47 protein-coding genes and 2 tRNA genes (2 of these 49 only partly in view) are annotated in these 57,671 nt (G+C 40.8%); 20 read left to right on the forward strand and 29 right to left on the reverse strand.

Going from position 1 to position 57,671, the window contains the following annotated elements:
• The 11 genes from GGQ60_RS15980 to GGQ60_RS16030 all read right to left on the reverse strand — a co-directional run.
• Positions 1-512, reverse strand: the 5' end (the start) of a protein-coding gene (locus GGQ60_RS15980; protein ID WP_183766257.1) for a type VI secretion system Vgr family protein. It extends 1,351 nt beyond the left edge of the window; the window shows 512 of its 1,863 coding nt (coding positions 1-512); its start codon is at positions 510-512; its stop codon lies off the left edge, out of view.
• Between the two features lie 351 nt (positions 513-863).
• Entirely contained in the window at positions 864-1,259 is a 396-nt protein-coding gene (gene tssD / locus GGQ60_RS15985) for a type VI secretion system tube protein TssD (RefSeq protein WP_167296071.1), read from the reverse strand.
• A 160-nt stretch (positions 1,260-1,419) separates the two neighbouring features.
• Positions 1,420-1,815, reverse strand: coding sequence for a type VI secretion system tube protein TssD (tssD, locus tag GGQ60_RS15990; protein WP_025141859.1), 396 nt, complete (start codon positions 1,813-1,815; stop codon positions 1,420-1,422).
• 331 nt (positions 1,816-2,146) lie between these two features.
• Positions 2,147-2,719: an NAD(P)H-dependent oxidoreductase gene (locus GGQ60_RS15995; protein WP_183766259.1), complete on the reverse strand. Its 573-nt coding sequence runs from the start codon at positions 2,717-2,719 to the stop codon at positions 2,147-2,149.
• A gap of 122 nt (positions 2,720-2,841) precedes the next feature.
• Positions 2,842-4,230, reverse strand: coding sequence for a DUF5458 family protein (locus tag GGQ60_RS16000; RefSeq protein WP_183766260.1), 1,389 nt, complete (start codon positions 4,228-4,230; stop codon positions 2,842-2,844).
• A 17-nt stretch (positions 4,231-4,247) separates the two neighbouring features.
• Positions 4,248-4,694: a hypothetical protein gene (locus tag GGQ60_RS16005; protein WP_183766261.1), complete on the reverse strand. Its 447-nt coding sequence runs from the start codon at positions 4,692-4,694 to the stop codon at positions 4,248-4,250.
• Between the two features lie 56 nt (positions 4,695-4,750).
• Positions 4,751-7,267, reverse strand: a complete 2,517-nt coding sequence (locus GGQ60_RS16010; RefSeq protein WP_183766262.1) for an ATP-dependent Clp protease ATP-binding subunit — start codon at positions 7,265-7,267, stop codon at positions 4,751-4,753.
• 5 nt (positions 7,268-7,272) lie between these two features.
• A complete protein-coding gene (gene tssR, locus GGQ60_RS16015) occupies positions 7,273-9,648 on the reverse strand; it encodes a type VI secretion system protein TssR domain-containing protein (protein ID WP_183766264.1) in 2,376 nt (791 codons plus the stop codon).
• A gap of 38 nt (positions 9,649-9,686) precedes the next feature.
• A complete protein-coding gene (locus tag GGQ60_RS16020; RefSeq protein WP_183766266.1) occupies positions 9,687-10,667 on the reverse strand; it encodes a PKD domain-containing protein in 981 nt (326 codons plus the stop codon).
• 33 nt (positions 10,668-10,700) lie between these two features.
• Complete coding sequence (locus GGQ60_RS16025) at positions 10,701-11,186, reverse strand: type VI secretion system transmembrane protein TssO (protein ID WP_183766268.1); 486 nt, start codon at positions 11,184-11,186, stop codon at positions 10,701-10,703.
• 15 nt (positions 11,187-11,201) lie between these two features.
• Complete coding sequence (locus tag GGQ60_RS16030) at positions 11,202-11,723, reverse strand: type VI secretion system TssO (RefSeq protein WP_183766270.1); 522 nt, start codon at positions 11,721-11,723, stop codon at positions 11,202-11,204.
• Between the two features lie 179 nt (positions 11,724-11,902).
• On the opposite strand from GGQ60_RS16030, the gene GGQ60_RS16035 reads away from it, so the two are divergent.
• Positions 11,903-12,337 carry a GPW/gp25 family protein gene (locus tag GGQ60_RS16035; protein WP_183766272.1) on the forward strand — a complete coding sequence of 145 codons (435 nt, stop codon included), beginning with the start codon at positions 11,903-11,905 and terminating at the stop codon, positions 12,335-12,337.
• Positions 12,338-12,363: 26 nt separating this feature from the next.
• Entirely contained in the window at positions 12,364-14,229 is a 1,866-nt protein-coding gene (locus GGQ60_RS16040) for a type VI secretion system baseplate subunit TssF (RefSeq protein ID WP_183766274.1), read from the forward strand.
• 103 nt (positions 14,230-14,332) lie between these two features.
• Here GGQ60_RS16040 and GGQ60_RS16045 read toward each other — a convergent pair whose 3' ends face one another.
• Positions 14,333-15,271, reverse strand: a complete 939-nt coding sequence (locus tag GGQ60_RS16045) for a type VI secretion system baseplate subunit TssG (RefSeq protein WP_183766276.1) — start codon at positions 15,269-15,271, stop codon at positions 14,333-14,335.
• A 112-nt stretch (positions 15,272-15,383) separates the two neighbouring features.
• On the opposite strand from GGQ60_RS16045, the gene GGQ60_RS16050 reads away from it, so the two are divergent.
• The 9 genes from GGQ60_RS16050 to GGQ60_RS16090 all read left to right on the forward strand — a co-directional run bounded on the left by GGQ60_RS16050 (position 15,384) and on the right by GGQ60_RS16090 (position 24,881).
• Positions 15,384-16,277, forward strand: a complete 894-nt coding sequence (locus GGQ60_RS16050) for a TssN family type VI secretion system protein (RefSeq protein ID WP_183766278.1) — start codon at positions 15,384-15,386, stop codon at positions 16,275-16,277.
• A 21-nt stretch (positions 16,278-16,298) separates the two neighbouring features.
• Positions 16,299-17,438, forward strand: coding sequence for a hypothetical protein (locus GGQ60_RS16055; RefSeq protein WP_183766280.1), 1,140 nt, complete (start codon positions 16,299-16,301; stop codon positions 17,436-17,438).
• 377 nt (positions 17,439-17,815) lie between these two features.
• Positions 17,816-20,089 carry a tetratricopeptide repeat protein gene (locus GGQ60_RS16060; protein ID WP_183766282.1) on the forward strand — a complete coding sequence of 758 codons (2,274 nt, stop codon included), beginning with the start codon at positions 17,816-17,818 and terminating at the stop codon, positions 20,087-20,089.
• A gap of 224 nt (positions 20,090-20,313) precedes the next feature.
• The gene (locus GGQ60_RS16065; RefSeq protein ID WP_183766284.1) at positions 20,314-21,078 is read left to right on the forward strand and encodes a glycoside hydrolase family 11 protein; all 765 of its coding nucleotides are present in this window, start codon (positions 20,314-20,316) and stop codon (positions 21,076-21,078) included.
• Positions 21,079-21,175: 97 nt separating this feature from the next.
• Positions 21,176-21,700, forward strand: a complete 525-nt coding sequence (locus tag GGQ60_RS16070) for a hypothetical protein (RefSeq protein WP_183766286.1) — start codon at positions 21,176-21,178, stop codon at positions 21,698-21,700.
• A 112-nt stretch (positions 21,701-21,812) separates the two neighbouring features.
• Positions 21,813-22,409, forward strand: coding sequence for a TetR/AcrR family transcriptional regulator (locus GGQ60_RS16075; RefSeq protein WP_183766288.1), 597 nt, complete (start codon positions 21,813-21,815; stop codon positions 22,407-22,409).
• 57 nt (positions 22,410-22,466) lie between these two features.
• Positions 22,467-23,870 (forward strand): dihydrolipoyl dehydrogenase, encoded by a 1,404-nt coding sequence (gene lpdA / locus GGQ60_RS16080; protein WP_183766290.1) that lies wholly within the window; start codon positions 22,467-22,469, stop codon positions 23,868-23,870.
• Positions 23,871-23,894: 24 nt separating this feature from the next.
• A complete protein-coding gene (locus GGQ60_RS16085; protein WP_183766292.1) occupies positions 23,895-24,329 on the forward strand; it encodes a GNAT family N-acetyltransferase in 435 nt (144 codons plus the stop codon).
• A 21-nt stretch (positions 24,330-24,350) separates the two neighbouring features.
• Positions 24,351-24,881 carry a DinB family protein gene (locus GGQ60_RS16090; RefSeq protein WP_183766294.1) on the forward strand — a complete coding sequence of 177 codons (531 nt, stop codon included), beginning with the start codon at positions 24,351-24,353 and terminating at the stop codon, positions 24,879-24,881.
• A 164-nt stretch (positions 24,882-25,045) separates the two neighbouring features.
• Here GGQ60_RS16090 and GGQ60_RS16095 read toward each other — a convergent pair whose 3' ends face one another.
• The 7 genes from GGQ60_RS16095 to GGQ60_RS16125 all read right to left on the reverse strand — a co-directional run bounded on the left by GGQ60_RS16095 (position 25,046) and on the right by GGQ60_RS16125 (position 33,408).
• Positions 25,046-25,933, reverse strand: coding sequence for a helix-turn-helix domain-containing protein (locus GGQ60_RS16095; protein WP_183766297.1), 888 nt, complete (start codon positions 25,931-25,933; stop codon positions 25,046-25,048).
• 8 nt (positions 25,934-25,941) lie between these two features.
• The gene (locus tag GGQ60_RS16100) at positions 25,942-26,946 is read right to left on the reverse strand and encodes an aldo/keto reductase (protein ID WP_183766299.1); all 1,005 of its coding nucleotides are present in this window, start codon (positions 26,944-26,946) and stop codon (positions 25,942-25,944) included.
• An 820-nt stretch (positions 26,947-27,766) separates the two neighbouring features.
• Positions 27,767-28,681 carry an amidohydrolase family protein gene (locus tag GGQ60_RS16105; protein WP_183766301.1) on the reverse strand — a complete coding sequence of 305 codons (915 nt, stop codon included), beginning with the start codon at positions 28,679-28,681 and terminating at the stop codon, positions 27,767-27,769.
• Between the two features lie 667 nt (positions 28,682-29,348).
• Positions 29,349-29,422: transfer RNA gene (locus tag GGQ60_RS16110), tRNA-Asp, on the reverse strand.
• A 152-nt stretch (positions 29,423-29,574) separates the two neighbouring features.
• Positions 29,575-31,158 carry a Na+/H+ antiporter gene (locus tag GGQ60_RS16115; RefSeq protein ID WP_183766303.1) on the reverse strand — a complete coding sequence of 528 codons (1,584 nt, stop codon included), beginning with the start codon at positions 31,156-31,158 and terminating at the stop codon, positions 29,575-29,577.
• 430 nt (positions 31,159-31,588) lie between these two features.
• On the reverse strand, positions 31,589-32,512 hold the full coding sequence (locus GGQ60_RS16120; protein ID WP_183766304.1) for a helix-turn-helix domain-containing protein: 924 nt from the start codon (positions 32,510-32,512) through the stop codon (positions 31,589-31,591).
• 17 nt (positions 32,513-32,529) lie between these two features.
• Positions 32,530-33,408, reverse strand: coding sequence for an NmrA family NAD(P)-binding protein (locus GGQ60_RS16125; protein WP_183766305.1), 879 nt, complete (start codon positions 33,406-33,408; stop codon positions 32,530-32,532).
• A gap of 595 nt (positions 33,409-34,003) precedes the next feature.
• Between GGQ60_RS16125 and GGQ60_RS16130 the strand changes: the two genes are divergently transcribed.
• From GGQ60_RS16130 to GGQ60_RS16145, 4 genes are all read left to right on the forward strand, one after another.
• The gene (locus GGQ60_RS16130) at positions 34,004-34,861 is read left to right on the forward strand and encodes a helix-turn-helix domain-containing protein (protein WP_183766306.1); all 858 of its coding nucleotides are present in this window, start codon (positions 34,004-34,006) and stop codon (positions 34,859-34,861) included.
• Positions 34,862-34,942: 81 nt separating this feature from the next.
• Positions 34,943-35,659 carry a siderophore-interacting protein gene (locus tag GGQ60_RS16135; RefSeq protein ID WP_183766307.1) on the forward strand — a complete coding sequence of 239 codons (717 nt, stop codon included), beginning with the start codon at positions 34,943-34,945 and terminating at the stop codon, positions 35,657-35,659.
• A gap of 2 nt (positions 35,660-35,661) precedes the next feature.
• A complete protein-coding gene (locus tag GGQ60_RS16140; protein ID WP_183766308.1) occupies positions 35,662-36,564 on the forward strand; it encodes a cation diffusion facilitator family transporter in 903 nt (300 codons plus the stop codon).
• A 178-nt stretch (positions 36,565-36,742) separates the two neighbouring features.
• Complete coding sequence (locus GGQ60_RS16145; protein WP_183766309.1) at positions 36,743-37,084, forward strand: hypothetical protein; 342 nt, start codon at positions 36,743-36,745, stop codon at positions 37,082-37,084.
• Between the two features lie 85 nt (positions 37,085-37,169).
• On the opposite strand, the gene GGQ60_RS16150 is transcribed toward GGQ60_RS16145, so the two are convergent.
• The 3 genes from GGQ60_RS16150 to GGQ60_RS16160 all read right to left on the reverse strand — a co-directional run bounded on the left by GGQ60_RS16150 (position 37,170) and on the right by GGQ60_RS16160 (position 40,368).
• Positions 37,170-37,243, reverse strand: a tRNA-Asp gene (locus GGQ60_RS16150).
• 103 nt (positions 37,244-37,346) lie between these two features.
• Positions 37,347-38,420, reverse strand: a complete 1,074-nt coding sequence (prfA, locus tag GGQ60_RS16155; RefSeq protein ID WP_183766310.1) for a peptide chain release factor 1 — start codon at positions 38,418-38,420, stop codon at positions 37,347-37,349.
• Between the two features lie 1,204 nt (positions 38,421-39,624).
• Complete coding sequence (locus tag GGQ60_RS16160; RefSeq protein WP_183766311.1) at positions 39,625-40,368, reverse strand: UDP-2,3-diacylglucosamine diphosphatase; 744 nt, start codon at positions 40,366-40,368, stop codon at positions 39,625-39,627.
• Positions 40,369-40,507: 139 nt separating this feature from the next.
• Here GGQ60_RS16160 and GGQ60_RS16165 point away from each other — a divergent pair, with 139 nt between their 5' ends.
• Complete coding sequence (locus GGQ60_RS16165) at positions 40,508-42,634, forward strand: prolyl oligopeptidase family serine peptidase (protein WP_183766312.1); 2,127 nt, start codon at positions 40,508-40,510, stop codon at positions 42,632-42,634.
• 54 nt (positions 42,635-42,688) lie between these two features.
• Here the strand turns inward: GGQ60_RS16165 and GGQ60_RS16170 are convergent, their stop codons facing one another.
• Positions 42,689-43,342: a hypothetical protein gene (locus GGQ60_RS16170; RefSeq protein WP_183766314.1), complete on the reverse strand. Its 654-nt coding sequence runs from the start codon at positions 43,340-43,342 to the stop codon at positions 42,689-42,691.
• 310 nt (positions 43,343-43,652) lie between these two features.
• Between GGQ60_RS16170 and GGQ60_RS16175 the strand changes: the two genes are divergently transcribed.
• Together GGQ60_RS16175 and GGQ60_RS16180 are read left to right on the forward strand one after the other, a co-directional pair.
• Positions 43,653-44,663 (forward strand): NAD(P)/FAD-dependent oxidoreductase, encoded by a 1,011-nt coding sequence (locus GGQ60_RS16175; RefSeq protein WP_183766316.1) that lies wholly within the window; start codon positions 43,653-43,655, stop codon positions 44,661-44,663.
• A 36-nt stretch (positions 44,664-44,699) separates the two neighbouring features.
• Positions 44,700-45,026: a 2Fe-2S iron-sulfur cluster-binding protein gene (locus GGQ60_RS16180; RefSeq protein ID WP_229685134.1), complete on the forward strand. Its 327-nt coding sequence runs from the start codon at positions 44,700-44,702 to the stop codon at positions 45,024-45,026.
• A gap of 313 nt (positions 45,027-45,339) precedes the next feature.
• On the opposite strand, the gene GGQ60_RS16185 is transcribed toward GGQ60_RS16180, so the two are convergent.
• From GGQ60_RS16185 to GGQ60_RS16210, 6 genes are all read right to left on the reverse strand, one after another.
• On the reverse strand, positions 45,340-47,946 hold the full coding sequence (locus GGQ60_RS16185; protein ID WP_183766318.1) for a glycoside hydrolase family 2 protein: 2,607 nt from the start codon (positions 47,944-47,946) through the stop codon (positions 45,340-45,342).
• Positions 47,947-47,958: 12 nt separating this feature from the next.
• Complete coding sequence (locus GGQ60_RS16190) at positions 47,959-50,217, reverse strand: GH92 family glycosyl hydrolase (protein ID WP_183766320.1); 2,259 nt, start codon at positions 50,215-50,217, stop codon at positions 47,959-47,961.
• 423 nt (positions 50,218-50,640) lie between these two features.
• Positions 50,641-51,966: an alpha-L-fucosidase gene (locus tag GGQ60_RS16195; protein ID WP_183766322.1), complete on the reverse strand. Its 1,326-nt coding sequence runs from the start codon at positions 51,964-51,966 to the stop codon at positions 50,641-50,643.
• A 28-nt stretch (positions 51,967-51,994) separates the two neighbouring features.
• Positions 51,995-53,686: a S41 family peptidase gene (locus GGQ60_RS16200; protein ID WP_183766324.1), complete on the reverse strand. Its 1,692-nt coding sequence runs from the start codon at positions 53,684-53,686 to the stop codon at positions 51,995-51,997.
• A gap of 182 nt (positions 53,687-53,868) precedes the next feature.
• Positions 53,869-54,462 carry a carboxylesterase family protein gene (locus GGQ60_RS16205; protein WP_221235982.1) on the reverse strand — a complete coding sequence of 198 codons (594 nt, stop codon included), beginning with the start codon at positions 54,460-54,462 and terminating at the stop codon, positions 53,869-53,871.
• Positions 54,463-54,787: 325 nt separating this feature from the next.
• Complete coding sequence (locus GGQ60_RS16210; RefSeq protein ID WP_183766326.1) at positions 54,788-55,003, reverse strand: hypothetical protein; 216 nt, start codon at positions 55,001-55,003, stop codon at positions 54,788-54,790.
• Between the two features lie 251 nt (positions 55,004-55,254).
• Between GGQ60_RS16210 and GGQ60_RS16215 the strand changes: the two genes are divergently transcribed.
• Both GGQ60_RS16215 and GGQ60_RS16220 read left to right on the forward strand, forming a co-directional pair.
• Positions 55,255-55,857: a porin family protein gene (locus GGQ60_RS16215; protein WP_183766328.1), complete on the forward strand. Its 603-nt coding sequence runs from the start codon at positions 55,255-55,257 to the stop codon at positions 55,855-55,857.
• Positions 55,858-56,060: 203 nt separating this feature from the next.
• Positions 56,061-57,671, forward strand: the 5' portion of a protein-coding gene (locus GGQ60_RS16220) for an outer membrane protein assembly factor BamB family protein (protein ID WP_183766329.1). The gene runs 222 nt beyond the window's last position; 1,611 of the gene's 1,833 nt are visible here — the first part of the coding sequence; its start codon is at positions 56,061-56,063; its stop codon lies off the right edge, out of view.

The raw sequence follows: 57,671 nt of genomic DNA on the forward strand, positions 1-57,671 counted from the left end.
TCATGGTATTCGGCCGAAAGACGGTTTAGAAAAGCAAAATCGCTTTCCCGGTATTGAATTATATAATCGATGGTACTGGTTCTTGCAGCATTGGCAACAACTTTTAAATCATTTGCAGGGGTATCTTTGGTTGCCAGTTTTACTATCTCATTCAGGTCTTTATCCAGATAGGAACCCAGATCCGGACCACGATCGATTAGAATGGTAGGGCTATATCCGCTCACGATTATAACCCCATGGTAACCATGGCTTTGCGACAGCTCAACCTTTGAAACCAGTCCTACAAAATTCTGCATTCCATTTGGCGAATGCCCAAAAGAAGCGGTTAAGGTTTTTCCTACAAAATCGCGACTATCGTCTAAGCTGATCAAGCCGGGTGCCCCCATCCGATCGTGGTTAAAGCGAAGTTCGAAATAATGATGTTCGTTAAAAGCCTGTTGAAGACTGAAGGAAGCAAAATGCGTAATTTCCTTGTCTTCTATATTGATTTCTGCAATGAGTTTCTTTTCCATATTGATTTATCTTGATCACAACTAAACCTAAACCCAATTCTGGGTACGATAACATGCAGGGGTAATAAAAACGAAACCACTTTTGCCGTTATTCATGTCTAGGTAAGTATTGTGCACGGATGCCGAATCAAACGTCTTACCAGAGTAGTAATCGTTCTTTACTGCAATATATTTGAGGCCGTTAGACATAATTGAGCATTAATTTATGATTGAGTACCCTGAAAGCAGATCAAGGCACTGAAAGAATCATAATTTAAGATAATAGGTAGATGTTAGGGAAATAAAATATCAACGGATTAAAAAGCGCCCTGAAAAATCAGGGCGCCATAGATATAATACGTCTAGTAATGATTAAGCTTTTGGCCAGTCATTTTCGTGTTCTGCATTGCCCAGCTTTAGCTTGCGCGCCGATACTACGAAACTTAAAGTCATGGGTGTATTGTCGTTTACAGCAATACCCTCATTGTATTGGATGATATAACCATCTTCGAAAGAAAGCTCTTTCATCTTTGCATCTTCTTCGCCTTTTTTGAAAACGATATTGCCTGAAAGCGGTTTGTACTGGTTGTTTACCATTGATTCGATAACCGAAGTATCTTCAGTTGATTCGATTTCAATGTGGATGGTACCACCATAAACACCTGATGACGGACGGCCTTTTGCGTCAACATCTCTATTTAATGAAAAGCTGCACTGTAGTACATCAAATTCTTTTGATCCTAAGTTTAAACGGGTTTTGAATGCCATTGTAGTAATGTTTAAATGTTTTTGAAAAATGAAATAGTTTTTTTTTTGCAGAGTGCATGGCGGTTGGTGTTTATTTACCTAAACCCTTAACCTTCTTCCCCTAAACTGTTTAGTGCTTAGGTGGTTAGTGTTTAGAATTTACCTTACGCCTTTAACCTGGCTAGGCCTTTGGCCAATCGTTCAGGTGCTCTGCGTTTCCTAACTTAAGCTTTCTCGCTGAAATCTGGAACTTCAGTGTCATCGGGTGATCACCAACAATGTTTATCCCTTCGGAATATTTAACAATGTAGCCATCCTCGAAGTTTACTTCTTTCATTTTGGCATCTTCCTCTGTTTTCTTGATCAGAAGGGTTCCTGTTATAGGTTTGTACTGGTTGTTTACCATCGCCTCGATTATTGAGGTGTCTTCGGTGGATTCGATCTCAATGTCGATGGTACCGCCGTAAACTCCGGAAGAGGGTCTTCCCTTAGCATCTACATCGCGGTTTAACGCATAGGCACAATGAAGCACATCGTACTCCTTGCCTGAAAAGTTTAATCTAGCTTTGAAAGCCATAGTTTTAAAATTTAAAGGTGAAAAAATTGAAAGTTTGTAGCCTCCGCTACCGAAGAAATTAAAACAAATATTAGACCAAACAACGCCAGCAGCATTTATTGAGCGGTAATTAGCTAAAATCTAAAAAATAACGAACCGCCTAAAAACACAGTTCTGCCAGTTATTTTTGTGGGAAATACGGGGAAAATTACGAATATATCTTTTCTGTTACATTTTTGCAGGCCTAACAGCAAGCCATATCACTGTAGCAATTTTCCCCTAATTGTAGCGTTTTAGGACAACTTTTTAATCAATAGGGCAATTATTTGACTACGTTTTATACACAAAGCGCTTAGATCAGCTGTGACCCAAATTTTTCCATCTTATTGAGCCATTTCTGGCTGTAATGATTTTCAAGCGAATGCAGCTCGCCTATGGTATTGGTAAGCACGGGGCTCATTCTGCATTTTTCGAATACCACTTTTTTAATGGAAAGGTATGTTGTTTTCTTATTGGCCTTCCACTCTTTAAAAGTTGCTTCATCTAATATCGATACAATTCTTGCTGAGCGGCCGCTAAAATTATTATTGATGTTCTGCTGTTGTGAGGTAAAGATCTGATCAGGCAAAAAAAGGCGGTCAAAAAAGCCTTTAATCTTTGCGGGAATATGGTCTACATATACCGGGCAAAAAAGTACCACATGGTTGCTCTGCCTGATGGCCGTTAAGGCCTTTTGCAGGTCGGGCTCGAGCTCTGCAATCTGCCTGTTGTTGAACAGCTTGTTGGAGTTGAAAATCAGGTCGATAATGGCCAGCTCCCTCACTGTTGCACCAACGCTTTCTGCCCCTTTTTTGTAGGCGTTAATCAGGAAATTTGTAGATGCGTTTTTTTCAATATCCCCATTCAGGATAAGTACTTGCTTCATTTTTTTTGATTAATCTGATCTGGCCGATGCGTTACAAAATTATAAAGAATTTGTTAAGTGTATGCATATCCCATAAAAAAACCCAACGCAAGCGTTGGGTTTTTATTTCAGTTATCAAAAAATTATTGTTGATTATACTCTGAGCTCCAGGTGGTATTTTCATCTTCTCCTTTATGTCCATCGAGCTTTACTACGAAACTCTTAGCCGGGAAATAAGGGGTAATATGAATATCCAGGTGGATCCTGTCTTTCTGTTGTTCATCTCTTTCGAAACGCATGATCTTAAATCTTTCGATCAACCGGTCGGCTCCCTGGATGCCATCCAGGAATTTTACGATCTGGCCGCGAAGATCCTGCTCGGTTTTAGAGGTCCAGTTTTCAAAGGCTCTTCTGTTCAGGAAGTCGAACAATACTTTGGTTATATAATCGAATACCCGCACTACCGAATAGGTTTGCAAACCAATATTGTCGCCGTTGAATAATGTTTTAGCTGAGAAAGCCATTACTTTGCCATACTCGTTTACCATAGGAACCAGACCTACCCTTTCCAGATGAGAAATTTCGCTTTTCTTTAAATCGAACTTTACACCATCTACCTCGTTAATGGCACCGTGTTTTTTACCGGCAGTAACCTGCGACATGAGGGTATAGTACATTTTTCCGGCAAGGGCAGCAGAGCCCGGCACGGTAAGATCGTCTTCTTCGCCAACTTCGGCAATTTTGCCACGGCCTACCAACCAGTTACAGGTCATGATCACATTAGACCTGAAAGCATCACCACCGGTGAAATTGGCTGCTGTAAACAGATCAAGTACATCATCGGGTTGATCAAGATCGGCAAAATCGGTTACCAGCATTGCTTTATTGTTGTGGGCAATTTTAGCCCATCTTTCCAATACTTTGTTAGATCCCATATAACCTGGTACCACCATGAGTGAATAGTTATTACGAAGATCCAAACGATCGTAATTCTGCTTTAATTCATCATCTACGTATTCGATGAAACGGGGATTATCCAAATCCTTAATCTGATCCATTGATGCATTTAAAAGCACCACATTTTTAAGTTTATCCGATTCGGTGTTTTTATAGAACAAATGAACCGAGCGGTAAGCCTGCTCTAATTCTCTTGTACTTTCTAAGGCTGTTGCGATATTTTTATTTAGGTTTTCTTCGGCAGCGTTCAGTTTCTCTGTACTTTTTTCTACCATATCAGCCACAGTGCTGGAAGATTCGAGTACATCAATCCAAAGCTGGATTTTCTTTTTCAATTCTTCGCGCTCTTTCTTTTTCTCATCGCCAGTTAAAAAGATCTGCTTACGCGCTTTCCTTTCTGGATTTAGATTCTGAAGACCATCAACCGTTGCTTCAAGCAAATCGAAACCGCCAACACGGGCCAGTTTTTCTAAGTTATCTTTAAGTGCAGTTTTTTCAACGGTCCTGGTTTCAGCAGGCTTAAAGCCTGCCTGGGCTGTATTTTCTTCTGGTTTTAATTCTTGAGGATTTGACATGTTTTTCAGCGTTTAGATTATTTATTCTGCTCCAATTCGTCAACAAAGTTTTTCAAAGCACTGATAAAGGCTGTTTTAGTCTCCTCATCATCAAGCGTAGCTTTTAGGGTTTTGTTTGATTTTAGTTGTTTGATTACATTAAGAGACATTTCTCTTTCGATGTTTACATTGGTAAGGTAGTTACTTTGGTTGATGATGTTTTTCACACCAAAATCGCCCAGATCGTTAAAATTGAGCGTTTCACCAACTGTAGATCCATCCTGTTTCTCAAAAGCTACCTTTACATTGGGTTTATAATGTTCGAATACTTCCTTTACTGTTTTAAGTCCTTCTACTTTCTCCGGTTTGATCGGATCATTATCGGTAAGCTTTTGTACAAAAAGCGTTTTATTGTGGGCTATTTCTGCGAAAGCTTCTGAGGTGTCAATTTTTCGCTCGTTACCACCAATTTCATAATTAAACATAGTATGTAGATTTAGGTTTACGATTAATTTTTTATAATAATATAACAGTTAACGTTTTAACTCAATTTTTGTTCCAATGTTGCCGCTTCCGGCTGAATAATACTCCATTCCAACCGGTCTTCTTCAGCATGTTTGCTTACGATAATCTTCGAACCTTTTTTAAGTTCGCCCGAAATGATGTATTTTGAAATCGGACGGCGAAGCAAGTTACGGATTACTGCTGATAACTGCCTTGCACCGTATTTAGGTGTAAAGCCATCCAGTGCAATCATTTTTTTGGCATCTTCTGCAATTTCAAATTCGATTCCCATTTTATTCAGCGACTGCACCAAACTGCTTAACTGGATCTCGAAAATGCGAACTACATTATTTTCATTAATTGGTGCAAAAGGAACAATTTCAGATATCCTTGCCAAAAACTCGGGGCGGAAATGACCTGCCATTACTTCCATCAGCTGGTTAGAAGCAGGAATAACACCTTTACCGATCTGTTCTGCAATCCATTCACTACCGATGTTTGAGGTAAACAGGATGAGCGAATTGCTGAAATCTCCTTCTTTACCCAAACGGTCGTGCATGTGCCCCTCATCCAGAATCTGTAAAAAAGTATCAAAAACCGATGGGTGTGCTTTTTCAATCTCATCAAAAAGCAGTACGGAGTATGGCTGTTGCCTGATCTTATTTACCAGCAAACCACCTTCTTCGTAACCTACATAACCAGGAGGCGCTCCATAAAGCAATGCAGCACTGTGCTCTTCTTTAAACTCCGACATATCAAAGCGGATCATGGCCTTTTCGTCATTAAATAAAAATTCGGCAATTGATTTGGCAAGCTCGGTTTTACCTGTTCCGGTTGGTCCCAGTAAAAAGAAAGAACCGATTGGCTGTCCTTTTTTATTTAATCCACTACGTGATTCCAGAATGGCATCAGATACCGCTTTGAGTGCCTGATCCTGCCCTACCACACGTTTCTTTAGGTATTGCCCCATATTGAGCAATTTTTCCTTTTCGCCCGCCTGGAGTTTTCCCATTGGGATTCCTGTTTTATAAGCCACTATAGAAGCGATATCCTGCCTGGTAATACGCTCGCTTTTTTCGGATGCATATTTCTTTAGCTCCTGAAGATTGCTATCAATATAGCCTTCGTATTCATCAGCTGTTTCGAAAGTATCGGTTTGCGTTTCATCAGTTAAACGGCCCAGCAATACCGGACTGAGTTTATTCTGAAGTAAAGCATAAAGCCATTTATATTCTGCAAATTTCTCTGCTTCTGATTGTTCAGTACCAGCCTTTAAACTGGTTAAATCTGCCTCCAGGCTTTCAATTACCTGATCAGAAGTATCGTTCATCATTTTCATGGCTGCCATTGTCCTGTCGAGCAGGTCAAAAGCCGAATCTGGCAACCGCCTGTCTTTCATATAACGTTTAGCCAGGCGTACGCATTCTCCAAGTGCATCGGGCTCGATGCTCAGGCCATGGTGTTCTTCATATTTAACAGCCAGTTTCTGTAGCATCTTTGTGGTGCTTTCTTCATTTGGCTCATTCACCTGCAACACTTCGAAACGCCTGCTAAAAGCCTGTTCGGGCTCGATAATTTTACGGTATTCATCAATGGTTGTGGCACCGATTACCGTTATTTCTCCGCGGGCCAGTTCCGGTTTTAATAAATTACCGATACCTGCGCCCAATGGTCCTTTGCTATCCAGTAAGGTATGAATTTCATCAATAAAGAGCACCGCTTTTTCAAACTGTTTAATTTCCTTGATAATATTTTTAAGGCGGTCTTCTATTTCTCCCTTATACGAGGCGCCTGCGATTAAAGAACCGAGGTCGAGCTCAAAAAGCTGAACGGGCTTTAAATTTTCAGGCACGTTCTGATTCACAATATCAATGGCAAAACCATCTACCAATGCTGTTTTCCCTACGCCGGCATCACCGGTAAGAATTACATTGGGCTTGGTACGTCGGCAAAGAATCTCCATCATTTGCCTGGTTTCCTTATCCCGTCCGATAATCGGGTCGGTTTTACCTTCACGCACCATCTGTAAACGATCCAGGCAATATTTATACAGTGCATTGCCTGTACTTTTGTTTTCAGTTGCTGATGCACTTTTTTCCGGTGAAACAACCCTCGAAATTTCTTCGTCTTTTACATAAAGGTCTAAAATTTCGCGTTCTTTAATCGGGAACGATTTTAACTGATCGGGTTGGAATCCAACACCAGGTTTTGCCAATGCGGTTAATACACAAACCGGTGTGATTAAATCCAGGCCAAGCTTAATACGTACATTATCTGCCTCTTCAAATATCACTGCAATTTCCGGTGCCCCGCTTACATTATCGGTAAAACCGGCTGATTTTGACAGTTCATCAATGCGTACTTCCGCCCATTCGCTGATGTACTCTTCATCTTTACCTATAGAGGCTATGAACGAGCGCAGCCCGACATCCTTATGCATTAAGCCCCTGAGCAGATGTGCGGCAGAAAAAACTTCGTTTCTGTATTCTTTAGCCAGCGACTGTGCAATGTGCAGGGCTGTTTTTACCGATTCGCTTAAATTTGTTACTGCCATATCCCTTAGTTGGTTGTAGGCAACATTGCCGGGTTAAAATTGTTTTCGGTGATGTAATAATATATTTTACCGTTCGATACAAACTGCTGTTCAATCTGTGTTGCCCTTTTGATCTGTTGTACCGCCTGGTTTAATAATTTAATGTAGTTCTCAAACTGATCTAAAGGCATTTTTGAATTATTCTTCAGATCTCTTACCGTGTACTTAGCAAAAAACTCGTTATTTAAGGGCAGTCCGGTTACCAATTTAATATAACTGCTGAGGGTCATGGCTTTAATATCTCCTGATGATATTTTCATTCCCAGTAACTGCTTTGGCATATTCACGTAGTTTTTAACCAGTTTGCTCCTGAACGAGGATTGATCCTGCTGAAGGTTTTCCCCCAGCATAATCGAAAATTCATCCACAATCTGTTTATACTCCATATTGTTTAAAACAATGGCATATTGCAATGTAGAGCGATTGTTTTTCACCACATCGGGCGATAAACTTGCCGTACTGTAATATTTAAATGCATTGTGAGGCATCCGGTCTGCTACCTCTGCACCCACGGGCTCAGGAAGAAGGCTTTCTACCTCTGGAGAAAGGTTTTTGCGCGATATCCCTGTTAAACGGAATGCACTGTCCAACGAACTGATCTGGTTATAAATATCTGAACTGGTTTCTTTTACAAAACGGCGTAAGGCGATGGTCATACTTTGGTTAGAGTTTACGGTTCCTTTGGTCGGAAAAACCACCCCGCCCTGGATTAGACTATTTTTTGGATAATCTAAATAATAAGAAATCGAATCCTGTAAGCTGGTATTATAGGGCTGGAAACTTTTCAAGCCCTCTCCTTTAACCATGGTATTTTTTCTGTATTCCGCAGCACGGATAGCCGATTCGGAAACCAGTTTACGCGACTGGATAACGAAATCGTTGAAAGACTGGTTAAAGTCGCTATAAACCTGCAGGGCCAGGATGCGGGCATCAGCCAGGGCAACCTGCTCGCTCAACTCATTAATCAGGTAATTATTTGTGCCACCGTTATTTCCCGTACTACCGATCAGCACAATTAAATTGGTTTCATTCTTTTTTGCCTTGAATAAATTGATACCGGCTTTTATTGCGCTAAACACAGGTTCTTCAGAAATTTCGCCATTACACCTTACTGTATTTTTTGCCTGGTTAGACAGGAAAGTCATCAATTGCCTATAATCGTCCTGGATAGGGCTTACAAAAATTCCTTTCAAGGGGCAACCGTTTTCACCACGGTATACCACACCACCATAGCTCACTTTGGTGCCTTTACCAAAATCGCCCATGATATTTTCAAAAGAAGCAATGGTATTCGTCATTCCTGACAGGTATTTTGTCATCGGGCTCCCCCCGTCTACCACAAAAACAACATTTACCTTGGTTTTATTTTTGCGCAGCATCAGGTAATCCTGGTAAGAAAGGGCCGAACCGTTAATGGTTAATATCTTATTGTCTTTCTTGTTATAAACATCTGCAGCAATACCCACCGCGTACGCGCCCGCATCATCCGAAACTACGGGTACACTTCTTAAGATCAGGTTTTCCCTTAGCAACAATGGATCGATCACGAAGCTTGTTCCTTTATCCATTCCATTTTTAATGGCTGTTGCGGTCGAATCGTCCTTGTCATAATCGCCCGGTTTAACGGAGGTGATGTACAAACGGTCGCCCCAGCTATGAACAGCCTCTGATGAAACCCAACCATAAATGCTTTTTAATGCGGTATCGGCTACCAGCTGATCTTCAGAACCAATCAGGTATTTTTTGCCATCTTCTGATTTCTTATAGATATAGGTGATTTCGTGTAAACGGACCTTTGTTCTTCGATCTTTAAGTTCAGGTGTATTGTATACCAGGATGGAATCGGTGGTATCGAAATAAAATTTAGGTTCTGTCAACGCATTTTTTCCATTGATAACGCCTATAGCTTTTTCTGCATAACCAGTTTTTTGGTTAGAGAAAGCGCGTTGCCATAAAAGCAGTTTAGACTTTGCAATCCAGCCATAACTAATGGCACTTTTTTTATCGTTAATCTTTCTTCCCCGGATCATACCGGCTTTATACTTAATGAGTTTCAGGTAACCATTCTCTTCTTTAGAAACATAAAATGGTTCCATGAAACTGATTTTTTTCATAATCAGGCTGCCACCTGGTGCGGTAGTGGTATAATTATCTTCCCTGTCTGAAAAAACAATCCAGGGTAAGGTGCTTGTGCTGGTACTTTCGTTAATATTTATTGATTCTGACGGCCTTTCGTACGATTTAGGCATGTACTTTACTTTTTTACCAAAAGATGCCGGAGACTGTGCATAGGCAGAAGATATTCCTAAAAACAGGATGATTAAGGCATAGTATTTTTTCATATTGTAGATGAGCTTTAAAATTAGTGTAGGATGTTAAACTATTTAGTTTTAGATGGTGCCTCTGCACTTGTTGTTGCTGCAGGCTGTGCCGTTGCTGAGTGTTGTTTAATATTGAGTAAACTTGCACAGGTAGAGTTTGGCTTGATGGTTAACTGTGCTTCATCAACGGCAATTTCGCCTCCAAAAGTGAGGCCCATGCAATACGAATAAATATCGGTCTGTTTTTTCTTCCCGTTCATTTCTACATTAACCGTTACTTTTTCGTTGCTGCACATGTATTTGTTAATGAGGTAATAATAGTTGGAATTGAAATCGGCACCGTTAGCTATGGCCTGAAGGCGTGCGCGGATATCATCGATGGTTTTACGTTCCCCATCGCCCGGAGCAACCAGGTCCTGAACGATTTCGGCATTAGGATCGGTAATCAGGATGTTTAAGAATGCAGGCTTACGGCTTTTATCCGAGCGCAGGCGAACCACATATTTTCCCGGGGTACGGTAGGTATAAAGGGCTGTTTTCCCTTTAACATCCACACGGCCGGTTTCGCCGAAAGACCACTCAAATTCTTTGCCTTCGCCATCGCCTTCCAACCTGATTTCTTCATTAACCAAACCTGCCGTTGGCCCGCTGATGGTAAGTACACTATCCACCACCGGAGTATGCACGGTATCCCTTACCGTTACCGGGAATTCCTGGCGCAGTTCTCCATCAACAGTTAAACGTACAATGTAGGTATCGGGCTTGGTGTAGTGATAAGAACCTGTTTTAGTGGTTGCTTTTTCACCATTTCCAAACTCCCATAACCATTTTGTAGCCTTTGGCGTATTATCGGTGAATACTAAATCTTCATTTAAATAAATTTCATCCTTGAGGATTCTCGCATCAATGGTTCGTTTTTCAAATATTGAACTCTTAAACAAAAAAATAAGGCCGGTTAAAAGCAGTACAGCGAGTAGAATGTAGAGAATAACGTAGCCTTGCGAATTTGAATTAACTTGCTTGGTGTTTGAGCTTGACATAGGTAGCGTTTTTTATAGGTGTTAGTTTTATATTTATCTGGCAGATATAGTTTGCTGTAACTGACGCCTGTTGGTAATACAATCGTCTAATTGTCTTTTGTGCAGTTCTATATCTGTAATGTTTCTGTTTTGTTCTTGCCTGTCGTAAAATAACCTGTCGTAAAGCTGGGCGGTTTGAACGAAGATCTTGTATCTCGAATCTGAGGCTTTACGGTCAAAAGCCGCTCTGATTGATCCTAATGAATTTTGGATATCGTTTTTCAGAAAAACAGCCTGTACATTAGGATTATAGCGGGTAATCTGTTTATAGGTAGTATCAATTGTTGGTGAAGTTTCTTTCACCATGTTTTCAAATGCTTCGTTTTCACTGATCTTAACCTCGAGCTCTTCTTTAGAGATTTCATACCGCGAGGTATCACTATAAAAAATTCCAAAACTTAAGAGCCCAACGGTAAAAACAAACAGTGCTGTAAAAAACAAAAATTGTTCGCGTCGCTCTTTTATACTTAATTTTATCATAATTCTCTATTACTGTTATCGACCAAATTGTCCGTTCCTAATTTTTTTTGCTGCTGCCTGGTTTATCCTTTGGCAATCGTTGATCTGTTCTTTATACCTTTGGATATCACCTCTCGATTTAATCAGCGAATCTTGTAAGTCGGCCATGGCCCCCACATTATTGTTTAGTTTTGCATACAAATCGAAGCTGGGGCTATTTTCCGTTTTTTTAGAGATCAGCTCCTTGATTTTGTTGTTGGCACTTTGGATATCATTGAGCAGGATACTCTGCTTACTCATTTCGTTCGCATTATAATCTCGGTAGAGGGCGAGCTCTTTAAAACGAACCTGAATCAGATCGAAATTTGTATTAATATCTTTACGCAGATAGGAGAGTTTTTCAGTTTCCTTTACTTTTTTATCAAGCAGTGCGTATTCGTAATCAGAAGCGGCAAAAAAGAGGTAAATGCACAGAATGGAGAAAATCGTTAAAAATGCAAAGTTTAAGATGAATTTAGTATAAGCACTCCTAATTTCGATGGCGTTAATGGGTTTCATAGGGGTTTATTTTTTCATATGGTACTACTTACAATAGTTAATTTGAGATTAAGTTCACCTAAAAATCATGCAAACTTTTCCAAATTCACATTGTACAATAACAATTTTTAATATTTGTTGTTTGGTTATAAAAACGATATTATTTGTTTTACTTTTAACAAACTTTAAGCCAAACATCGATGTCTGACTTTTTTTTTAACAAACCTTTCCGATTTAAATCTATTTTCGCTGGCAATGGCCTCCAGCCAACCGACCTCGGAAAATCCATTTCCAACCACATCGAATTGATTATTTTTACCCGCTATGGAGAGCACCGGTATCATAACGATTTTGGCTGCGAAATATGGGACCTGGATTTTGAATTAATTGTAAGTGAAAGCATTTGGGAGGAAAAATTCCGCAAATCACTATTAAAATCGATTACTGATTATGAATTCAGGATATACAATACTGAAGTAGAAGTACGCATTACCGAAGTAGAAAATGTATATCCGTTGCGCAAGATAACGGAGATTAAAAAAAAGGTGGATATTAGCGTTAGGGCACTAATAAAAACTACAGGAGAAAAATATTTTTTTAATACGGCTTTATTCCTTAGCCCGCTATCAACCTAAACCAAAACGCCCCAAATTTTCTACACATGAAGCCAGTTTTTTACTCATCGAAAGATGAAATCCGCAATAGAATTATAAAAAATGCCGAAGATTTTTGGAATGTTAAGGATAGTCATGAATTTGATCCCCTTGTAAAGCTAATTATTGAAGCATTAAGCAATGAGCTTTTTAATGTAGCCAACGATGTTAAAAACCTCGAGAACAGGATCTTCGATAAAATCAGCCGCATTTTAGCCCCCGATCATTTAACTTCCTCGCTACCTGCCCATGCCATTATCCATGCCAGCCCGATCGAAGAAGAAGACTACCTTTCGCCATATACGCAGTTTGCCTTTAAGAAAAACATTCAGCAGGAAAACGATAAGACCAAAAAGACCGACATTTTCTTTAGCCCGCTACATACGGTAAAAGTTCACCATGCATCGATAAAATATATCGTTACCGGAAATACATTTTTTGATATAGAACAATCAAGTAAACAGCCAAGGTTAAATACGCTACCGGGTACAGCTATTGAAAAAAACACTGTATACATCGGCTTTAAGGGCCTGAAAAGCTGGATGGATTTTAACAAGCTGAACTTATATTTTGACTGGAAAAATTATTCGGTACCTGAAAATACTTACTACCTGTTATCACTGGGCAGATGGTTCTACAAAGACAATGAACTTACAGCCTACACCGAACGCTTTATGGATGAGCCCTTAACAGGCAAAACAGAAGCACCTTTCCGCCACAAACAACTACTTCACCTGATTAAGGCCGATGTTTTACAGTTTTACAGCAACAGATTTGTGACTTTGGGAGGCCTGAATGATTTTAGCATTGATGAGGGTAAAGAACTTCCACCCATTTTTGCAAACATTTTTCAGCCGGCTGCGCTCAACCAGATCGACGAAAAAGTGAAATGGCTGAAAGTGGTTTTCCCGGCAGCGATCAATCAGGAAATGCTGAACGAACTGCATATTTATATGAATGCATTTCCAGTGGTAAATAAAAGGTTAAGCCAGATTAAACACCGGCTTAAAACCATGAATAATATTATACCGATTAAAACCGAATCGGCAGACCAGATGCTTGCAGTAGAAAATCTGAGAGATAATAAAGGCAAAAGTTATAATGAAATTCCTTACACCAACGAGAATGAAAAAGGAGATGGTTCGTTTTCGATCCGGTATGGTGGTACCGAACGTTTTGATACCAGGAATGCAAAGGAATTGGTTGATTATCTTTTTGAATTGCTAAGGGATGAAAAAGCAGCCTTTTCGGCCTACGGACCAGACTTTTTAAGTACCATTCTTAAAAACCTGGAACAGAACATCGCCCTCATCGAACAAAAAAGCCGCTCGGCATTGAAAGATATTAAGGAGCTGCCCAGCTATATCGTACTCAAACCGATTGATGATGCAGATATTTTATTTCTGGATATATGGGTTACACAGGCAGAAGAAGCTAACCACATCAATGCGGGAAGCCGCTTGGCGGTTTACGATAATAATAAGGTAAATGCGGAGAGTATCTTTTTATTGAGCCAAACCAAAGGTGGCCGCTCAAAACTGAATGCAACCAACCGGGTACAGGCCTATAAATATGGCTTAACCACTGCCGACCGGATTATCACGAAGGCTGATGTGATCAATTTTTGCCGCTATGAACTGGGTAACAAATTAAAGGACATTACGTTAGCCAAGGGGCTGATTATGGACAACAAACCGAATGCGGGCTTTATTAAAACTACCGATATCGTGATCGAACCGGCAGACCAGCTTAATCTTAGCGCACAGGATTGGGAAGAACTGTTGAGTTTAACCCTGGCAAAATTAAAGTTAAGAAGTACGATGAATGTGCATTACCGCATGTTGCTGAAACCTGCTTTGTATAAAACAGTTTAAGTACGGCCGCCACCTCAATCGAACACCATAAAATGAAGAGGGCTACCCGCTAAATCCCACAATGCTTTGCACTCCAATTCGCAATGGCGAATTTTTGATTTAATTAAAGATAGACGGTATATCCCAAATAAACACTTTCGCCGTGCTCGCTTAATATCGTTTCCTGGTAATCGGGTGCAGTTAAAAGTTCTACATTAACCTCGGCATCAACAGGCATTAAATAACTGATGGCCATATCCAAAATGGCCCTGTTTTTTTGCCCGGGGATAAATTTAACCAGTTCCTGTGGCGAGGTTGGCCCAATATTGATATTGTAAGCTTCATGTTCCGGAGTAAAGCTATCGCCTATAATGGTATCGATGCCCAACGCACTTCCGCCCAATTGCATTTGCATTTCTTCGGCAATTTTTACGGGTGCAATATTGGCTGTGGCATCTACTATGGTAAGTGGCAGGTTAAACAATGCAGTCAGTACCTTGGATACAAAAGCGATATCGTTTCTTTTCTGCTGGATTTCGGGCAGCAGGTGCATCCAAATGATGCTCTGTTCTTTATTGAGTAAACTAAATTCATCCCAGCCAAATTCAAAAATCTGGCTTAAATCGGAATAAGTTGTTTTTTTATCGAGCATATTCTCATATAGCTCGGTCATAATCCTCACATAATTAATTTCGGCATCAAAAGGGGTAAAAAACAACCTGGCGTCCTTTTCTTCTTCCCTCCTGTCCCTGATATCTTTGATCATGGATTCCTCATCCATGCTTGCACTGCCGGTTGGCGGGCGATGGAAAAGCCCTTCAGGCAGCATATCATACAAGCCTTCGCGGTTGGTGGTGATACGGATGCGTTCGTGCCTTCTTTTTTCCGAATAATAAGCAGTAGTATGGTCTATATCTTTTGCAAAAGCCCGTTTATCAGGCCCAATCGGGATGATTTCGATCTTATCGGCGTCAATAACTTTGCGTTCGATCAGGTCGGCAGCGTGCGCCACAGCCTTATAGTCTGTAAAGAGTTCGTTATTAATAAAAGTTTCTTTTTTCATTTAAACTTTAAGCTTGCAATTTTGTTATAGATTAAATTTTTTATGAAAAAATAAGGATTATTTCAAGTACTAAAGATACTATATTTGCAATACATCACATCTATAAAAATTAATGGACGTTAAATCATTTTTTATTCGTTTTCTCTTATTTCCGCTGATCTTCCTGGTCTCAACGGCGGTACTATCTATCATCAACAAGAAAAACCAGTTTCTTAACAACAAAAAACTCATTGTAAGTGTTCTGCTCATCGGCATTATTTTGGCTATCCCGGGTTTTCTGGGCTTCCTCAATTTTAATTTTATGCCCTGGGGCTATATTATTTGCTGCATTTATTACCTGTTAACGGGTGCCGTATTCGTTTACCTGTTAACAAAATACTACCCTAAAGATGTACTGGAACGAAAGGTTTTTATCTTTTTCGCCACGTTAGTTTCGGCTATTCTGGCGGCTTATTTATTTCAGCTGGCCTTTAACTGGTTAAGCTCGGTAAATTTCGGGTGGTTTGGCGCCGGTAGCATTACCTGGTTCTTTGTTCCGCTTATTTTCTGGTGGGCCTATGTTTCGCTGCTTGGCATCCCTTCCGAAATCTATAAGATCTGGAGATATCCTGACACCCCTTTGGACATCAATATGGACCATGTGGATTTTAACAGGTTACTGGTACTGGAGCTGGAGTTATATAAAAAAAGTACCGACCCCGAGCCGCTTAAAGTAAAAGTTAAAGCGGTTGAAAATATGAATTTCGGCATTTGGTTCCACAAGTTTATTGACGATTATAATCTGAAGTTTGCCAAAAGCCCGGTTGAGTATAAAAGCGATGACCATGAGAATTACAAATGGATATTCTTTATTAAGACCTCCTTTTTTAAACGTAATATCTTTATAGACCCTGATCTGGATATTATAGAAAATGGCATTACAGAAAAAATGACGATTTATGCAAAACGCGTGTCTGAAAATATAAATAAGCCTAACGAGGTCGGAGAAAGTGCTATCTTTATCTAATCTATACTAAAAACATTTACCATGATAAAGCCGCTAAAATATAAATCCATCAATTGGATCAATGGCATGAAGCTCTCCAGTGATCATTTTACACTGAGCGATCTCTACCTGCAGGACTTTGTACGCGATGCTGCTTCCCTTCATTTAAACAATAGCAATTACGGTTTTTTACCGCCTTTTGCAGGCTATAAAAGCTCGCACGATATCGAAATTATAGAAAAGGCAACCAATCATATCGAAGTGAGGGTAAGGTACTGTAATGCCATTACCCCCGAGGGCTGCCACATTGATATTGTACAGTCTGATAACATGGATACACTGGTCCATAACCATTATTTTGGTCAATCAGAGCCCCGCAACTATGTGATCTTATTGGTGGTTAACCCGTATAACCGCGTACCAACAGGTATGCCTAATCCGGAGGAGAGCCCGATCCGCTATCCCGAACTGGCCAAACATTACTCGATTGCTGTTTTACCTGAAAACGAAGTAAGCACACAAACAACTGACAGTTACTTTCTGACTATCGGGCAGGTGTATTACGAAAACGGAAGGTTATCGATTAACACTAACTATATCCCACCCAGCTCAACGATAACGAGCCACCCTGCATTGATCAGGTATTACGAATCTTTCAGTGTATTACTGAACGATTTACAGTTGGCTGCCTTTAAAATTATTGATAAAACGGGAGGGCGCGACAATATAACGCCGTTAGGCAAGAACATCCGTTTAATTTCAGAGAAGATTGTAGATTACATTGCAGGATTATTTTATGAATACCGAAATATTGCCTACCGCGAATCGCCGGTAGTTTTGGCCGGTTATTTCTCGAGTTTAGCACACATTTTTTTCACCGCCATAAAACTGATCGATCCCCGTGAAAGAGAGGAGCTGCTTAAATATTTCTACGAATGGAAAGATGTAACGCCTGGAAACTTTGAAGAACTTTTAGCCAAAACCATCGAATTGGTTTACGACCATAAACAGATTAACAACAGTATGGTAATGGCCAGCGAGTTCATGAATGTACTCGTAGCATTATGGAATAAATTGAGTGGTTTAGAATACATCGGCCAACGCAAAGAAAATATCGTAGTTGCCGAACAGCAGGTTGTACAGCAGGTACAAGCCAGAAAAACCTGGACATTGCTTGATTAAATTTTTTCTCGGAGCAAATTTATAACGAAGCTGTACCACTTAATCGGTGGTACAGCTTTTTTAATTCCCGAAAGTTTGGGCGGCCAGGATAAAATCGTTAAAGAATTGATTCGCCTGGTATCTAAAACAACAACCGGGTGGTTTTTGCGTATCACCACTGCGCTGAAATGGTAAAAAAGGGCCATCAAAAAAAGAACAAAACCTCAATCGTAAATGTGTAGATGTTATGTAGATACTTTAAGCATTCAGGTAGACATTCTGTAGAATGCCAAAATTAGGTTAGGGTAAGGTGTGCCTATAATTTTGTTGTAATAATACCTACAGTTAAAAATGTTTGAGCCGGACAATTCCGGAATCAATATTCCATTTAGAAACCTATGCAACAACAAAACAAAACAGATCTTGAACATCTACAATCCATTTACAATGAAGGCAATTTGCTGGAATGCCTTAAAGCCACCGATTTTTTCCTGTTAGTGAATCCTCAAAATCACGATGGCCTATTGCTTAAGGCAAAATGCGCATTTGAACTATCCTTTGATAAGGGTAGCGATAATAATTTTTTGGATATGGCCATCAACAGTTTTGAACAATTGCTGGGTTTAGTACCCACCCATGAAGAATCGATGTTATACCTGGCCTATATCAGTATTATGATAACGGGTACTAATTTATCGAAGGCTATATCCTATTGTACGCAATTGACCGCCTCGGAGCATTTGGATATACGGATTAAAGCCATTACATACCGGCAGGAAGCCTATTTTCAAACAGGCGAAATAGATAATGCATTGAATGATCTGGAGCTTTTAATTAAATTAAACCAGGCACATGGTATTGAAAACCGCAGTTTAACCGATCTGAAGCTGGGTGAGTTATATGCAAGAAAAGCAGATCTTTACCTTTACCATAAAAATGACCGTGCCAAAGCGATGGCGGTTTTTAAAGAAGGATTGGTATACCGGTATAAGGATGTACACACCTATATCCTGATCGCTAATCTTGCGATTGATCACCAGGAGTATGAATTTGGCGGCGAGGTGGCCCAGATAGCCTTTTTTTCAAGCAATGCCGATGCGGATGAGGAGCTATTGGCATTATATGACCGATTAACTGAACTGACCCAAAGGGGTATCATTAACAAACCGGTTATATATGCGATGTTTATTGGCCGTAAAATATATCAAACGCAGCTTGGATATGATACCGTTGACATGTTGAATTTTGCCCTGGATTACATAAAGGTATTTCCTGATTGGTTTATCCCTTATCATTATGCCGGTGCTGCATTGTACGAAACCAAAAGCTATGGGGAAGCACTTTTTTACCTACAAGAGAGTTTAGCGCATGGTGGCCTGGCACTCGGCCTGCAACGCTTTATCGAGGTAACTTACCGCGTAAAGGGTCAGCTGCCGTTAATAGAAAAATGGCCGGTCGACTCTCCGGTTATGTATTATAATGCAGGAGTGAGCTTTTTCGAAGAATCAGAAAGTAATATCCGCCAAGCAGACACTGCCAGCGAACTGTTAAAAATAAGGGCAAATTTTTATAAAATTTCTTACAACAGCTTTTATGATTACTTCTATAACGGTAAGGGAAATGGTGCCGACAATGAACCACATATTTTCGCCATGTGCTGCAACAACTATGGCATAGCCTTAAGTGAATTGGGCGAATATGAAACCGCTGTGAAAGTGCATCAACTGGGTTATAGCCTATCGCCCTTTTGGGAACAATTATCTTCGCTGGCCACTGCCCTGTTGGCACTTAACAGATATGAAGAAGTGATCGAGGTAACCGAAAAGGCAAGCACTTATAGCGATGAGTACCTCCGTTTTGAAGATTATATAGATTTGAAAGGTAAGCAGCTTGAGGCAAGCTATGCCTTGGGCCGGAAAGAACAAGCAAGCAACCTTTTAAATTTAATAGAAGAGGAATATAACACCTTTATTGCAGCCCATCAAAGTGAGCTTACCGGGCAGTACCTGTTTCTATTAAGTCAAAGGTATATTGTTATACAAAATATACGACAGGAACTTTTGAGTGAAGACAGCCTTGAAAATGCAGTTCAGGTATGGCAGGATCAGCTGGATAAAAATCCCGACGATAATTCGTCATGGTATATGCTGATGCAGAATTACTTTCAACTGAAAGATTACCGGCAGTGCATTGCCTGCGCCGATAATTATCAATCAGTTAAAGGCGCAGCGATCACAATGGAGTCGGTTCAGAAAGTGCATTATATGCGTGGCATGTCGTACCTGTACCTGGGTAATTATGTTAGCGCAAAAGAAAATCTAATTAACCTGCTTGATAATTGCCAGCCAGGAATTGAAACCCAGGAAAGCACGATCTGTGATGCCAATATAAACCTGGCACAATGCAGCTATGCCCTGGAGCAATGGGATGAATGCATGGACTTTGCACTGGCGGTAGTAGCCTGCTATGATAGAAATGGCTGGAAATGGGACGATTTAAGGTTACGGGCCACCTTACTGTATGCGGATGCCTGCAAAGCAGCCGGCGAAACCGATGCGGCCATAGGAACGGTAATTAACATCCTGAAAGTAGTACCTGACAACGAAGAAGCGTTGAAAAGGAAAAAGGAATGGAAACCTGGCGGCTTGTTCTCTTTCCTGAAAAGACGGTAAAACTTCCGGGCGAAACCGGGAGCCCTTTGAACGTTTTATTGCAAAAAAGCAACACAGTCTATACTGTAGTCGTTTAAATACGAATCAATACCTTATAAGCATACACATAAAAGTCATTTTAGCATGACTTTTTGAACATTTGTATAAGATAATTTGCTGATTATTAGCCGTATTAGAGCACTAAATACGGTTATTTTGCTTCCCTAACCAATTATAAATCTTATATGAAAACACCAAATTCACTGACAGGTGTAACCAGGAAGGTTACCCTTGTTGCGGCTGCAACCCTATTGTTTGCAAGCGCCGTATGTTTAACAGGCTGTAAAAAAGACGAAAAAATGGTACCGGGGGAAGTTACTGCTCCGCCCCCTTCTACTAAAACAGCCACGGTAGAAACCTACCAATCGGGTACACATAACGGTTTCTTTTGGTCGCTTTGGAAAAGTGATGGCGCAACCGGTACTGTTAATTACGCCAATGGTACCGGGGGCAATTACAGCGTTAACTGGAACGGGTTTAATGGTAATTTTACTTGCGGTAAAGGGTATTCAGTGGGCTCAAGCACCTATAAAATAGGGTATAACCTGGGTGCTTATTCCAACTCCGGTGGTGGTACTTTTGGCTGGTACGGATGGAGCAGAAGCCCTTATTACGAGTATTATGTAAATGAAACCTGGGGCGCGGTTTCTCCTCATACCGGTACCTATCTGGGCACGTTTGAAAGCGATGGTGCCGGTTATAACGTATGGACCCGATGGATGACGGGCAAAAATATCGATGGTGGCGATGGCTTCAGGCAGATTTATAGCTCCAGGGTTACAAAGGTTTCAACCGGGCAAAACCGTGTGATTACTTTTGCCAACCATTATAACAAATGGCAAAGTTTAGGATATACGCTTGGCCAGCTAAATATTCCTGCAATTATGGTTGCCGAAACATGGGGCACTAATACAAATGGCAATATTAACTGCACCATTTGGGCACAGTAAACATTTGTTTAAGCTATTCACAACCACAATACTGCCCGGCTTATTGCCGGGTAGTATGTACTTCAGGTACTTTTTTAATCATTAACAACTTGTTATCATGAGATTCATCCTTTATTTCTTTGCTTTTTTTATTCTTATCCTTTCTGCCTGCGATTCGTCACGTCCAAAAAAAATAGGTGGAAACAAAAAATCATTGACCGGAAAATGGCACCGGTTTTCGATGGCAAATGGATATAGCGAATTTGATATCGATTCGCAATATGTAGTTTTCTATAATCAGAAAGTCGGCCGCTTTAAGCTTCCATATAAAATAGAAAATGATTCCTTAAAATACCTTACCAAAGATTATGTAGCCAAGATTACAGACTACGGCGACTCGCTTCTTTTAGAAGGTAACGACAGTACTCAAGCCCTATTGCACAGGTTTAAAGAACCGCATGTTCCTTTTGAAAAAATTCCGGAAGAAAAAGATTCTTTATCATTTGCATCATACATCGCTGATTTCGATAAAAGATTAATCAGTGAGTTGGAGAAAGCCGGAATAAAAATTTCTGACGGCGTAGAAAAACGCGAAGGACCTGCGTACGAAGAACTGTTGAAGAAAAAATCGGCAAACAGGTAAAAGGGCTTCAGCCGGTATGGCAACTTATCATTAACCCGTAAAAATTTTTAAAAAAAGACCGATTGTTTTATTTTTTATATAATTTTGGAGGAAATTAAAAATTTCATCTGTGATGAAAACGACCAAGTCTGAAAATACCAAACGGCTTATTATTGAGAAAACTGCACCGGTTTTTAATACGAAAGGCTATGCGGGAACATCAATCAATGATTTAATGGATGCCACCGGACTTTCCAAAGGTTGCATTTATGGTAATTTCCAGAACAAAGATGAAATTGCACTAAGCGTTTTTGATCATAATTTCGGTAAGGTAACACAGCACATGAAAGAACGCATCTTAGCTACCGAGAATTCGATAGAAAGGTTGCTCGTTTACCCGCAAACATATAAGAACTATTTCAGGTACCCTTATTTGCAAGCTGGCTGTCCGATTTTAAATACCGCTACAGAAGCTGATGATACCCATGCGAAACTAAAAGAACGAGCACAAAAAGCGCTGGGACTTTGGAAAACCGCTATTGTAAACCAAATAAAACGGGGTATCGAAAGAAAAGAAATAAAAGAAGATACTGATGCAACTGAAATTTCGGTGATCATGATTTCCATGATCGAAGGCGCATTTATGCAGGCAAAGGTCAATAACCATATGACAGAGCTTAAAATAGCCATGTCTTTCCTCGAAAAATTAATTAAAAACCTTAAAGTGTAATTTTTTTACCCATAAAAAGACCGATTGGTCTTTTTTCAACAATATAGAAAAGAAAAAATGGAAGAATTTGATATTACCGTTATCGGGTCGGGTCCGGGCGGATATGTAGCAGCGATAAGAAGTGCCCAGCTGGGTTATAAAACTGCGTTAATTGAAAAATACAGCACATTAGGAGGCACTTGTACCAATGTGGGGTGTATTCCTACCAAAGCCTTGCTGGATACCACACATCATTATGCAGATGCGCTGAAGCGTTTTGAAAATCACGGTATTGAATTTTCTGATCTCCATCTTAATTTCGAACAGGTTTTTAAACGTAAAGCCGATGTAGTGACTAAAAATACACAGGGATTAGATTTCCTGATGAGAAAGAATAAGATCAAAGTTTTCCAAGGCACAGGCACTTTTCTCAACAATGAGTTCGTGAAAATTATAAATGCCGAACAGCAGGAAACTTTTATCAGATCGGATAAGTTCATTATTGCTACCGGATCAAAACCGGCAACTATTCCGGGAGTTACCATTGATAAAAAAAGGATCATCACCTCTACCGAAGCCCTGGCCATGCAAGAAAAACCGAAAAGCATCATTATCATTGGCGGTGGTGTGATCGGTGTAGAAATGGCTTCTATTTTTAACAGAATCGGGACAAAAGTGACTATATTAGAATATGCTGATAATCTGATTGCTGCGATGGACCAGGAATTGGGAAGTACATTAACAAAAATTCTGACAAAAGAAGGGGTAGAAATCAAGCTACAGCAGGCAGTGTACAAAGCCGAAAACCTTGGGGATAAAGCTAAAGTGTATTTTAAAAATAAACAGGGTGCCGAACAAGAGCTGACCGCAGACTATATCCTAGTCGCCGTTGGCAGAAAGCCATACGTGAATAGCCTGGGTTTAGAAAACACCAATGTAGAATTGAATACCAATGGCACGGTAAAGGTAAATGACCAGCTCCAGACAACCGCCTCAAACATTTTCGCTATTGGCGACGTCATCGGTGGCGCTATGCTTGCCCACAAAGCGGAAGAAGAAGCCGTATTTGTAGTTGAAAGAATTGATGGCCAAAAACCGCATATTAATTATGACCGGATCCCGTCGGTAGTTTACACCTGGCCGGAAGTTGCTTCAGTAGGAGCCACAGAAGAAGAATTAAAAAAACGGGAAATCAAGTATAATGTCGGGAAATTTCCTTTTGCAGTAAATGCCAGGGCGAGGGCAGGAATGGAAACAGATGGTTTCGTAAAAGTACTGTCCGATCCTAAATACGGAGAGCTTTTAGGTGTACATATTATAGGTGCCAGGGCTGCAGATTTAATAGCACAGGCAGTTATTGGCCTGGAATACGAGGTCACAGCGAAAGATATGGCTTCGGTATGTTACGCGCATCCTACCTATTCGGAGGTACTGAAAGAAGCCTATACCATGGCATCAGGAAAACCATCTGTAAATATTTAAACAGCTATAATTCAACCAATAAGTATGTTACAACAGATCAGGCTCGCAACTCCCGCAGACTATATCCGGATCATGGAAATCTGGGAATCTGCGGTTATCGCTACACATCACTTTCTTCTTGAGGAAGATTTTAGTTATTACAGGCAAATTATCCCAAGAAACTACCTGCCAGCGCTTCAGGTATTCCTGCTGATCGATCAGGGTGAACCAATCGGATTTGCAGCTGCTTCAGAAGGAAACCTGGAAATGCTTTTTATCCATAACGAATACCGTGGAAAGGGTTATGGGCTGAAATTGTTCTCTTTTATGAAAGAGGTACATGGGGTTACAAGGGTTGATGTTAATGAGCAAAACCACCAGGCCATTGGTTTCTACACTAAATTGGGCTTTAAAAAAACAGGGAGATCAGAAAAAGACGGATCGGGTAAAAATTACCCCATTCTGCACATGGCTCTTTAAAATTATGAAAATTTTAGAAAAATGATAGAAAAGCCTTTTGTAAAATGGTTTGATCGAAAATTCGATGCAAACATTGACATCGTACAGTTTGACGGTATTTTAAGCCGGATGGAGCATTTTCCTGCTGTTTTAAATCAATTACTTGAAACTTGTCCAAAAAAAATTGCAACCATAAAAACCAACGGTAAATGGTCAGTAAATGAAAACGTTGGGCATTTGATCCTTTTAGAAGACCTCTGGCGCAGGCGGTTTCAGGATATAAAGGATGGAAAGCCGGACATGTCTCCTGCTGATTTAAATAATACTGCAACCGATCAGGCTTTTTTCAATAAATCAGTACTGGGTGAGCTTATTAAACGTCTGGGTGATGAAAGAGCGAAAACAATTTCATTACTACAGGGAATGAGCAAAGAAGACCTTTTGAAGAAAAGTATCCACCCGCGGTTAAATCAGCCAATGAATATTGTTGACTTAATGTATTTTGTAGCGGGACATGACGAACACCATCTGAGCACCATACAATCTATTATTGATAATACAATGGCCTTGTAATTTTTTCTAAACTAAAAGGATTGATTAAAATAATTTAAAACTGATTAAGGAGAAATAAGCACACCAACTGACCCTCTGCCATATTTAATTCCAAACGATCTGACCATCATCGACGGAAGATATGGTCACATAGCCAGAAAAATCCGTTGCTTTATATTGGATGATCAGTTAAAAGTTTGACGAAATTCCAACGGCGATAAATTCGTCTTCTTTTTAAACAAAGTGCTGAAAGACTGTGCGTGCTCAAAACCCAGGGCATAGGCAATCTCACTAACTGAAAGATGGGTGGTAGAAAGTTTTTCTTTGGCTTTCGCGATCAGTTTTTCATGAATATGCTGCTGGGTGTTCTGTCCTGTATGCACCCGAAGCAAATCACTCAGATAGTTCGGCGACAGATTCATCTGGGCAGCAATATATTGCACGGTGAGCAAACCCGGTACGTCGCTATTAAAGTAGTCATCAATCAACTGCTCAAACCTGGTTAGCAGGGCCGAATTATTATTCTTTCGGGTCAAAAATTGCCGCTCATAAAAACGGTTGGAGTACTTCAGCAGACTCTCAATCTGCGTTAGGATGATCTCCTGGGTATGCTTATCAATATGCCGGCACTCCTTATCAATTTTATAAAGGATGGTAATCAGGTCATCTTCTTCCCCGGCCGATAGGTGGAGCGCTTCGTTAACTGCATAATCGAAAAAACTGTAATGATGAATATGATTTGCCAAACTATGCTGCAACAGGAAGTCGGGATGAAAGATCAGGAGATAACCAGACCCGCATTCCATATTTTGCAGGTCTAGTTGTTGCACCTGGTTCGGTGCAGTAAAACTTAGTACGCCCTTATCGTAGTCATAATGCTGTTGTCCGTACCTGATCTTGCCTTTAGCATTGCGTTTAAGCGCCACACAGTAAAAGCGGTTAACGAAACCTTTCCAAATCTCGTTTTCCAAAAAAATACTTTCCTCCAGGTTGATCACGCTCACGAGGGGGTGACGGGGTTCGGGCAATGACAGCAAGCGGTGAAATTCTGATATGGAGTTAATGGCGTTCATAAACAAAATTAATCAATTAAACCCATACTGAACTCGTCATAAGGTGCACCGGTGTCTGTACCCAAAGGCACAATGCTTTCCAGTTGTGCCAGGTCGGCTTCACTCAACTGAATTTCAGTTGCTGCAATATTCTGCTCGAGGTATTTCCTGCGTTTGGTGCCGGGGATTGGTACAATACCTTTTGCGATGATCCAGGCCAGCGCCAATTGCGATGATGTAACTTGTTTTTCAGCAGCCATAGCCTCAATCTCTTTCACCAGCTCGATATTTTTGGCGAAGTGGTTGCCCTGGAAACGCGGTATGCCACGACGAAAATCATTCTCCGGCAGGTCATTAATGGTTTTGATCTGTCCGGACAAAAAACCACGGCCCAGCGGTGAGTAAGCGACAAACCCAATTCCCAATTCTCTTAATGTTGCCAGCACCCTACGCTCCTCCACCGTCCGTTCAAATAAGGAGTACTCACTCTGCACGGCGGTGACCGGGTACACGGCATGTGCGCGCCTTACCGTTGCAGACGATACTTCCGACAGACCGATATAACCTACTTTACCTTCTTTAACCAATTCAGCCATCGCTCCCACGGTTTCCTCAACCGGCGTATTTTTATCCAGGCGGTGCAGGTAATACAGATCAATGTAATCGGTATTAAGATTCTTTAAAGAACGTTCTAAAGATTTCTTTACATAGTCTTTCTTGCCATTGATGGCCCAGGTTACTTTATTCTTATCGTCGATTTCCCAGCCAAACTTGGTAGCCAAAATATACTGATCGCGTTTACCACTGATCGCTTTGGCGATCAGTTGCTCATTTTTCAGCGGACCGTACAGGTCGGCTGTATCCAAAAAATTACCGCCCAGCTCCAGCGAACGATGGATCGTGGCTATGGCTTCCTGTTCATCCGCAGGGCCGTACATATGCCCTTCTTCAAATCCGGTCATACCCATACAGCCGAGGCCGATCACCGGCACAACCAATCCCTGGTTGCCCAGCGCAATTTGTTTTATTTCCATAATTCCAAAGATCGGTAAGCCAGATCGCGGATATGTATGCAAATCCCTGAATTACTTCGGCAAATCAAGGCAAATCTGCATTTAGACCCCACCATTAACAAACCCTTAAATTTTAGCTTGATTAGAACGCAGCAGGATAGAAATAACTCCCTGGATAAAGAGATTTAACAATGAGGCAGGTTCGAGCGAAATCCTCGCTAGTGAGCCGGGCGCATCCAACTCCACATAATCATTCAGCGGGGCAAAAATATATTATGTCTTCAGGTGTGCCCAGTCTTTTGAAAGGCCCTCCATTTATGATCAGTTACCATTAGAAGGTTTTCTTAAATATTCTTAATGCGAAAGAATCCTAAAAGGAAGTGCTTTCGAAGGGAAGAAACGGTTATTATTATGGTATAGCCGCCTGCGGATGAGGTATCAAAGCCTCCATCGCATATGAACGGTCTGTAGAGAAGTTAAGCATACCCCCTTATCCTGCAATTGGAGATCTTTTAAGGTATATATTATGGAGGAATTAAACACATTATTGAACCACCAGAATTAACAATGTACCTCTACATATCAACATAATAGGCAAAGAGTTACACAAAAAAGGTGCAAGCGACATTTCTGACAACTTGTACTTTTCTGCGGACTGGGTGGGAGTACAATCGAACCCTTGATACCTTTATTGACATTTCTAAATGACCTGAAAATCTGATTTTGGCCAACACAGAACTATATTTGGTCTCCAACAATTAACTGCTCATTTATTTATCGTGAAATAAATATTTAAGACGCTTTGAACATTAAGCAGCGAGAAATTCTTGCTTAAAGATTTTTAATTTTTTAATTGTAAAAACCTCGCAGCATTATTGTACAATATATTTTGCTTGTCCTCTTTAGTAAGAAAATCAAGGCTATTTAAAAATTGAATTGATTTTTCAATAGCTCCCGGCCAAACCATCTGATCGCTGCCAAACATTACCCTGTTTAAGCTGCCGTCCGTCTTTGCAAGCTTTAAAAATTCGACAGCGTAATGTTGGGTGAGCGGTGAAACCCATAGAAGCACACCTAAATCAGAGTAAAGATTCGGATACATCTGCATTAATCTCACAGCATGTTCATACCACACCTCGCCAGAGTGCATCATATAAAGCCGGAGTTTAGGATACTTTACTAGCACACTTTCTATCAGGAAAGGGTCACCTAAGGCCAGCCGAGCTCTTGGGGACCCATGATATGGCGTTTCTGGTGGACCGCCGCCCTCATGAACGGCAACGGGAACATTATATTTTTCACAGATGCGCAGGTACGGTTGCCACACGCTGTCAGCCAAAGTGGTGCCTGAATAATAAGGGCCCAGTTCGCCAAACACTTCTACTTCTTTTTTCCTTACCATTTGCTCAAAACGGACAGTGTCAATGCCGAAATCGCCGGGAGAGTCTATTGCAAGTCCGCGAATAAACATATGAGACGGATCGTTTTTAACCCATTGCGCTACGCTCGAAGGAGACCCGCTGATTACTGCTTTTACGACCCCTGTCCTGCGCAAAGCTGCATAGGTGTCTTTAAAATGTTCAGTTGTTTGTTTTGAACTTTGAACTCCGGCAATGTCTGGTGCAGGATAACTAAAACGGTTACTATCATAGCAATGGATATGTACATCAATTATTTTTTGCTGCTGCGCTTTTGAATATAAGAAAGAGAAAATAAAGGGAATTAGAAGGGGTATTATCTTTTGCGTGCTTTTCATTTAAATTGTTGTTTGAATATCAAAAGCGGAAGTAAATATTAATTATACGTTAACATCGGTTGCATTAAAGTTAGAGAAAAATTATTTATCTACGATAAAAAAGAAGCCAGCAGAACCCTTTAGCATTAAACACCCTTCTCCCAAGTTCCAAAGCGTAAAGAATTGCGCTTAATTTTGCTGATCCAATTCCTAAAATTGCGAGTTCAGCGTGGCCAATTTCAGGAGCAAGTATTTAAGGCCGCCCAAGTGACCACAGCCATTCTTAACAGAATTGGCATTCCGAGCTTTACAAAAACCCCTGATTTTACGGGTATACACATTTACACACCTCGATCTGATGGTTAAAAAAGAAGGTGATGCCCATTTCACTATTGTTGGGATCAATTGAAGTAAATCCGGGAAATGCTAACGAACAAAAGTTTAGCGACACAGAATTTGCTTTACTGAATTTATCGCCAAAATTATAGTTGATATTTCTTTACGAGAGGCTAATGAGCAAGATAGGCAGTTTGAGAATGGAGACAAATAAACGGGGCTCGAACCCATAATTATCAATAAGACAGTGCTTTACGAGCTTATCAACGATCAAAAACGCCAGAAAAATAAGACTTAAACAAAACAACCTGCTAAAAATCAATGATTTAGCAGGTTGCATCTTGTGTTCTTGCGGAATGGACGGGACTCGAACCCGCGACCCCATGCGTGACAGGCATGTATTCTAACCAGCTGAACTACCACTCCTTTTGTTCTTCTTAACGTTCGAACCTCTTGTCTCTTTCGAGGCTGCAAATATAAAGACAAAATTCACTTTATCACCATCCTGCTCAAGATTTTCAGTTACAATTGCATAACCTGTTGATTTTCATCTCAAATAAATACAGCAACGCAAAAGGTTAAATCACCCTCAACCGTTCTTCTTCCAGATCGATCTGGTATAGTTGCTGCCGAATCACATCCTCACTAACCGAAACATCCTTATTAAGCTCCGAAAGAAACCGTCGTTGGCTTTCGAGCAACTCCATAAAAATCGATTTTGTTTTTTCATTCATCCAGCTATCGTCTGTGGCTTTAGATTTTTCTTCCAAATGCTTCAGCAACTTTTCCATGGCGGCATTACCATTCAACTCGTTATCATATTTATCTTTAAGAAACTGATAGGAATGCACTTTCAGATCTTGTTTCACTTTCTGCCTAACCATTTCCTCGTTTTCCCTGTTAATTCTTTCGCCAAATGCACCAGCGCGTTTTATAAAATAAGGGAGTGTAAGGCCTTGTACCAATAATGTAAGCAGGATTACTTCAAAAGTAATGAACAAAATCAGGTCTCTTTGCGGGAAAGCAGTTCCATGATCAAATGCCAGGGGTATAGCCAATGCAGCCGCCAGCGATACAACACCACGCATACCCGTCCAGCCAAGTAATAAAGGCATGGTGAAACGCATCCTCCTTGAAGATGCGGCCGGAGCTACGCTCGGGCGGAAAATAAGTGTGGCAATCAGCGCAGCATAAGAGCTGATTATGCGGGCAGCAATCAAAACACCGGTAACCAACAAACCGTAACCGATGGCCGTGTTTAATGGAATACCTTTTGATTTAAGCCCATCTGTAATTTCCGGAAGCTCGAGCCCAATGATCAAAAACACCATCCCATTTAAAATAAAGATAAAGCTTTCCCATACACTAAATGCCCTGATCCGACTGGTACTGCTTAAAAAGAGAAGCCTTCTTGCCGACATAAATAATCCTCCGCTTACCACTGCCAATACACCCGAACTGTGCAGCTCTTCAGCAATCCAGTACATCAAGTAGGGCTCAATAAGCATAAGTGCTATATCTGATGGAGCATCTGTTGGTAAATACCGATGTGCCTGAACAAATATCCAGCCCAGCAATAAGCCAATCCCGGCCCCGCCAATAACCATCCACAAAAAGCTAAGCGCTGCATCTTGCCATATAAATTGCCCCGTACCTACGGCCACCAGTGCAAAACGGAAGATAATTAAGGAGGAAGCATCATTTAATAAACTTTCTCCTTCTAAAATCGCTGAAGTGGATTTTGGAATTTTAACAAATTTAGTGATGGCACCCGTACTTACAGCATCAGGCGGAGATACTATACCTCCCAACAGAAAACCTAAAGCTATGGTAAACCCAGGGATCAGATAGTTGGTTACAAGGGCTACCGAAAGCGCCGTAAAAAAAACAACCAGGAAAGCAAAACTCCCGATAATACGCCACCACTTTTTCATCTCCTTAAAAGAAATGGACCAGGCAGCTTCAAATAACAATGGAGGAAGAAATATAAAAAAAATGAGGTTGGGATCAATTTTTACCATGGGTAGCCCAGGTATAAAGCTTATTAATAACCCGCCAACAACAAGCAGAATTGGATATGCGATTTTGAGTTTAGCAGCCCACATGGTTAACAGTACAATTATAGCTACCATGGCGAGCAGAAAAGGTAAAATAGTATGCATAGAATATGTTTTTGAGTGGGCCAGTACTTTTCTTTACAAAGAAAGCCTGAATAAACAAATTTGCAGGTTGGCTTTCCCTGGCGTTTTCATTAAATCAATTTTCGAAAATCCGGATCGCAGCGATAATACGTCAATTTTACAGGCTTAATTTATAAAAAACAATGGATAATGCCCAAAGCAAAAAGAGATTTAAGTGTAGCCTGCCCTAATAACAATTGGTACAGGGAAGAAAAGAATTTAAAGTGGCCGCCAGGTTTAAGGAAATTTATGTTGGCCACTCACCTACTACGGCTTTGAGGCAAAGACAAACCCATGGAGGGATTTTTTCGCTTTAATAAATCTTAGCACCGGATAGACGACTTACTGTTTCCGTCCGGTAGTTAAAAAGGCAGTTAACCGGCTTGCAGGCTCTGGCCTACAAGCCGGTTAACTAAAAGCTGTTAAATAGCTTTCTGAACTCTGCGGGCGTTGCATTCGTTTTGTTCCTGAACAATTTACTAAATCCCTGCGGATGTTCAAATCCGAGTTCGTATGCGATTTCACTTATTGAAAGGCGGGTCGTCGATAACTTTTCCTTCGCTATTTCGATCAGTTTTTTATGGATATGCTGTTGCGTACTTTCTCCTGTCAAAGATCGCAATAGCCCGCTGAGGTAACCGGAAGAAACACATAAAGCCTCAGAAACAAACTGAACGGTAGGGATGCCCTTGTGCGCTGCATCATTTGCCATATAACCAGCCAGGATTTTTTCCATCCTTACCAAAATCTCATGGCTGCTTCTTTTTCTGGTAATGAACTGCCGTTGATAAAAACGCTCGGAGTAATTAAGCAGCGTTTCGATTTGTGAAATAATGATGTTTTGACTGAACTTATCAAGGTTGGAATGATACTCCTGCTGGATGTTATGAACAATTGCATTCAAAATATCTTCTTCCTTTTCCGATAAAAAAAGTGCCTCATTAACAGCATAGTCAAAAAACTCATACTGCCTGATTGATGAAGCCAAAGCAGTATTCCAAAGGAAATCAGGGTGGATCAGCAACAGCCATCCCGTATGTTGCGCTTTGGCTTCGTCGCTATGCCTGATGCTGAATACCTGATTAGGCGCCAAAAAAAACAACACCCCGGAGTCAAAATCATAGGGTTGCTGTCCGTACCTGATTTTTGCATTTGTGGTACGTTTTAACGATATGGAAAAGAAGTCGAGAATAAAACTATCTGTTTCCCCATGCCCGCTTGGCTGGATAAGACTATAGTCCACAACGCTTATCATCGGATGTTCCGGTTGAGCTAGTCCCCGGTAACGATGGAATTCACTGATTGTCCTGATCCTTTTGGCCACCTCGTTTTTCATCTTTAAATTTAGCTATACTAATCGAACAACGCCGCAAACTTTACCGCATATTCTTCCATCTTTACCTTTCCCAATTCCGGTGTATGCAAATCGTAATCTTCATGAAGCTTACCCGTGTGAAGGGCATTACCAAGTTCCAGCATCTTTTCGACATACTCTTGGGAAAGTCCGTTTTTCAACAAGCTCTTTTCTGCATCCTGTTTAGTTAAGGTCAGCCACTTTAATTCCGGTTTTCCAATCGCTTTACCAATAATCGATGCGACCTCGCTACAGCTTCTGTCATCGCTTCCTACATACCTGATCAGCTGCGTATGCCCGGTTTTTACGATTTCCTGGGCTACGGCGTCTGCAATGTCTATGGGAGAGACCAACGGCAACCGATCCGCTCCTCCATAAACCGCACCAATAAACCCGGCAGATTTGATCATGGGAATGAAAGCCAACAGGTTATAATAGAAAAAAGTTGGGCGGATGTGGGTCAATTGAATATGCCCGATGGTGTTAAGGATTTGTTCAACATGGTAAGATCCGGTAATAAATCCGGTTCCGGAAGACAGGTGCGCCCCAACACTGCTCAAATGGACAACCCGCTTCACCCCCGTTTCCAGAATGGCTTCTTTATAATTCTCCCCCAGACGCCGATAGTATGCGATTTGATCAGGTTGTGTATAGTCTGGCGGAATCATACAGAACGCAGCGTCTGCGCCCATAAAACTCTCTTTCAGAAACGCTGCATCGTGCAAAGAGCCTATTGCAGGGATCGCGCCAATATTTTCGATTTCAATTTGCCTGCCGGCATTGTTGCTGATAATGGTTATGGAATCGCCATTTTCGATTAATTGCTCACTTAGAGGCTTACTTATATTGCCCAAGGAACCTGTGATTACTATTTTCATTGCGCTTACATTTTTTAGTAACGCAAAGTTCCTTTAATATAAAAGACCGGTTGTATCCAAATCTGCTTTCGTTGTATCCAAATGAAATACCTCTAATTTCCGGATTCCTTTCATAAACCGGGGGGGCAGTATAAAACACGCATCATTTGGTGTTTTCGAGCAAATAAAAAAGCCTGTAAATGATGATTACAGGCTTTATACAATTTTGATATTGCTTTTTGCGGACTGTACGGGGTACAATCGAACCTTTGATAAAGTTTTTAGCGTTTGTTAACGACATCGAAACCGTCAAAAATCACAGATAAATACATTTTAAGTCAAATGATCATCTATGAGATACAGGTAGCCGATAGGATATTGAAAAACTGTAATTATTATTGAAGGTCATTATTTATTCGGCTAGCTTTCAAACTATATGTCATTTTCATTCAATGGTTTTTCGCTGTGGGCAACCCTTTCTTTTTTAATGGCTTCCAAAAACCTTTAAGAGTTTTATTCTCGCAGGAAAGGCAGACAGTAACGATACAAGTCGCGGTAAAAAACTTTTATCTTTAACATCTCGAAAGAATATATTATAAAAGAGTCAAAAGATATAATGACCAGAAAATCGAAATCCATTCCTTTGAAGCCATTAGCCAAGGAGTTTGACAATGGTATCGCCGTTGGGAAATATCCGATTGCTGATTTACGACTTTCAGAAGAAGCCGAATACTCACATCGGCACGATTATCATTTTTTTATCCTACAGGAAAAAGGAACATCTTATTTCGAAATTGATTTTGAGAAGCATCAGATAAAAAAGCCGTCTATTATTTACATTGCACCCAACCAGGTTCACAGCGTTTTAAAAGCCGAAAACATTGAATTTTGTTTGCTAGCCATAAACAATGAAAACCTGCACCCTCAATACCTGAAATTATTGGAGGAAATCTCGCCGGCTAAGCCGCTAACCCTAAGTTCAAAACACATTTCTCTTATCAGTCAAACATTTTTGTTGTGCATTGACCTGTTTGAGGAAAGGGAAGGCAAATTGTATCTGTCATCGCTAAAAGATAGTTGCAATACTTTGATTTCTTTATTCCTATCACAATATCTAGAAAGGTCCGGGCATGCTGATACACTTTCCCGATTTGAGCTTGTAACCAAGGCATTCAAATTAGCATTGGAACAGAATTTTATTAAAAATAAACGACCAGCCGACTATGCTCAAAAATTAAACATTTCCGTTCCTTATCTGAATGAGTGTGTGAAAAATACAACCGGATTTCCTGTTTCTTATCATATTCAGCGGCGTGTTACTCTGGAAGCCAAACGATTGCTTTTCCATTCCAATAAATCGGTCAAAGAGATTGCTGCTGAATTAGGTTATGACGATTATGCCTACTTTTCCCGCCTGTTCAATAAAGCCACAGGAATGACCGCCTTAACTTTCAGAAATAAAAACCGCGATTAGTCCTATACTTACACCTTTCATTCCATTGTTTGCTATCTCCGTTCGCAGTTCCTTTGCATTGGAATTTTAATGCGATAAACCATGATTTCTAAATTACCAAAATGGGCGGCCGATCTGACGGAAAAATCTGATTCTTTAATGTCAGATATGAAAATACTGGATACAGTTTATGTCAGTCCGAACCTGAAGAAAATACGCTTTCAGGGCGATATATCACGGATGAACTTCCAGGTCGGTTATGCCAATGTTATTCGAGTAAGCGATAGGGAATTCAGGAACTATACCGCATCATATCATAACCTCGGTGAGGGGATTTTGGACATTATTTTTCACATTCACGGCAATGGTGTCGGAAGCCGATACATTAATGGGTTGAAACCGGAAGATGAGTTGCGTATCAGTATCCCAAGAGGGAAAAAAATGTACGATGGAACTATAAGGCAGCAGTTCGTTTTTGGCGACGAAACATCTTTGGGTCTTGCCTGCTCAATTCTACCAATCCTGCAAAAGAATAAACATCAATATCAGTTTTATTTTGAATTGGATGATGAGAACCAAAGTGTCCCAGAATTATTAGGCTTGGAAAATTATACGGTATTTTCTAAAAAGAACACGTTCAGAAACGAACAATGGATCAATGAATTGCCGGTTTTCAACGCCGATGAATGGAACACTGCGAATTTTATATTAACAGGAAACGCAAAATCAGTCCAGACGTTTAGAAAAACGTTAAAAAATAAATCGAAAGGTAACATTTCTTCTCAGGGATATTGGCTTGAGGGAAAAAAAGGATTATAAAAATGGAACATCATCATCATCATCATTCGGATAAAAGCGGAATTTCATTGGCTTTCTGGCTCAATTTATTGTTTTCAGTCGTTGAGATCATCGGCGGAATTCTTACCAATTCGACGGCAATTATTGCAGACGCCTTTCACGATTTTACGGACGCGGTTGCTATCGGTATAGCCGTGCTTTTGGAAAAACTGGCAGGCAAAAAGCGAACTTCAAAATTCAGTTACGGATATAAGCGATTTTCTTTACTGTCTGCTCTGGGAATGTCTTTGTTTTTACTGATCGGGGCAATATTTATGTGTATCGGGGCATATCAATCATTTGTTAATCCCGAACCCGTAAACAGCAAAGGAATGTTGTGGCTGGCTGCCTTAGGAATTGGTATTAATGGCTTTGCATTTCTGAGGATAAAAAGCGGACACCAGCATCATCATGACCATTCACACCATCACAACAGTAAAGCAATTATGCTGCACTTGCTGGAGGACGTTTTAGGATGGGTAGCTGTATTGATTGGCGCCATCGTTATCTACTACACAGGTTGGCATTGGATAGATGGCATATTGGCTTTGGCTATTGCTACTTTCATTGGATATAATGCTACCCGGAATCTTATTGGCACAATGAAAATATTATTGCAGTCGGTTCCTGAGCGTTTGGATATTGAAAAGCTTTCATCCGAACTCTATCAGATCAATGGCATTCAAAACATTCACGATTTTCATGTTTGGAGTATGGACGGCAGTTACAACATCAGTTCATTGCACGTTGTGGTAAATACTATCGACGGAAACCAGAAAGATGATGTTCTTTCATCTATCGTGCAAGTAATGGAGAAGCATAAAATCCAGCACCCAACTATACAAATTGAAACAAATGCAACAGATTGTAAATTTGTGGCTTGTTAGCCAATGATTTTTCCCTGTATCATCGGTCAATTCACTTTCAATTGTCACAATGCTATAATTTCAGAAGTCACTGTCGAGATAAAATGCGTCAGGAAAGGGCTATCATAATCATCAAGATGTGTGTTTATAAATTGGCTACAGGCAGGAAAGGTAGCACATTTTTCCTGGGGTGATTGCAATGCTTGCAGAAAAGAAAAAGCACTGGCAGCGGAGGAATAAAGCAATTTCCATAAAGAAATATGGGCCACCAACCAAATTTCAAAAGAAACATATGATCGCTGGGACGGCAACGATAAACCGTAACAAGATTAGCCTTCAGGCGACGATTCAAAAGCTACCATCAAACCATCAAATACCATATAAAATCGTACAGCAGAATGTGGAAAAATTGACAGACTTAAAAGACAACTACAACATCAGTAACACTTTAGAAAAGCAAGAGTTAATTAGATTGGGATTCGATAGCAATATGTATTATGAAAAAGGCATCTATCGAACTCCTAAGCGGATAGCATTATGAGCACATAACGCGCTGAAAATGAAGGATGAAAACTTGCTGATTTACGAAAAAAAAACGGGGAATTTTTGCAAATCCCCCGTTTTTGCGGAATGGACGGGACTCGAACCCGCGACCCCATGCGTGACAGGCATGTATTCTAACCAGCTGAACTACCACTCCTTTTGTTCTTCTTTAAAGCCAGAACCTCTTATCTCTTTCGAGGTTGCAAATATAGAGACTATATCTTAATTCGCAAATTTTTTTTTAAAATATATTTAACTACCTAACTGGCAGCACCTTCCTGCATCTTTTCTGCATTTTCAGCGAACTGAAGCGCATCAATAATCTCCTGGATATCGCCATCCATAATGCTTGGCAGGTTGTATAGGGTTAAACCGATACGGTGTTCGGTAACCCGGCCCTGGGGATAATTATAAGTCCTGATCTTGGCCGAACGGTCGCCGGTTGATACCATCGTTTTACGTTTAGCCGCAATATCGCCGTTCTTTTTCTGCAACTCAATATCGTAAAGTTTACTGCGCAGCATTTCCATGGCAATAATACGGTTACCCAATTGCGAACGTTCACGTTGGCAAACCACCACAATGCCCGATGGTTTATGCGTTAACTGCACCTTAGTTTCTACCTTATTTACGTTCTGTCCGCCAGCACCTCCTGATCGGGAGGTTTGCAGCTCGATATCGGCGGGGTTAATGTAAAGGTCTATTTCTTCAGCCTCAGGTAATACAGCTACCGATGCTGCAGAAGTATGTACACGGCCCTGGGTTTCCGTGTCAGGTACACGCTGCACCCTATGTACACCGCTTTCGTACTTTAACTGACCATAAACATCCTCACCACTCACCTTTAAAATTACCTCTTTATAGCCCCCCGCTGTACCTTCCGTTACATCAACCACTTCAACGCTCCAGCCTTTGGTTTCGAAATAACGGGTATACATGCGGTATAAATCGCCGGCAAACAAAGCCGCTTCGTCGCCACCTGTACCACCCCTGATCTCAAATACCGCATTTTTGGCATCTTCAGGGTCTTTCGGAATCAACATCAAACGAATAGCACTTTCCATCTCTTCTTGTTGTTTCAACAAAAGTTCCAGCTCCTCTTTCGCCATTTCCCGCAATTCAATATCCTTTTCCGTTGCTAAAATTTCTTTGTTGGCGTCGATATTGCTCATCACGTTTTTGTAGACTTTATACTCATCTACAATCTTACCCAGGTCTTTATATTCTTTGTTTAAAGCCGCAAAACGTTTCATATCCTGGATTACATCCGGATTGCTCAACGATTCTTCCACATCTTCCCAACGCAGCTTTATAGCTTCTAATTTATCTAACATATGTATTCTTGTTGAAATTCCCGACGTTTGGATAGGCCCAAAAATTCAGGAAAATGCAAAAATAAGGAAAAAAGCTGAATTAGTTTGTTTACGATTAAAGGTTAAGGTCCAGGCAGCAATGAAAGGCCTGGAGAACATTAAAAAAGGTCCCGGGTTAGCTTTAAAAACACAGGGATTAACTGTTAGGTAGAAATAAATTTGACGGTTTTGGAAATGGGCAGTCCTTCTCCTGTGGCGGCCTGCAGTCCCGCTATCACTTCAAGCCCTCGCCCGATGAAAAATCGGGACTATAACGAAAAGCCCGACGGACATTAAATTAAACTATCGGTTTTGCTTTCCGAAAAATAGGGATTAACGAAATAGTTGGAAACAAATTTAAAGGGTTTGGAAATGGGCAGTTCCTCTCCTGTGGCGGCCTGCAGCCCCGCTATCACTTCAAGTCCTCTCCCGATGAAAAATCGGGATGCGGGCTTTTCGTTTTATCGGGTTTAGAAACAAAGGGCGGTGCATTTTAAACTTTAAACTCCATGCAACCCCAAATAGCAGCAGAAACCAGCGTAACTAAACGGGATTGAAGTGGCAGCTCCCGGTTTTTATTTAAAATCGGGACTATAACGAAAAGCCCGACGGACTTTAAATTAAACTACCGGTTTTGCTTTCCGAAAAAATAGGCATTAACGAAATAGTTGGAAACAAATTTAAAGGATTTGGAAATGGGCAGTTCCTCTCCTGTAGCAGCCTGCAGCCCCGCTATCACTTCAAGTCCTCTCCCGATGAAAAATCGGGATGCAGGCTTTTCGTTTTATCGGGTTTAGAAACAAAGGGCGGTGCATTTTAAACTTTAAACTCCATGCAACCCCAAATAGCAGCAGAAACCAGCGTAACTAAACGGGATTGAAGTGGCAGCTCCCGGTTTTTATTTAAAATCGGGACTATAACGAAAAGCCCGACGGACTTTAAATTAAACTACCGGTTTTGCTTTCCGAAAAATAGGCATTAACGAAATAGTTGGAAACAAATTTAAAGGGTTTGGAAATGGGCAGTTCTTCCCCTGTGGTGGCCTGCAGCCCCGCTATCACTTCAAGTCCTCTCCCGATGAAAAATCGGTATGCGGGCTTTTCGTTTTATCGGGTTTAGAAACAAAGGGCGGTGCATTTAGGTAAAAGCCTGGGTTTGCTAGCTGAAAAGAACTTAAAAACTAAGCCTATGGATTATAATACTCCAATTTTAGATCCTGTCCATCAAACACCCCATAAGAATTGTAGTTGAGCCATTCGCCGATATTTACATACCTGCTTCCATTGCCCAGATCTATATCGAGCGGCAGGTGCCTGTGCCCAAAAATAAAGTAATCGAAATGTGCTTGCTGCAATTGTTCTTTGGCATAAATGGCCAGCCACTCTTTATCCTCGCCCAAAAACACTTCCTTTTCGGTTTGCGCGGCCCTGCTGCCCCTGCTCCAGCTATTGGCTATACCAATCCCCAAATTGGGATGCAAACGGGCAAACAGCCATTGGCAAACCTTACTTCTGAAAATCTTTCTTAAAAATTTATATTGCCGATCGCCCGGGCCCAAACCATCACCATGGTGCAGGTAGAATTTCTTTCCTCCACGTTCAATAATCAGTTCATCGCTGATGATTTCCATCCCGATTTCCTGTGTAAAGTAATCGCGTACCCACATATCGTGGTTGCCTTTAAAAAAGTAGATTTTAATTCCGGCGTCGGTCATCGCGGCCAGCTTTCCCTGCAAACGTACAAAGCCTTTTGGTACGACTGTAGCATATTCGAACCAAAAATCGAAAACATCGCCCATTAAAAAGAGTTCGCTACAGTCTGGCTCAATAAAATTTAACCAACTTACAATGCGCGCCTCGCGGGTACGACTTTCAGAATAGCTGGGTGTACCTAAATGGAAATCGGAAGCGAAATAAATCTTTTTTGCCATGTATTTTCAAAGGTAAGGGAAAAAGCTTAAAGACTAAAGGGGAAAGACCAAAGCATAACTATCTGTCTAATCCCCTAACCTATCTAATCAAACCAGAAGAGAAAAAAAGACATATATTAGTAAATAAATCTGTTTCGCCATGAAAAAACAAATTCTATTAAGCTTATTTGCATTAAGCCTTTTGGCCTGTAACCAAGGTAAAAAACCTGCAGAAAAAATAACATTGATGAAATATCCTGAAACGAAAAAAGACAGCACTATAGATAATTATTTTGGCACTGCGATCGCCGATCCTTACCGCTGGCTTGAGAACGATACCTCTGCCGAAACCAGGGCCTGGGTAAATGCTGAAAATAAGGTAACCCAAAACTATCTTGAACAGATTCCTTACCGGGCTGATATTAAAAAGCGCTTAACCGAAATTTGGAACTATCCGAAAGAATCGGCCCCGTTTAAGGTTGGCGAATATTATTTCTTTACCAAAAACGACGGATTGCAAAACCAAAGCATCTGGTTTATAAAAAAAGGCCTTGATGGCAAAGAGGAGGTTTTTCTCGACCCAAATACACTTACTGCAGACGGGACAGCGGCGGTATCGTTGCTCGGGGTCTCTCATGATAAAAAATACTTAGCCTACTCAGTGGCACAGGCAGGATCAGACTGGAGCAATATTTATGTGATGGAAATCGCTACCAAAATGAAATTGGGCGACGAGTTAAAATGGGTCAAATTTTCGGGCGCAGCGTGGAAAGGTGATGGTTTTTATTACAGTAAATTTGATGAGCCTGCAAAAGGAACCGACCTTTCGGCAGCCAATAAGTACCAAAAAGTGTATTATCATAAATTGGGCGATTTACAGAAAAACGACCAGTTAATTTTTGAGGATAAAACAAACCCTAACTTATATTTTGGTGCCAGCGTTACGGAAGATGAGCGCTTTTTGGTGCTTTATGCCAGCGCAGGTACCTCAGGCAATGCTTTGTATTACCAAGATTTAAAAATACCAGGCAGCAAAATTAACCTACTGATAAAAGGTTATGAAAACAACCATAGCGTTATTGACAACGTAGGCGACAATTTATTGGTAAATACCGATTTAGGGGCAGAGAACAGGCAAGTGGTTCTGGTAGACCCGAAAAATGCAGATCCGGAAAACTGGCAAAAAATTATTCCGGAATCTAAACTCGCGCTGGAAGGCATTGGAACCGGTGGCGGATTTTTATGGGCCACCTATTTAAAAGACGCCAGCACAAACATCATTCAATTTGATTTAAAAGGGAAAAAAATCCGTGATGTAAAACTGCCTGCTATTGGTACCGTTGCTGGTTTTGGTGGCTATAAAGAAGATCAGGAGTTTTTCTACACCTTTACCAACTTTACCACCCCTAGCAACATTTACCGCTATAATGTGGGCAAGGCCGAATCGATTTTGTATAAAAAATCGGAGTTGAAGCTCAATACCGACGATTATGAAACCAGGCAGGTATTTTACCCCTCTAAAGACGGAACGAAAGTGCCGATGTTCATTGTCCATAAAAAAGGGATCAAACTTGACGGCAACAACCCGGTTTACCTCTATGCTTACGGAGGTTTCCAGGTTAGTTTAACGCCTGCATTCAGTTTATCACGCATGTTGTTTTTAGAGCGCGGTGGCATTTACGTTCAACCGAGCCTGCGCGGCGGAAGTGAATATGGAGAAGCCTGGCACAAAGGCGGTATGTTGGCCAAAAAACAAAATGTATTCGACGATTTTATTGCTGCAGCCGAATACCTGGTTAAAGAAAAATATACCAATCCATCTAAAATTGCCATTTCGGGCGGTTCAAATGGCGGACTTTTAGTTGGTGCCTGTATGACACAGAGACCCGACCTTTTCAAGGTTGCCTTACCTGCCGTGGGGGTGCTGGATATGCTTCGTTACCATAAATTTACCGTTGGATGGGGTTGGGCTGTTGAGTACGGAACGAGCGATAAAAAAGAAGATTTTGATTACCTGATCAAATATTCACCGCTCCATAATGTAAAAAGCGGTATTAATTATCCGGCAACATTAATTACAACTGCTGATCACGACGACCGCGTGGTGCCGGCACATTCTTTCAAGTTTGCAGCAACCTTACAGGAAAATTATAAGGGCGAAAACCCGGTTTTAATCCGGATAGAAACCAAAGCCGGCCACGGCGCAGGTAAACCAACCACCAAATTAATTGAAGAAGCAGCCGATGTATGGAGCTTTGTATTTCAGAATTTGGGGATGAGCTGGTAACTGATTCTGCGAAGAAGTACAAATCCAAGGAGATTTATACTTCTTCGCAATGCATCACCGGGATAATATTTTAGGAAAACCAGTAATAAATTCGGTACCTAAACAGCCTTTTTTGATTACAATTTCTACTCTATCATCTGGCTGTATACTTCTTAATTTCAGAAACAAATAAAATATGCCAGAAACTTTCATCTTACCCAAATTATAGAACACAACATAATAACTTGTAGATCGGCCAATTGTCTTCATCGACTTTTCTATCACCTGTGTTTCCATATTACTTTTATCTTTTACCCATAAGCGGTTTATAAATAGAAGTAAGATATCAGAAAACCAGAATTTTGATGCAAATATTAAAACTGTGATCTGAAAAACATAGTTCCAAATGATAGAAACTAAACTCCCATCTTTTACAAATCCCCGACCGTAACAGAAGTAAAGTATTAAAAAAGGGATAGTTAAGACATAACTCAAAATATTAATCTCTCGACTAAACTTGGTTTCTCTCATTGTAATATGGATATCAACAACCAAGAGAGACAATAACGGGATTAACAAAAGCCATTTCCAATGGGTGTTTCCTGAATAAAGCCCCCATATGCAAAACGGAATAAAGGCAGCAGGCAGTTGCCAGCTCCGCCCGCAAATGAGAAACAACAATACCCAAAAAGCCACCAGAGGCAAAGCAATAAGAAAATAATCAGGCATCTGAACTATAATTTAGGGAAGTTATTATTTTTTTCGAACTTCGGCTATAATCAGGATTTAATGGTTTAACAAACTTTGGAGAAACCAACGGTTGGGATCAAATATTTCAAACAATCACCTATTCTCCACTAAACCTATAGACCAATTATAATTTGCTTTGGACCGCCAAAAACCTTTAACTTTTGTTTTTAATCAACTCAAAGCATATAAAATACTGAATATAATAGGATTGCAAAATTATCTAGAATATTTCTAAATAGGAGAATTGATTTGACTTTATTTTGTAACTTTGCGTCAAATTTTTTCTTTAATGATCACTACTGATATAGCCATAATAGGCGCTGGTCCGGTTGGTTTATTTGCCATTTTTGAAGCCGGTTTATTAAAAATGCGTTGTCATTTAATTGATTACCTTCCTCAGGTTGGTGGTCAGCTGTCTGAAATTTATCCTAAAAAACCGATATACGATATTCCAGGTTATCCTTCTGTGCTGGCTCAGGAACTTATCGATAATTTAATGGAGCAAGCCAAACCTTTCCACCCAACGTTTACTTTAGGCGAGCGTATAGAAGGTTTAGAAAAGCGTGGCGAAGCCGATTTCGTTTTAACCACCAATATGGGTACCGTTATCGAAGCTAAGGTGGTGGTTATTGCCGGTGGTTTAGGATGTTTCGAGCCACGTAAACCAGCTGTAGAAAATTTAGAAAACTTTGAAAACGGTAAGGGAGTAAACTACATGATCCTTGACCCAGAGAAGTACCGCAATCAGAAAATGGTAATTGCAGGTGGTGGCGATTCTGCTTTAGACTGGACCATCTACCTGGCAGAAGTTTGCTCTGAACTGACTTTGGTACACAGAAGTGAAAGTTTCCGTGGTGCACCCGATTCTGTTGCCAAAGTAATGGCATTGGCAGAAAGCGGAAAAATTAACCTGGTTTTAAACAGCAACCTTCAGGCCGTATATGGAACAGATAAGCTGGAGCAGGTTGAAATTGTTCAGAACCGTACCATGGAAAAAACTGTTGTAGAAGCCGATCACCTGATTCCTTTGTTTGGCTTAAGCCCTAAATTAGGCCCTATTGAAGATTGGAACCTCAACATCAGCAAAAGTGCCATCGAAGTGAATGTTGATGATTATTCGACAAACATCCCTGGAATTTATGCCATCGGCGATATTAATACCTACACCAATAAGCTAAAATTAATTCTTTGTGGTTTCCATGAGGCAGCATTAATGAGCCACAGTGCTTATTCTTACATGAACCCTGGTGTGAAATATACGATGAAATATACCACCGTAAACGGGGTTTCGGAATTTTAAGCTTTCTGCTATATTTGCGATAATAAAGAGAGCAAAATGGAAAACAACATTACTATATATATGCAGGAGCCGGATGGCTCGGTTACCGAACACGTTGCCCCAACCGATATGGGCCTTAGCCTGATGGAGTTTTTAAAAGCATCAGAATATGATATTCTTGCTACCTGTGGCGGAATGGCCCTGTGCGCAACCTGCTGTGTTGATGTTTTGGAAGGCGAAGAGAAGCTTAACGAAATGACAGACGATGAGTATGCCATGCTTGATACTTTGCCTGATCTGTTACCAAACTCACGTTTAGCCTGCCAGTTGCAGTTAAACAATAGCATGGACGGATTAAAAGTAAAATTACACGGCGTAAGCTAGTGCTTAAATAACATAAATAAAAATGGCGATATCAAAAGTATCGCCTTTTTTGTTGGTCGAGATCTGCAATCTCGACTCTCTGTATTGTTGATTGGTAATACACCTTAACGATTAAAATCTAAAGAATTATAAACCGCCAACAGCGAACTGCAAACTGATATGGGCGTTACCCAAGCTATGCAAGGGTCGGGCTTTTCAGGGCTACGCTTCGCTCCGGTACCGATGAAAAATCGGTACCGGACCCTTACAATCCCTAACGCGGATATATCGCGATTGAGGAAATCCCGGCCAATAAGTATTTACCTAATAATTTCTATTGCATATTTACTTTCTGTTTCTCAACATTCCAGCCGTAAACCTCTATCGCCAGGTTGCTTTGTTTACCGGTATATTCTACAACCACTGTTTTACTTTCACCAGGCAAAATGCTTACATAATTATCATCGTAAAACGCCGGCAATATCCGTTCGCCGGTATTGCCATTTATTAAAGCAATACGGTTAAAAAAGGCAACAGGATTTCCGGCAGCGTTACTTAAGGTTACAATCACTTTTCCATTCTTCTGATCGATAGCAGTAATTTTTAACGGTGCCTTTCTGATGTTCTTTAAACCCGAATATTCCCCATCTTTTCCGGCCAGCCAATAGGTGTTTTCGCTTAAAATATTTTGCTTCTGATCTAAAATCCTTAACGAAACAAATACACCTTCTTTTTTATCCAGTTTGGTTAAAAATTGGTTCATAGGAAAGAGTCTCCTCACTGAAGACGGACCAACCGAGTTGAAGGCCTGAGAGTAGAAATAGTCTTTCCCTTCCATATCATAAGCTTTGGCCTGTACCATTAAGTTGTTCCTCGTAGTAAAACCATTATTTACAATCGTAACCATACTATCTAAAGGATTCATCATCACATGCAGCGGTTCGCTCCCTTTCCTTAAACCATATAAACAGGCATTTGGATCAAGATAATAATCGTACATCTGTCCGCGCATGGCTGTCCAGGGGTTTTGGGTTTTCCAGATGATGGAACCGGTGTACCAATCCCACATTTTGTTGGAAAAGCCTTCCATTAATGCTCTATATTGATCATAATTAACCAATTGTGCTTTCATGGCAAAATCTTCTGCACTTTTTGGCTTCCCATACGGATTAAGGTATTGCTCGTATGAAATATATTTATGATAATCCCACACCGAATCGGGCTTGGCTTTGTATTGTGGTGCAATAAGGTTTTCTTTTGGGATAAAACGCAACAGCGAAGCATAGTCGCCCACACCTACCGATCCAACTTCTGAATTATAAGGGAAAGTTCGGTTAGCCCAAAAGGTTTTGGTATCCTGTATTCCATAAGGTCCGTCACCATTACCACCGATTGAATTGAACGACATTTCGTCGCTGTTAGAGAAATCGAAAAACTTTCTTGTACCATCCAGGCGTGGCAGAATATCGTTCTTTAAAGGTTCTAAAATATCTTCAGGTGGGGTAATTTCATTTCCTCCGCACCAAAAAGCGAGTGAAGCATGGTTTCGTACCATTTTGATCTGGTCTTCAATCGCATTTAAAATTAGATTATGATCGTCAGGATAATTTCTGCGTGTCCATTGATCTTCCTTCTTCATCGGGTCTACCCAACGGCCGTTGCAATCGCCGCTGAACCAGAAATCCTGAAAAACCAATAAACCATATTTATCGCAAGCATTGTAAAACTCCGGTCTTTCCAAAATTGCCCCACCCCAGATCCTGATCAGGTTAAGGTTCATATCTTTATGGTACCGTACTTCTGCATCATAACGGGCATCACTAAAACGCAGCATTGCATCACTGATAATCCAGTTACCTCCTTTAATAAAAATCTTTTGCCCGTTTACAAAAGCTCCCATACTCCGGGTATGCTCATTCCAGATATTATCAATCTGGCGAACTCCCACTTTAAGCTGCTCCCGATCTGATACCCCGTTGGCTGTTACAAATTCGATTTTCACGTCATATAGATTTTGCGGTCCATATCCGCTTGGCCACCACAGTTTAGGGTTTTCGAGCTGTAAATCTGGGAGTTTAACTATTGTGGTTTTATTGGCGGCAAGGGTAGCCGGCTGCCTAACCAGTTTACCTGCAAGCTGATATTGTAAAATGCCCGAAACAGGTTTACTGGTTGGATTTTCAACTTCGACCGAAACTTTAATGGTAGCAGGATCCTGTTTGCCTTCCGGTAACCGTTTACCTGGCACCAACGTGATTACCTGGGGGTTTTGGATATTGATGCCTTTGGTTTTTTCGATCGTTACCTTATCCCAGATCCCTGTATTACGGTCGCGGATGGGTTGTATCCAGTCCCAGCCAGCAGTATATTGCGTGGTTAACCCTTTGGCAATCGTTCCGTCTCCGCCCTGGCCGCCATTGGGGTTACCCGGAAAATCGGGTGGATAAACGACAACTGCAAGCCTGTTTTTACCGTTTGCGGCAAGCAGTTTGGTAATATTGTACTGTGCCCTTAAATGCATGCCCACCTGTGTTTTGGCATTTACCTTTTTCCCGTTCAGGTAAATCTCAGCCTTGTAATTTATCCCTCTAAACTGTAGCCAAACCTGTTCATTACCAACGGCCTGCTCCTGAAAATCTTTTACGAACCAATACGTATAATAATCGTTGCCTGTTTTATATACATCTGGTATTTTTTCGTTGTTCATCCCATAAAATGGATCAGGAACTTTTTTATTGTTTAACAAGGTGGTTAAAACCGTTCCGGGCACTGTTGCGGGCATCCAGCTGTTAAGCGAAAAACCGGGTTTAGAAATTTCTGGGCCGGTAGACTGCGCATCTTTGATATTGGCGCAAAGCCAGCCCGAGTTTAATTCGTAACGCTGTTGTGCATTTCCGTACAGAACCGAAAAAAGTAAAAGGAATAGAAATGTTTTCTTCATTATTTTTTAGCATTATTGATTTGAAACAGGCCTGTCTTCGGGTTTTACACCCCAGGTTTCGGATGGTTTACTTCCCATGTAAATCTGAATATTTCCTCCGGCAACAATGGCTTTATGAAGAATATACGACTTGTTATAAGGTTTCCCGTTCAGGATAATTTTTTGGATGTATTTGTTCTCAGCACTGTTACCTATTACTTTGATATTAAACTTTTTATTACCCGCCAATGTAATGGTTGCATGGTTAAGCAAAGGGGTTCCGAAAACGTAAGCCCCGTTTGCAGGATTAACAGGATAAAAACCCATTGCCGAAAAAACATACCAGGCACTCATCTGGCCCACATCTTCGTTACCGCATAATCCATCAGGTTTTGAAGAATAAAAGTCATGATCGATTTTACGGATGAGGTCGGCTGTTTTCCATGGCATACCCGCATAAGCATATAAATAGGTAATATGGTGACCAGGTTCGTTACCCTGTGCATAATTCCCGATCAGGCCCGAAATGTCGGGAGAACTGTTTTCGCCCAGATCAGCTTTTACCGAAAACAATGAATCCAATTTATTTACAAATGGTTTGTCGCCGCCAAATAGTTTAATCAATCCTTCTACATCCTGGGGCACCAGCCAGGTATACTGCCAGGCGTTTCCTTCGGTATAATCATCTTCGCGGTGTTTGGAAGCTACCGGGCTGAAAGGTACCCTCCATGTGCCATCGGCTAATTTCCCCCGCATAAACTGCACATCTTTATCAAAATATGCTTTATACAGCTCTGCTCTTTTGCTGAAATATTGATAATCTTTGGTTTTGTTCAGTGCTTTGGCAAACATTGCGATACAATAGTCATCAATGGCGTATTCCAAAGCCTTAGCTACTGATTCATTTACTTTATCCGCAGGAATATATTTTAGCTGCTGAATATAATCGATGCCATCGGTTTTCTGCATGGCCGATTGTTTTACCGCTTCAAAAGCCAGGTTCACGTCAAAGCCCCGGTACCCTTTTAAATAAGCATCTGCAATTACCGGAACAGCGTGGTAGCCCACCATGGTATTGGTTTCGCTTCCCATTAAATGCCAAACCGGTAATTTTCCCTGCTGCTTATAAATGGCCAGCATGGTATTGACTACGTCGCTTACCTTTTCCGGGTGAAGGATAGTGTATAATGGATTAGCTGCTCTATAGGTATCCCATAGTGAAAAGGTGGTAAGGTTGTTGAAATTTGCTTTTTTGTATACCTTTTTATCTGTTCCACGGTAATCTTTATTTACATCGTTAAATAAAGATGGTGCGATCATAGTATGGTACAATGCGGTATAAAATACCTTTTTGGTGGTATTGGATGCACCAATATCAACTTTAGACAGTTCCTTTTCCCATTTTGCATCGGCATTTTTAACTGTCGATGCAAAATCCCAGCCAGGTAATTCTGTGTTTAGGTTTAAAATGGCATTTGCTGAGCTTACAGGCGATAAAGCAACTTTTAACTGTAGTTTTTCGTGGTTGATAACATCAAAATTAACAACAGCCTTTAACTTTTTACCTGATAATCCGGCACCGTTTTTAACTACTGTACTATCATAAAGCACAAGATTTTTAATCGGTTGCGAAAGTTTAATCACAAAATATAAACGTTGATCGCTGGCCCAGCCTTTCGAATTACGATGCCCTACCAGGGTGGTAGCATCGAGCTGCTTCAATGAAGCAGATACCGGCGCATCCCATCCAATGCCCTCAATTAAATCGATGATGATATGGGGATTTTCGGCCCCTTTTTTAAAGGTATATTGATGAAAACCGACCCTTTCGGTAGCGGTTAGTTCGGCTTTAATATCATATTTATCGAGCAGTACGCTGTAATAACCTGCTTTTGCCACTTCATTCTGATGTGAAGATTTAGACAGGTAACCATGCTGATCGTCGGCGGTTTTACCTTTCTCTAATAACAATTTACCTGTTGCTGGCATGATCGAAATATCGCCCAGATCACCGATTCCTGTACCACTTAGATGGGTATGCGCAAAACCAGTGATGGTGTTACTGATGTAATTGTAACCACTGCACCAGTCCCAGCCCTCAAAAATATTGTTTGGCCCGAGCTGTACCGCCCCGTAAGGAACATTGGCCCCTACAAAAACGTGTCCGTGTTTTGCCGATCCGATCAGTGGATCTACATACTGCGTAAGCTTGGCTTTCTGCTGTGCCGCAGTACTAAGGACAAATAGAGAACTGGCTAAAAATAGAACAAAAGAGGCTTTATTGAACTGCATGTGTGCTTATAATTACTTACATTGAATTTAAAACCATAAAAGTAAAACGTTTTACGTTTATTTTCTCATAAAAGTGTGAAAGAATATGTTGAAATAAAGTAAAAGCAATGGATTTGGAGGCCCTTTATCATGGGCTTAGTTGTCATTACTAAGCTTGTGGAAGAACCTCTTTTAAAACACCTTAAAGGCGTTTCGACAGGCTCAACGTGACAAATTAGAAGAGAAATTATAGCTTATGATACTGCCTCTTTGAACATGAGAAATCGTCATTGCGGGAAGGCCTTTTTTGCTTACAAAGCCATCTTATTTACCACATAAGGGATATAAGAACATTTAAGCTTGTGTGCCCTTAAATTTCTTATATGGTTGAAACTAATAGAAAGATCCTTCACTGTGTTCAGGATGACAATGAGTATAACTCTTTTAACCGATCTCCAATACTATCACCTGATCGGGCTCTGATTCATTTAGCCCGGTAGTAATTGTTAATGTTGATTTTTTTAGCGTAAAGTTTACGGCAGTTTTATCTTTTAACAGGTAGGCCTTTTTAATTTTCTTCAGCGGAACGTTTTCCAAAGAAAGTGTTGTCGTTTTTCCATCTATTAAATGGATATAAACTTTCTTATCGCTCTGCGTGATGCTTCCCCAGGCCTGCGGCTTTATAAAGCCAGCTTTTGTGCCGTAAATACTTTCGCCATATACCTTAAGCCAAGCGCCTAACCCGGCCAAACGATCCTGAAATTCCGGCTGTATTTTACCGCTGGGCATTGGGCCGATGTTCAGTAAAAGATTGGAACCCAAACTTGCTGCTTTAACCAGCATGTGCACCAGCTCTTTATTCGATTTGTAGTAAGTATCGCTCAAATTATAGCCCCATGAATTGGAAATGGTTTCGCAGGTTTCGAGGGGCAGTTTATCTGAAGCCTTTTGAAAACTTAAACCCGACTTATTTTCGCCTGGAAGATCGCGTTCGAACATCTGAAAATCTTCTCCTGCAAAAGGGCTAAGGTGATGGTTATTCCCGATCATGCACTGTGGCTGTAGTTTGTGGATTAAACCGTAAATTTCATTGTATTTCCAATCAATCCGCGATGTTCTGTCTTTTGATCCTTCCGGTGCAGTTTGGTCCCAATGCCCATCAAACCAGATCCCGCCTATTTCGCCATAATTGGTCAACAGCTCAGTTAATTGGTTTTTCATAAACTGCAAATAGCTGGCGTAATCGCCTTTACCCTTGCGACCAGAGTTTTGCCCCGTGCGACCGGTTTCGTGCGGATAATCTTCCCTGCGCCAATCCAACAATGAATAATACAGGTATAATTCTATGCCCTGTTTATGACACTCATCAGTCATCATTTTTACAATATCCTTTTTATAGGGGGTATTCATGATGTTGAAATCAGAATATTTCGTATCCCACATACTAAAGCCATCGTGGTGCCTGGTAATTAGCGTAATGTACTTCATTCCCGCATTCTTGGCCATACTCACCCATTGTTCGGCATTAAACTCAACCGGGTTAAAAAAATCTTTGAGGTTGGTGTAATTATGAACATTCAGCTTTCGATCGTTCATTACCCACTCGCCGCTTCCTGGTATACTAAAAGGGCCCCAGTGGATAAATAATCCAAAACGGGCATCGTTAAACCATGCTCTTTGTTTTAAATTTGAGGCTGTGGGGATATAATCCTGCGCTTTTACCTGTAAGGCAATAAATAGCACAAGGCATAATAAGGTCAATTTCTTCATAAGAATAGCGGCTATTGGTCTTTTAGGTTTAGTCTATCGATGCGGTGGCCTTGGTGGGCTTTCCAATCACCTTATAATTTCCATCTCCTTTTAAAATGGCCAGTATTTGCGATTGGTTGGCAAAAAGGTTTTTTGCTGCTGCCAATTCCTTGTCATATTGAAAGCTCTGTTCAATTCTTCCCTTTTCGTAAAAATAACGGCTTACAATCTGCGTTTCCAAAACTCTTTTAATTTCTGCCTTATGGCTTACCAAATCGGTTTTCTTTGAAGAAGTAAGTTTATATTTAAGGTTTTCGAGATCGGTTTTTACTTCTGCTGATTTATTTTCTTTTTCAGCCTCTGCCCGCAGGTCAGAAAGCAACCTTTCCGTGCGGCTCTGATAAGACAGGTCTTTATCGGCCAAACTGCTGGAAAATGTAGCATAATCGGCATCCGATAACTGAAATGTTCTGGCTGAGGCTAATGTTGGCTTTTCTTTCCGGTATTGATTGGCATAATTGAAGAAAAGGCTTTTATTGATCATCGAAATGGTAACCGGGCTTAACTTGGCTGCATCTACTACAATATCGGGATAAACACCGTTGCCACTATATACATTTCTACCGGCTTTGGTTTGGTACATGACCATGGTAGAATCGGCAAAACGCTCGGCCACCCCTTCTGCATTTTTATGTGCATAATCCAGTTTTTGGATGCACCTGCCTGATGGCGTGTAATATTTAGCAACGGTTACTTTAACCAAACTGTTATAGGGCAAATTGAAAGTCTGTTGAACCAACCCTTTTCCATAGCTGCGCTGCCCGATAACGATGGCACGGTCTAAATCCTGCAAGGAACCGGCAACAATTTCGGATGCCGAAGCCGAATTTCCGTTCACCAATACCACTAAAGGAAGGGAGGTGGAAACAGGTGCATTAAGGGTTTTATAGGTAATGGTTTTCTCTGCATTTTTCCCCTTTTGAGTAACAACGAGCTGATCTTTATTGATAAAGAGGTTTACAATTTTAACGGCTTCCTGTAAAATACCGCCGCCATTATTCCTTAAATCCAGGACCACACCTTTTGGGTTTTCTTTTTGAATGGCTAAAAGTGCATCTTTCACTTCCTGGCCGGAGTTTTCCAAAAACTTATCGAGTTTGATATAACCGATACCGTCACCAACCATTCCGGAATAGGATACATTTGGCTGTTTTATTTCTTCGCGTACCAGTTTTTTGGTCATTTCTTTTCCATCCCTCACTAATAAAAGGTCGACAGCCGTGCCTTTAGGTCCACGCAGTAACTGGCTAATTTCTGCACGGTCTTTTCCTTTTACGGCAATACCGTTGATGCTCAGTACCTGATCACCGGCTTTAAGGTCGCTTTTATTTGCAGGATAACCCTCACTAACTTCGTTAATAAACAGTTTTCCATCAATAAAAACGGTACCCGCACCAATGCCACCGTACTGGGTACTCACATATTTCAGTTTATAATCCTCTATTTCCGATTCGGGAACGTATTCGGTATAAGGATCCAGACTATCCAACATGGCATCGATCCCTATTTTCATCAACTTAGGGGCGTTGGTATCATCCACATAATTGATGTTGATTTCTTTATATAGCGAAGCAAAAATATCCAGGTTTTTAGAAACCAGAAACAAATCTTCTTTGAAAGAAAAAGATAAAACAGCAAGCCCAAAGCCGGCTGCCAAAAAACCATATTTTAGTTTCTTCATTTCCTTATGTATTTATTCCAGTAGCACAGAACAGATTGAAAGCCTGTTTTTGGAAGATTATTTATTGATATAGTAAGAAAGTAAATGTACAAAAAGCCGTAAATATTAAAAACAGCTTATTTGGCCCAAGCGTAAATTAAGCGTTACGCAATGAACCGCGAAGCACGCTCATACAACCTATTTTATTTATGCCGGGCAAACAACCAGGCAGGTATTTGAGCAGTAAGTAATAACGGAATTGTAATAAGGTTATGATCCAGCTTGTTATATGTAGTAAACAACAAATCACGATTCCCTTTCAACGCATGGTATAAATGCTCACTTCCTTCGTAAGGATTTTCATCATCCTGCCGCCCATGAATCAACCAAATAGGTTTTTGCCCGATGCCCTTAGCATTTACGAAATCGGGAACCGTTGCAATAGAAACCATAGCAGCAAAGGTTTCAGGCGCAATATTGATCAGGTTTTGCGCGGTTGATGCGCCCATAGAATAACCTACCAAATAAATGCGATTGGTATCTATCTGAGGATACTTGACTTTTACTTCCCGAATCAATTCAAACACTAAATAAACATCCTCCGACGGTTTCGAGCTCAGGCAATGCCTTACTGAATCTGGATAATAATTTGATGAACGCGTTTGAAACTGCGGAGCAATAACGAATGCCGGAAATTCCCGGCGTACATCAGGCCGCAGCCAGATCCTGGCTAACGGTTCCAGTTGCCGTTCATTATCTGTGCCTATCCGCGTTGAGTTATGAAAGGTAATAACCAAGGGATATTTAATTTGCTTACGGTTCCCCGCTGGTAACAGCAGCCTGTAATTAATCGATTTGTTTCCTTTACTGAAAGTTTGCCTGAGGTATTCACCGGCGGGTAGATCGTTTAATTGTTTTCTCGTTTGGGTTGATGTCAAACTATCCGCGAAAGTATCATTAAATACCTGTTGTTGTGCAGTTGCTGTAAGCGCAACCAGCCAGAACAGGGATGCTAATATGAAAGAGTCACGTTGCATAACAGCGTAAAATACAGGGAGCGATGTACGTATCTAAGTCTGAAACAGAAAACTTAAGCAAAAAATACTGTGCGGAAATGGAATCTTAAAGCCTGTTGCCTTTGGGATCAGCCAATGCTTTTTGGATGGTAAATTCGATGTAAGTACGGTCGCGCTTAACCAAGCGCATTAAATCTTCGACCAATTTATCTTCTTTGCCTGGTGTAAATTCTAAAGGCTCGTTCGCCAGATCGCGGTATTTCCTTAAAAACTTGGTTTTTACTTTAAATGCGGTTTCAGAAGTAAGTTGAAAATTAGCCATGGCACATTTTATTTGATGCAAAAGTAAAAAATATTTATTCAGGTTAATACCTTTTTATGTGATGTGACAAAAAAAGTGGAGATTCGCAGATTACTTTTGCACGATAATTGTGTTAAAAGCGCGTTATACAACCTAATGGGTGTAAAACCCAATGGTATAATTTTTAAAACAAAACCATAAGCCGAATAAAAACATGCTTAACAGGCAGTATTTGTCGTTTATGAACTTTAATCCCTAAAAAAATTAAACAAATGAAAAAGATCATCTTCTCTATTGTTTTCCTAACCCTGGGTTGGGCAACATCGCAGGCGCAAACCTTTAATCTCGGTGTAAAAGCTGGTGTTAATTTAGCTAAAATCAATGCAGATTTTGCAAGTGAAGAAAACCGTTTAGGCTATCAGATCGGTGCATGGGCACGTATCGGCGGTGCCAGTTTTTATGTACAGCCAGAAGCTTATATTGGTAGCAAAGGCAATAAATTTATCAGCTTTCAACAAGATAACGGGAATGAGGTATCAGCAGAAGGAAAAGTAAAATTTACCACGTTGGATATTCCGGTTTTATTGGGTACCAAATTCGGTGCTAAAAACTTAAACTTCCGTTTAATGGCCGGCCCGGTTATTTCATTTGTTTTGGATGAAAATTCGACATTTAATTCGGCTTACCAGCAAGCAACTGATTTTAACAATTACAAAAACCAGGCATTGGGTTTACAGGCGGGTGCAGGTGTAGATGTGGGCAGCATTTCGGTTGATTTACGTTACGAAGCCGGCTTATCGAACATCAGTAAAAGCGAAAAATACAGCCAGAAACCTAACCTTTTCCAATTGAGTTTAGGATTTAAGATTTTGTAATTTTACCAGAGAACAAGTAAAAAAGGCGACCAATGGCCGCCTTTTTTATTGGGGATGTCAGACCCTTTCAAACTCAGCAGCTCAGTCTTCAATCTTCAGACTCTATTTTAACCCAAACTTAACACGTAAAATTGGCATTACAACCCCGTTTAAGCCCTAAAAAATAACGATTTTTATGGTTAACCTTTTAACGAAAAAAGACCATGAAATACCGTATTCTTTTACTGTTCGCCATTTTATTATCGCTCGCCGTAAAAGCCCAAAATTTTAAATACGCTTTTGTTACCGATACACATGTGGGTTCGCCCACAGGGGAAGAAGACCTTAACCGGACCGTTGCAGATATCAATGCGCTAAATGATATCGATTTTGTAATTATTACGGGCGACATTACCGAAATGGGTACCAATAATGAACTCAAACTGGCTAAAGATATCCTTTCTAAATTAAACAAGCCTTACCACATTATCCCCGGGAACCACGATACGGGATGGTCGGAATCAGGGGGTGTAAATTTCATTAAGGAGTTTGGTGCCGACAAGTTTATTTTCGATCATAACGGTTACCGTTTTATTGCCTGTGCATCGGGGCCTTATGTACGGATGAGTGATGGGCACATCCCGAGGGATGCCACGGTTTGGTTAGACAGCGTACTTAAAGCAACACCTAAAAATACGCCGATTATTTTTGCCAACCACTACCCATTGGATAACAGCCTGGACAATTGGTACGAAGCGACTGACCGGTTAAAAAAATACAATATCCAATATGCGATATGCGGTCACGGACACAATAACCATCCTTATAATTTTGAGGGTATTGAAGCGACCATGGGCCGGTCTAATTTAAGGGCAAAGGACAGCATTGGCGGCTATAATATTGTAAGCATGACCAAAGACTCCGTGTTTTTTCAGGTCAAAAAGCCAGCGCAGGAAATTCTTCCGGTTTGGCGTAAGATTGCCTTGAAAACCTTTATAGCTGATCAGAAAAAATACGAGCGCCCTGTTTTCGCACTCAACACTAAATATCCGGCTACGAAAGAAGTCTGGTCTTACCACTCCAATGCCAACGTGGTAAATACCCCAACCTATGCTTCGAACAATGTTATTTTTGGGAACAGCTTAGGTTTAGTGGAAGCCCTAAACAAGGTTACCGGCAAAAAAGTATGGACATTCAAAACCAAGGGGGCTATCTACTCTTCTCCCGTAGCCATAAACGGAACCGTTATTTTAGGTTCGGGCGATGGAAACATTTATGCGCTTAATGCAAAAACCGGGAAAGAAATTTGGCATAAAGCAACAGCAAATTCGGTATTGGGATCGCCGGTGGTTAATGGTCAACGGGTGTATATTGGTGGCAGCGATAATACTTTCAGGGCCCTGGATGTTAAAACAGGAAAAGAAATATGGGCATTTTCCGCAGTTGAAGGCACCATAGTAGGCAAACCGCTTATTTACCAGGACAAAATTATTTTTGGATCGTGGGGAAGGCATTTGTATGCGCTCGATATCCATACCGGTAGCCTGCTCTGGAAATGGAATAACGGCCAGGCGAACAGGATGTTTTCGCCGGCAATGGTAACGCCGGTTGCCTATCAGGGCATTGTATACATTGCAGCCCCCGATCGTTATCTAACGGCTATTGACACCAAAAACGGCACTACGTTATGGCGGAATAAAGAAGCTACAGTCCGTGAATCAATCGGTCAATCGGCAGATAGCACGCTTATTTACGGCAAAACCATGCAGGATGAAATTGTAGCTTACAAAGCACAGGCACAAGATCCGGGCGTTTTATGGCGCTACAATGTTGGT

Source organism: Pedobacter zeae (assembly GCF_014196715.1).
Classification (GTDB): Bacteria; Bacteroidota; Bacteroidia; order Sphingobacteriales; family Sphingobacteriaceae; genus Pedobacter; species Pedobacter zeae.

Bases quoted from the DNA above. Each gene is read 5' to 3' on its own strand.
- tssD (WP_167296071.1), bottom strand. From the start codon at position 1,259: ATGGCATTCAAAACCCGTTTAAACTTAGGATCAAAAGAATTTGATGTA.
- tssD (WP_025141859.1), bottom strand. From the start codon at position 1,815: ATGGCTTTCAAAGCTAGATTAAACTTTTCAGGCAAGGAGTACGATGTG.
- GGQ60_RS15995 (WP_183766259.1), bottom strand. From the start codon at position 2,719: ATGAAGCAAGTACTTATCCTGAATGGGGATATTGAAAAAAACGCATCT.
- GGQ60_RS16000 (WP_183766260.1), bottom strand. From the start codon at position 4,230: ATGTCAAATCCTCAAGAATTAAAACCAGAAGAAAATACAGCCCAGGCA.
- GGQ60_RS16005 (WP_183766261.1), bottom strand. From the start codon at position 4,694: ATGTTTAATTATGAAATTGGTGGTAACGAGCGAAAAATTGACACCTCA.
- GGQ60_RS16010 (WP_183766262.1), bottom strand. From the start codon at position 7,267: ATGGCAGTAACAAATTTAAGCGAATCGGTAAAAACAGCCCTGCACATT.
- tssR (WP_183766264.1), bottom strand. From the start codon at position 9,648: ATGAAAAAATACTATGCCTTAATCATCCTGTTTTTAGGAATATCTTCT.
- GGQ60_RS16020 (WP_183766266.1), bottom strand. From the start codon at position 10,667: ATGTCAAGCTCAAACACCAAGCAAGTTAATTCAAATTCGCAAGGCTAC.
- GGQ60_RS16025 (WP_183766268.1), bottom strand. From the start codon at position 11,186: ATGATAAAATTAAGTATAAAAGAGCGACGCGAACAATTTTTGTTTTTT.
- GGQ60_RS16030 (WP_183766270.1), bottom strand. From the start codon at position 11,723: ATGAAACCCATTAACGCCATCGAAATTAGGAGTGCTTATACTAAATTC.
- GGQ60_RS16035 (WP_183766272.1), top strand. From the start codon at position 11,903: ATGTCTGACTTTTTTTTTAACAAACCTTTCCGATTTAAATCTATTTTC.
- GGQ60_RS16040 (WP_183766274.1), top strand. From the start codon at position 12,364: ATGAAGCCAGTTTTTTACTCATCGAAAGATGAAATCCGCAATAGAATT.
- GGQ60_RS16045 (WP_183766276.1), bottom strand. From the start codon at position 15,271: ATGAAAAAAGAAACTTTTATTAATAACGAACTCTTTACAGACTATAAG.
- GGQ60_RS16050 (WP_183766278.1), top strand. From the start codon at position 15,384: ATGGACGTTAAATCATTTTTTATTCGTTTTCTCTTATTTCCGCTGATC.
- GGQ60_RS16055 (WP_183766280.1), top strand. From the start codon at position 16,299: ATGATAAAGCCGCTAAAATATAAATCCATCAATTGGATCAATGGCATG.
- GGQ60_RS16060 (WP_183766282.1), top strand. From the start codon at position 17,816: ATGCAACAACAAAACAAAACAGATCTTGAACATCTACAATCCATTTAC.
- GGQ60_RS16065 (WP_183766284.1), top strand. From the start codon at position 20,314: ATGAAAACACCAAATTCACTGACAGGTGTAACCAGGAAGGTTACCCTT.
- GGQ60_RS16070 (WP_183766286.1), top strand. From the start codon at position 21,176: ATGAGATTCATCCTTTATTTCTTTGCTTTTTTTATTCTTATCCTTTCT.
- GGQ60_RS16075 (WP_183766288.1), top strand. From the start codon at position 21,813: ATGAAAACGACCAAGTCTGAAAATACCAAACGGCTTATTATTGAGAAA.
- lpdA (WP_183766290.1), top strand. From the start codon at position 22,467: ATGGAAGAATTTGATATTACCGTTATCGGGTCGGGTCCGGGCGGATAT.
- GGQ60_RS16085 (WP_183766292.1), top strand. From the start codon at position 23,895: ATGTTACAACAGATCAGGCTCGCAACTCCCGCAGACTATATCCGGATC.
- GGQ60_RS16090 (WP_183766294.1), top strand. From the start codon at position 24,351: ATGATAGAAAAGCCTTTTGTAAAATGGTTTGATCGAAAATTCGATGCA.
- GGQ60_RS16095 (WP_183766297.1), bottom strand. From the start codon at position 25,933: ATGAACGCCATTAACTCCATATCAGAATTTCACCGCTTGCTGTCATTG.
- GGQ60_RS16100 (WP_183766299.1), bottom strand. From the start codon at position 26,946: ATGGAAATAAAACAAATTGCGCTGGGCAACCAGGGATTGGTTGTGCCG.
- GGQ60_RS16105 (WP_183766301.1), bottom strand. From the start codon at position 28,681: ATGAAAAGCACGCAAAAGATAATACCCCTTCTAATTCCCTTTATTTTC.
- GGQ60_RS16115 (WP_183766303.1), bottom strand. From the start codon at position 31,158: ATGCATACTATTTTACCTTTTCTGCTCGCCATGGTAGCTATAATTGTA.
- GGQ60_RS16120 (WP_183766304.1), bottom strand. From the start codon at position 32,512: ATGAAAAACGAGGTGGCCAAAAGGATCAGGACAATCAGTGAATTCCAT.
- GGQ60_RS16125 (WP_183766305.1), bottom strand. From the start codon at position 33,408: ATGAAAATAGTAATCACAGGTTCCTTGGGCAATATAAGTAAGCCTCTA.
- GGQ60_RS16130 (WP_183766306.1), top strand. From the start codon at position 34,004: ATGACCAGAAAATCGAAATCCATTCCTTTGAAGCCATTAGCCAAGGAG.
- GGQ60_RS16135 (WP_183766307.1), top strand. From the start codon at position 34,943: ATGATTTCTAAATTACCAAAATGGGCGGCCGATCTGACGGAAAAATCT.
- GGQ60_RS16140 (WP_183766308.1), top strand. From the start codon at position 35,662: ATGGAACATCATCATCATCATCATTCGGATAAAAGCGGAATTTCATTG.
- GGQ60_RS16145 (WP_183766309.1), top strand. From the start codon at position 36,743: ATGCTTGCAGAAAAGAAAAAGCACTGGCAGCGGAGGAATAAAGCAATT.
- prfA (WP_183766310.1), bottom strand. From the start codon at position 38,420: ATGTTAGATAAATTAGAAGCTATAAAGCTGCGTTGGGAAGATGTGGAA.
- GGQ60_RS16160 (WP_183766311.1), bottom strand. From the start codon at position 40,368: ATGGCAAAAAAGATTTATTTCGCTTCCGATTTCCATTTAGGTACACCC.
- GGQ60_RS16165 (WP_183766312.1), top strand. From the start codon at position 40,508: ATGAAAAAACAAATTCTATTAAGCTTATTTGCATTAAGCCTTTTGGCC.
- GGQ60_RS16170 (WP_183766314.1), bottom strand. From the start codon at position 43,342: ATGCCTGATTATTTTCTTATTGCTTTGCCTCTGGTGGCTTTTTGGGTA.
- GGQ60_RS16175 (WP_183766316.1), top strand. From the start codon at position 43,653: ATGATCACTACTGATATAGCCATAATAGGCGCTGGTCCGGTTGGTTTA.
- GGQ60_RS16180 (WP_229685134.1), top strand. From the start codon at position 44,700: ATGGAAAACAACATTACTATATATATGCAGGAGCCGGATGGCTCGGTT.
- GGQ60_RS16185 (WP_183766318.1), bottom strand. From the start codon at position 47,946: ATGAAGAAAACATTTCTATTCCTTTTACTTTTTTCGGTTCTGTACGGA.
- GGQ60_RS16190 (WP_183766320.1), bottom strand. From the start codon at position 50,217: ATGCAGTTCAATAAAGCCTCTTTTGTTCTATTTTTAGCCAGTTCTCTA.
- GGQ60_RS16195 (WP_183766322.1), bottom strand. From the start codon at position 51,966: ATGAAGAAATTGACCTTATTATGCCTTGTGCTATTTATTGCCTTACAG.
- GGQ60_RS16200 (WP_183766324.1), bottom strand. From the start codon at position 53,686: ATGAAGAAACTAAAATATGGTTTTTTGGCAGCCGGCTTTGGGCTTGCT.
- GGQ60_RS16210 (WP_183766326.1), bottom strand. From the start codon at position 55,003: ATGGCTAATTTTCAACTTACTTCTGAAACCGCATTTAAAGTAAAAACC.
- GGQ60_RS16215 (WP_183766328.1), top strand. From the start codon at position 55,255: ATGAAAAAGATCATCTTCTCTATTGTTTTCCTAACCCTGGGTTGGGCA.